We start from the raw sequence: 55,815 nt of genomic DNA, 5'->3' as shown, positions 1-55,815 counted from the left end.
GGTGCCGCCGTAGGGGATGAAACCGCCGTGCAGCGCCAGGCCGTTCATGATGGCCGCCATGCCGAACTCGCGCACGCCGTAGTTGATGTGGCGGCCCACCTGGCCGGCCTCGGTCTTGGCCACGGCGCCGTTGGGCTCGATGCGCAGCGCGGGCGTGCTCTTGGTGTTGGTGAGGTTGGAGCCGGTCAGGTCGGCGCTGCCGCCCAGCAGTTCGGGCAGTGCGGCGGTGAAGGCTTCCAGCGCGATCTGGCTGGCCTTGCGGCTGGCCACGGTCTCGGCCTTGGTGTGCGCGGCCACCACGGTGTCTACCGCCACCTGGGCGAAGTGCTTGGGCAGGTCGCCGGCCATGCGGCGGGACAGCTCGAATGCCAGCTCGGGGTAGGCGGCCTCGTAGGCGGCAAAGCGCAGCGTCCACTCGGCTTCGGCGGCCTGGCCGGCGGCCTTGGCATCCCAGTCGGCGTACACCGACTCGGGGATCGCGAAGGGTTCGTGCGACCAGCCCAAGGCAGCGCGCGTGAGGTTGATTTCCTCGGCGCCCAGGGGCTCGCCATGGGCCTTGGCCGTGTTGGCGCGGTTGGGGCTGCCCTTGCCGATGGCGGTCTTGCAGACGATCAGCGTGGGCTTGTCGGCGCTGGCCTTGGCCTGGCCGATGGCGGCGGCCACAGCTTCCACGTCATGCCCGTCCACGGCGTCGATCACGTTCCAGCCGCAGGCCATGAAGCGCTGCGGGGTGTTGTCGATGAACCAGGGCGCCACCTGGCCGTCGATGCTGATGCCGTTGTCGTCGTACAGCGCGATGAGCTTGTTGAGCTTCCACGCGCCGGCGAGAGCCACGGCCTCATGGCTGATGCCTTCCATCAGGCAGCCGTCGCCCAGGAACACGTAGGTGTGGTGGTCCACCACGGCGTGGCCTTCGCGGTTGAACTCTGCGGCCAGCAGCTTCTCGGCCAGCGCAAAGCCCACGGCGTTGGTCACGCCCTGGCCCAGCGGGCCGGTGGTGGTCTCCACGCCGGGGGTGATGCCGTGCTCGGGGTGGCCGGCGGTCTTGCTGTGCAGCTGGCGGAAGTTCTTCAGCTCCTGCAGGGGCAGGTCATAGCCCGTGAGGTGCAGCAGCGAGTACAGCAGCATCGACGCGTGGCCGTTGGACAGCACGAAACGGTCGCGGTCCATCCACTGGGGGTTGGTGGGGTTGTGCTTTAGGTGCCGGCCCCACAACGCCACGGCCATGTCGGCCATGCCCATGGGGGCGCCGGGGTGGCCGGAGTTGGCTTGTTGAACGGCATCCATTGCGAGTGCGCGGATCGCATTCGCCATTTGTTGAGAGTTGGCCATGAGGGGTGGCTCCGCAGAGGGGGCGGTGTTCTTGTGAAGAAACCCGGGATTTTACCGGGGGCCCCGCAGCCTGGGCGGCGCGGGGGCTGATGGGCTGGGTGGCGGGGCGGCTGGCTGGCCTGTTGCACGGTTGCGCGCGGCGCATGCACTACAGTGCGCAGCCATGCCCACGGTGCCTTCCTGCTTCGCAGATTCCTCCCTCCCGACAGCCCCCGGCCCGGCGCACGGCTGGGCGCAAGTGCCGGCCCTGCTGCTCGCCGCCGGCCGCGGCGAGCGCATGCGACCGCTGACCGACGCCTGTCCCAAACCATTGCTCGAAGTGCGCGGGCGGCCGCTGCTGGAGTGGCACCTGCGTGCGTTGGTCGAAGCGGGTGTCGAGCGCGCCGTGATCAACACCGCGTGGCTGGGCGAGCAGATTGACCACCGGTTTTCAGATGTTTTTGCCGTCGAAGGCAAGCGGGAAAAGCGCGAGCAGCTATCAATTTCATACTCCCATGAAGGCCGGGATTTCGGTCGCGCGCTGGAGACGGCCGGCGGTATCGCACGCGCGCTGCCGCAGCTGGGGCCGGTGTTCTGGCTGGCGGCGGGCGATGTGTTCGCGCCCGACTTCACCTTCGAGGCGCAGGCCGTGCAGCGGTTCGTGGCCGGCGATGCCCTGGCCCATCTGTGGCTCGTGCCCAACCCGCCGCACCACCCGCGCGGCGACTTCGGCCTGTCGCCCGAGGGGTTGGCGCTGAATCTGCCGGCGCAGGACCCGCGGCCGCGCTACACCTACAGCACCATCGCCCTGCTGCGCGCCGAGCTGTTCACCGCGCCCTGGTGCGACATCGCACCCGGCAACCCCGAGGGCGTGGCCGCGCCGCTGGCGCCGCTGCTGCGCCGCGCCATGGATGCGGGGCGGGTGACGGCGACGCTCCATACCGGGCGCTGGACCGATGTGGGTACGCCCGAGCGGCTGGCCGAGCTGAACGCCGGCTGAGGCAGCGTCCGTCGCCCAGCCGTTCAGGCGCCTGGCGCGGATGCGGGGGCCGAGGCGGCGCCCGACGCGGGATCGGAGGGGTCTGATGCCGGCTCGGCGGGCGGCGGCGGAGGCAGCAACTCGGGCGCGGGCGCCAGCGCGGCGGCCGATGCGGGATGGGCGGGCTGCACATCGATGGCCGGGCCGTTCTCGCAGTTGCGGAACTGCCACTGGCTGGGCAGGAAGCGGGCCTGCGGCCCGTCGGGTGCGGGCTTGCCCACCTCGGCCTGCACGTCGTAGGGGATGTGCGGCACCTGGAACAGGGCGATTTGGCCCTGGCGGCACAGCAGCGCGGGTACCACCTTGTTCAGCTCCCATTCCTTGGTGTCGGTGTTGTAGCGGTACAGCGGGCCAATACGCTGGTCCTGGGCCAGTTCTACGCGCATCGGCAGCACCTGCATCGCCTGGGCCCATACGCCAGCCACGAGCACGGGCTGCGAAAAGCGCACCGCCTCCAGGCCGCGCAGGGACACGGGCTGCACCGGCGCGCCGTTGTCGAAGGGATCCAACCGGTTGATCAGGCTGCCCGCGGGAATCACCAGTTCGCCGTACTGCACGTCGTGCGGCAGCACGAAGCGTTCGCGGTGGGTGCGATGCACGGCGCTGTCCTGGCGCGTCTGCTGCGCGCGTCCCGACAGGTACAGGCGCAGGCCCAGCCAGGCATCGCACACCACGGCCAGGGCGCACAGGGCGACCAGCACGCGCCGGTCCAGCCGCGGCTTGTTGGGAACATCGATATACCGCGCATAGAACGCGTAGGAAAGCAGGGCCACGGTCAGCACCAGGCCCAGCAGGGGGATGAGGGTGGTCAGCAGGAAGGACATGCGGCGAGTCTGCCACGGCGCCTGGGTGCCGCCGCGCGCGCCGGCCGTTGGGCCCACAATGGCAGCATGACCACGCCCAGCTCCCTCTACGCGCAGCGTCGCGCCCGCCTTGCCGCCCAGTTGGGCGCGGGCGGCATCGCCATCGTGCCCACCGCCCCGCTGCAGCAGCGCAACCGCGACAGCGAGTTTCTCTACCGCCACGACAGCTACTTCTACTACCTCACGGGCTTTGCCGAGCCGGGCGCGTGGCTGGTGCTGACCGCGGAAGGCCACAGCACGCTGTTTTGCCAGCCCAAGGACCTGGAACGCGAGATCTGGGATGGCTACCGCCTGGGGCCCGAGGCGGCCCTGGCCACCCTGGGCGTGGACGCCGCGCACTCGGTGGCCGATATCGACGCGCGCCTGCCGCGCCTGCTGGAAAACCGCGACAGCGTCTGGTTCCCCTTCGCCACCCACCCAGGGCTGGCTGCGCGTGTGGAAGGCTGGCTGAACCAGGTGCGCGCACGCGTGCGGTACGGCGCGCTGTGCCCCGCGCAGCAAGGCGACCTGTGCACGCTGCTCGACGAGATGCGCCTGATCAAGGACGCGCATGAGCAGGACCTGATGCGCCGCGCCGCCGCCATCAGCGCCCGCGCCCATGTGCGCGCCATGCAAAGAAGCGCCCGCATGCTGCGCGCCGGCCAGGACGTGCGCGAATACCACCTGGATGCGGAGCTGCTGCACGCTTTCCGCGAAGAGGGCTCGCAGTGCCCGGCGTATGGCTCCATCGTGGCTGCGGGGGCCAACGCCTGCGTGCTGCACTACCGCGCCGATGCCGCGCCGGTGCGCGCGGGCGAGCTGGTGCTGATCGACGCGGGCTGCGAACTGGACGGCTACGCCTCGGACATCACGCGCACCTTTCCGGCCGATGGCCGTTTCACCGGCCCGCAGCGCGCGCTGTACGACCTGGTGCTGGAGAGCCAGAAGGCGGCCATCGCCGCCACGCGTGCGGGCAACCGCTTCAACGACCCGCACGACGCCACGGTGGCCGTGCTGGCGCAGGGCATGCTGGACTTGGGCCTGCTGGACGCCAACAAGGTCGGCAGCGTGCAGGACGTGATCGCGAGCCGTGCGTACTTCCAGTTCTACATGCACCGCACCGGCCACTGGCTGGGCATGGATGTGCATGACTGCGGCAGCTACGTCGAGCCCTCAGAAGTGGGCCAGGTGAGCGAGCGGCGCGACCCGCTGTCGGGCGAGTTGATCCAGAACCGCCCCAGCCGCATCCTGCGCCCAGGCATGGTGCTGACCATCGAGCCCGGCTTGTACGTGCGCCCGGCGCCGGGCGTGCCCGAGGCCTTCCACCACATCGGCATCCGCATCGAGGACGACGCCATCGTCACCGAGACCGGCTGCGAACTGATCACCCGCGGGGTGCCCGTGGAGGGCGACGAGATCGAGGCGCTGATGCGCGGCTGAGCGGGTGTTTTCAGGAACCGCGATGTAACTGATTTTGTGCAAAAATCGAAACTCGATTACATCCACGGAAAAGAGACACCCCATGCAGATCCGCCGCGCCACCAAGATCGTTGCCACCCTGGGCCCCGCCTCCAGCGACCCGCAACTGCTGGAGCAGATGATCGCGGCGGGCGTGAACGTGGTGCGCCTGAACTTCAGCCACGGCAAGGCGCAGGACCATGTGGAGCGCGCCGCCATGGTGCGCGAGGCCGCCCAGCGCGCCGGGCGCGAGGTCGCCATCATGGCCGACCTGCAGGGGCCGAAGATTCGCGTGGGCAAGTTTGCCGAAGGGCGGGTGATGCTGGAGCCGGGCCTGCCTTTCGTGCTGGACGCGTCGCGCAGCGAGCCCGGCGACCTGCAGGGCGTGGGCCTGGACTACAAGGAACTTCCCCGTGACGTGAAGCCCGGCGACGTGCTGCTGCTGAACGACGGCCTCATCGTGCTGCAGGTGGATGCCGTGCGCGGCGAGGCCGTGTACACCACCGTGAAGATCGGCGGCGAGCTGTCCAACAACAAGGGCATCAACAAGCAGGGGGGAGGCCTCACGGCGCCCGCCCTCACGGCCAAGGACATGGAGGACATCAAGACCGCCATGAGCTTCCAGGCCGACTATGTGGCCGTGAGCTTCCCCAAGAACGCCACCGACATGGAGATGGCGCGCCAGTTGTGCAACGTGGCCGCGGCCGAGTTCCGCCACAAGCCCGGCCTGATTGCGAAGATCGAGCGTGCAGAGGCCGTGCCGCTGCTGGAGGAGATCCTGCGCGTGTCCGACGGCATCATGGTGGCGCGCGGCGACCTGGCCGTGGAGGTGGGCAACGCCGCGGTGCCCGCGCTGCAGAAAAAGATGATCCGCATGGCGCGCGACATGGACAAGGTGGTGATCACCGCGACCCAGATGATGGAGAGCATGATCGCCAACCCCGTGCCCACGCGCGCCGAAGTGAGCGACGTGGCCAACGCCGTGCTGGACGGCACCGACGCCGTGATGCTCAGCGCCGAGACGGCGGCCGGCAAGTACCCGCTGGACACGGTGCGGGAGATGGCCACCATCTGCGCCGCCGCGGAAGCGGCCGAAGACCTGGAGCGCGACTCCGACTTCATCGGCCAGACCCTGGGCCGCATCGACCAGTCCATCGCCATGGGCGCGCTGTTCACGGCGCACCACCTGGGTGCCAAGGCCATCGTGGCGATGACCGACAGCGGCTCCACGGCACTGTGGATGAGCCGCCACCGCATCCACATTCCCATCTATGCATTGACGCCGAAGGTGGCCACGCAGCGGCGCATGGCCATGTTCCGCAACGTGCGCCCGTTGCTCATGGACACCAGCGCCGACCGCGACACTGCACTGGACCAGGCCGAGAGCCACCTGAAGATGCGCAACATCGTGCAGCAGGGCGACCTGTACGTGATCACCTGCGGCGAGCCCATGGGTGCACCCGGCGGCACGAACATGCTCAAGATCTGCCGCGCACGATGAAAGCGCGGTAGCGCATCCTTTCACCCCGTGAACGCAGACGGGGCGATGGGGGGTATTGGGGGCATGGGTCCAGGAAGCGGTAGGGCGGCTAAAATTACGGGTTACCAAGCGGTTACCGCCGCTCATCCATCAACCCTCGAACGGATCCACCCCATGCCTCTCGTCTCGATGCGCGAACTGCTCGACCATGCCGCCGACCACGGCTATGGCATTCCCGCCTTCAACGTCAACAACCTGGAGCAGGTGCAGGCCGTGATGGCCGCTGCCGACGAGGTGGGCGCGCCGGTGATCCTGCAAGCCAGCGCCGGCGCCCGCAAGTACGCCGGCGAGAGCTTTATCAAGCACCTGATCGCCGCCGCTGCCGAGGCGTATCCGCACATCCCCCTGGTCATGCACCAGGACCACGGCACCAGCCCCGCCATCTGCAAGGGCGCGCTGGAGCTGGGCTTCGGCTCGGTGATGATGGACGGCTCGCTGCGCGAAGACGGCAAGACCCCCGCAGACTTCGACTACAACGTGCGCGTCACCCAGGAAGTGGTGGCCATGGCGCACAAGATCGGCGCTACCGTCGAAGGCGAACTGGGCTGCCTGGGCAGCCTGGAGACCGGCGAGGCGGGTGAGGAAGACGGCGTCGGCGCGGCTGGCAAGCTCAGCCACGCCCAGCTGCTCACGGACCCCGAGGAGGCTGCGCAGTTCGTCAAGGCCACGCAACTGGACGCCCTGGCGATCGCCATCGGTACCAGCCATGGGGCCTACAAGTTCTCCCGCCCGCCCACGGGCGATGTGCTGTCGATCCAGCGCGTCAAGGAAATCCACGCGCGCATTCCCAACACCCACCTGGTGATGCATGGCTCGTCCAGCGTGCCGCAGGATCTGCTGGCCCTCATCAACCAGTTTGGCGGCAAGATGAAGGAAACCTACGGCGTGCCTGTGGCCGAGATCCAGGAAGCCATCAAGCACGGCGTGCGCAAGATCAACATCGACACCGATATCCGCTTGGCCATGACCGGGGCGGTGCGCAAGTTCCAGGCCGAGAACCCGGACAAGTTCGACATGCGCGAGTGGATGAAGCCCGCGCGCGAAGCCGCCAAGGCCATCTGCAAGCAACGTTACCTGGAGTTTGGCTGCGAGGGCCAGGGCGCGAAGGTGAAGGGCTATCCCCTCGGCGAAATGGCTGCCAAATACGCCAGCGGCGCGCTGCAGCAGGTCGTGAACTGACGCAATGAGGCGCGTGGCGGAGCCGTCTGCCGCCCACGCTTTCCCAAGCCCGGCGCCCCATGGCCGCCGGGCTTTTTCTTTGGCCTCGCTCCGTGCCATGTCGCGCGTGCGTCGAAGGTGTGAAATTCTTCATGTAAGCTCGCGGTAAGTAGAAATACGCAATGCTGCGTGGACCAACGCCGTAGGGCGCTCGCGTGCAGGAGGAGATGACATGCTGATAGGTGTGCCCGCCGAAACCTTGGCAGGCGAGACGCGGGTGGCCGCCACGCCAGAAACCGTCAAGAAACTCGTGGCCCAAGGCCACACGGTGCGGGTGCAGTCAGGCGCCGGCGTCTGCGCCAGCGTCACCGATGCCGGCTTTGCCGCCGTGGGAGCCGAGATCACCGACGCGGCCGGCGCCTGGGGCTGCGACCTGGTGCTCAAGGTGCGCGCGCCGCAAGAGTCCGAAGCCGGCCTGCTGCGCCCGGGCAGTACCTTGGTCGGCATGCTGAATCCGTTCGACGCCGCAGGTCTGCACCGCCTGGCCGCTGCCGGCGTCACCGCCTATGCACTGGAAGCTGCGCCGCGCACCACACGCGCGCAGAGCATGGACGTACTCTCTTCGCAGGCCAACATCGCCGGCTACAAGGCCGTGGTGATGGCCGCTGATCGCTACCAGCGCTTCTTTCCCATGCTCATGACTGCGGCGGGCACCGTGAAGGCGGCTCGCGTGGTCATCCTGGGCGTGGGCGTGGCGGGCCTGCAGGCGATTGCCACGGCCAAGCGCCTGGGCGCGGTGATCGAGGCCAGCGATGTGCGCCCCAGCGTCAAGGAGCAGGTGGAGTCGCTGGGCGCGAAGTTCATCGACGTGCCCTACGAAACCGCCGAGGAGAAAGAAGCTGCCGAGGGCGTGGGCGGTTACGCCCGCCCCATGCCGCAAAGCTGGCTGGACCGCCAGAAGGCCGAGGTTGCCAAGCGTGTCGCGCAGGCCGACGTGGTCATCACCACGGCGCTGATCCCCGGCCGCGCCGCGCCGGTGCTGGTCACGCAGGAGATGGTGGAGTCCATGAAACCCGGCTCGGTCATCGTGGACCTGGCGGCCGCGCAGGGAGGCAACTGCCCGCTGACCCAGCCGGGTCAGACCGTCGTGCACCACGGCGTGACCCTGGTCGGCGAGACCAACCTGCCCGCGCTCGTGGCGGCTGATGCCTCCGCGCTGTATGCGCGCAACGTGCTCGACTTTCTCAAACTCATCATCAACCCCGAAGGCGCCCTGCATCTCAACCGCGATGACGACATCGTGGTGGCCTGCTTGGTGGCGCATGAGGGGGCCGTCACGCGTGCGTGACCCTGTTCTGCCCGCAACCTTGGAGTGACTTTCTTGCGTCTTCGTTGGAACCCCTTTGTCCCCGCCATCGCGGCCCTGCTGTCGCTCGTTGCATGCGCGCCAGCGCAGCCGGACCTCGTACGGGTGGGCCGTGCCGAACTGCAGTTGCCTGCGGGCACCTGGCAGCCTTTGGGCGGCGACGCCGAACAGTTTGACGTCCGCCCCGATGACACCGCGCACGATCTGCCCATGCAGACCCGCGCAGTGGCCCTGCGCGGCCGGGCCAAGGAACCGCTGGCGGTTCTGGTGGTGCAGACCAATGCCAGCAACCACCCGCGCGACACCACGCTGTGGACCGCGGCCTGCCTGCCGCAAAAGGGCGTGCAGGTGGAAGACGCGGCGCGCGGCAGTCCGGTGCGCATCGACTGCCTGCGCTACAAGCGCAGCGCGGGCACCGACGGCTACCTGGCCAGCGCGCGTCCGGCGCTTGCCCAGTGGCTGACGCAGCAGCAGGCCGTGCCCGCCAACCCGTATTCCCACGTCTCGTACCGCTACTCCACCCCCGAAGGTGGCTATGTGTCCGTGGATGTGCTGGCCGATCGGCGGTTGCTGCGGCCTACCGTGCGCAACAACGAGGAGTTCCTGCGTGCAGGCCGTCCCGCGCAGGCGTGGATGGAGCAACTCGCCCAAGCGGCCCGCCAGAGCATCACCATGCTGGACGGCCGTTTCGTCGTGCCCCCGTTTCCCCAGGCCTTGCCCGAATAGCTGTCAATTGGGGCCGTGTAAAGGTCCCCTTTCCGAAGGAGCGTCGAGATGGAGTCGGTTTCGCCCACGCTGATCAACCTGATCATCTTCGTGCTGGCCATCTACGTGGGCTACCACGTGGTCTGGAACGTCACCCCGGCGCTGCACACGCCCTTGATGGCGGTGACCAATGCCATCTCGGCCATCGTCATCGTCGGGGCCATGCTGGCCGCCGCGCTCACCGAAACGCCACTGGGCAAGACCATGGGTGTGCTGGCCGTGGCGCTGGCGGCGGTGAACGTGTTCGGCGGCTTCCTGGTCACCCGGCGCATGCTGGAGATGTTCAAGAAGAAAGAGCGCAAGACGCCCGCCGAACAAGCGAAAGCAGCTACGAAATAAGGAGCGTTGGCATGAGCATGAACCTTGTCACGCTGCTGTACCTGGTCGCCAGCGTCTGTTTCATCCAGGCGCTCAAAGGCCTGTCGCACCCCACCACATCGATCCGCGGCAACCTGTTCGGCATGGCGGGCATGGCGATCGCCGTGCTGACCACGGCGGCGCTCATCGTGGAGCTGGCCAGCGACAAGGGCGTGGGCATGACCTACGTGCTGGCCGGCCTGGTGGTGGGCGGCGGCGCGGGCTCGGTGATGGCACAGCGCGTGGAGATGACCAAGATGCCCGAGCTGGTGGCCTTCATGCACAGCATGATCGGCCTGGCGGCGGTGTTCATCGCCGTGGCGGCCGTGGCCGAGCCCTGGGCCTTCCAGATCGTGGCGCATGGCCAGCCGATCCCGCTGGGCAACCGGCTGGAGCTGTTCCTGGGCGCGGCCATCGGCGCCATCACCTTCAGTGGCTCGGTGATCGCCTTCGGCAAGCTCTCGGGCAAGTACAAGTTCCGCCTGTTCCAGGGCGCGCCGGTGGTCTTCAAGGGGCAGCACCTGCTGAACCTGGTGCTGGGCCTGGCCACCGTCGGCCTGGGGCTGGTGTTCATGCTCACCGAGCGCTGGGATGCCTTCTTCGCCATGCTGGCGCTCGCCTTCGTGATGGGCGTGCTCATCATCATTCCCATCGGCGGCGCCGACATGCCCGTGGTGGTGTCCATGCTCAACAGCTACTCGGGCTGGGCAGCGGCGGGCATCGGCTTCTCGCTGAACAACAGCATGCTCATCATCGCGGGCTCGCTGGTAGGCAGCTCGGGCGCGATCCTGAGCTACATCATGTGCAAGGCCATGAACCGCTCGTTCTTCAACGTGATCCTGGGCGGCTTCGGCGGCGACGCGGCAGCTGCGGCTGCGGGCGGCGCCGTACAGCGCACGGCCAAGAGCGGCAGCGCCGACGATGCGGCCTTCATCCTGAGCCAGGCGGAGACCGTGGTCATCGTCCCCGGCTACGGCCTCGCGGTGGCGCGCGCGCAGCATGCGGTGAAGGAGCTGGCGCAGAAGCTCACCGACAAGGGCATCACCGTCAAGTACGCCATCCATCCGGTGGCGGGCCGCATGCCCGGCCATATGAACGTGCTGCTGGCCGAGGCCGAGGTGCCCTACGACCAGGTGTTCGAGATGGAGGACATCAACGGCGAGTTCGGCCAGGCGGACGTGGCCATCGTGCTGGGCGCCAACGATGTGGTGAACCCCGCCGCGCTGCACAAGGGCAGTCCCATCTACGGCATGCCGATCCTGGAGGCTTACAAGGCCAAGACCGTGATCGTCAACAAGCGCTCCATGGCCGCGGGCTACGCCGGCCTGGACAACGAACTGTTCTACATGGACAAGACCATGATGGTCTTCGGCGACGCCAAGAAGGTGGTCGAAGACATTGGCAAGGCCGTGGAGTAGTGCCGCATCCGCGCATGCCGGCGGGGCCGGCACGCTAGGGTAATTCCAGACGCGCGAAGGCTGCAGGCCATCCACAATGCGCCGCACTTTGCCGTCATTCGTAACTAGAAGATTCCAGGAGAGACATCTATGACCGACCGCCCATGGCTTGGCGCCTACCCGCAGGGCGTTCCTGCCGACATCGACCCGACGCAGTACACGTCGCTGGTGGAGCTGATGGAGCAGGCCTTCCGCGACTATGCGGACCGCACGGCCTACAGCTTCATGGGCAAGGAGACCAGCTACCGCGAGACGGACGCGCTGAGTCGCCAGTTCGCGGCCTACCTGCAGAGCCTGGGCCTGGTGCGCGGCGACCGCGTGGCGCTCATGATGCCCAACGTGCCGCAGTACCCGATTGCCGTGGCGGCCGTGCTGCGCGCGGGCTTCGTGGTGGTCAACGTGAACCCGCTGTACACCCCGCGCGAACTGGAGCACCAGCTCAAGGACTCGGGTGCCAAGGCCATCGTCATCATCGAGAACTTCGCCGCCACGCTGCAGGCCTGCATCGCCAACACCCCCGTGCAGCACGTGGTGCTGTGCGCCATGGGCGACCGGCTGGGCCTGCTCAAGGGCCTGCTGGTCAACTACGTGGTGCGCAACGTCAAGAAGCTGGTGCCGGCCTACCAGCTTCCCGGCGCAGTGCGCTTCAACGACGCGCTGGCCAAGGGCGCGGGCCTGCAGTTGAACAAGCCGTCTTTGAAGAGCGACGACATCGCACTGCTGCAGTACACCGGCGGCACCACGGGCGTGAGCAAGGGCGCCGTGCTGCTGCACCGCAACGTGATCGCCAATGTGCTGCAGTCCGAGGCCTGGAATAAGCCCGCGACGAGCAAGATCCCCGAAAGCGAGCAGCCCACGGCCGTGTGCGCGCTGCCGCTGTACCACATCTTCGCGTTCACGGTGAACATGATGCTGTCCATGCGCACGGGCGGCAAAACCATCCTCATTCCTAATCCACGCGATCTGCCGGCCGTGCTCAAGGAGCTGTCCAAGCACACGTTCCACAGCTTCCCGGCGGTGAACACGCTGTTCAACGGCCTGGCCAACCATCCCGACTTCAACACGGTCAACTGGAAGAACCTCAAGGTTTCCGTGGGCGGCGGCATGGCTGTGCAGGCGGCCGTGGCCAAGCTCTGGCTGGACAAGACCGGCTGCCCGATCTGCGAAGGCTACGGCCTGTCGGAGACCAGCCCGTCGGCCAGTTGCAACCCGGTCACCGCCACGGAGTTCTCGGGCACCATCGGCGTGCCGTTGCCCAGCACCTCCATGCGCATCCTGGACGACGAGGGGCACGACATCTCCGCCACCGGCCAGGCGGGCGAGATCGCCATCAAGGGCCCGCAGGTCATGGCCGGCTACTGGCAGCGCCCCGACGAGACCGCCAAGGTCATGACCGAGGATGGCTACTTCAAGACCGGCGACATCGGCGTGATGGACGCGCGCGGCTACTTCAAGGTGGTGGACCGCAAGAAGGACATGGTGCTGGTCAGCGGCTTCAACGTCTACCCCAACGAGGTGGAGGACGTGGTGGCGCTGATGCCCGGCGTGCTGGAATGCGCGGTGGTGGGCGTGCCCGACGAGAAGACGGGCGAGGCCGTGAAGCTGGTCATCGTCAAGAAGGACCCGGCGCTCACCGAGGCGCAGGTCAAGGACTTCTGCCGCGCCAACCTCACGGGCTACAAGCAGCCCAAGGTGATCGAGTTCCGTACCGAACTGCCCAAGACCCCCGTGGGCAAGATCCTGCGCCGCGAGCTGCGCGACAAGAAATAAGCCGAGAACCCGAGGGCCCCGCGCGGGCTCTTAGAACGTGTTCACGATCTTTTCATGAAGCCCGCAAGGCAGCAAAAAGCCGCAATCTAGGCGCGCACCGCAGGCCATTCTGGGGGCCTGGACAAGGTGCGCAACGACGAGTGCGGCTTTTTGCTGTCTTGCCCGCAGGGGTGCCCCGCCAAAGTGGCCTCTGCGGCGTTGCAAAGGCTCGCCGGGCCACCAGCCCGGCTGCGCTTTGCGCCTTGCATCCGCCGCTTTGGCGGGGCAACGGGCTCCATGAAAAGCTCGTGAACACGTTCGTACATTCCCCCAGCCGGGATAATCCCGGCTTTTTTACGCCCGGCCCTCGCCCTCATGACCACTGCCATCCTCAGCGCCCTGCCCGAAGAGCAGGGCGGCCTCATGCACGCCCTGCAGCAACCTGAGCAACTGCAGCATGCGGGCCGCGTCTTCTGGCGCGGCCACCTGCATGGGCAGCCCGTGGTGCTGGCACTGTCGGGCATTGGCAAGGTGGCGGCGGCCACCACGGCCGCAGCGCTGGCCGAGCGCTTTGGCGTGGCGCGCATGGTGTTCACCGGCGTGGCCGGCGGCGTGGGCGAGGGCGTGCAAGTGGGCGATGTGGTGGTCGCGCAGGACTACCTGCAGCACGACTTTGATGCCTCGCCCATCTTCCCGCGCTGGGAAGTGCCGGGCTACGGCCGTGCGCGCATGGACTGCGACTCGGCGCTGAATGCTCTGCTTTTGGAAGCTGCTCGCGCTTACCTGGCGGACGCTGGAGCCCATTTTGTTGCTGATCTTCCCAACGCTGCGCGCGCCCCGCAGGTGCACCACGGCCTGATGGCCAGCGGCGACCGCTTCGTCTCCACGGCGCAGGAATCCAGCGCGCTGCGCGCGGCGCTGCTGGCGTCGGACCACGACGTGCTGGCCGTGGAGATGGAAGGCGCCGCCGTGGCCCAGGTCTGCCGCGACTACGGCCTGCCGTTTGCGGCGGTGCGCACCATCTCCGACCGCGCGGACGACAGTGCGCATGTCGACTTCGCCCACTTCGTGCAGAACGTGGCGAGCCGCTATGCGGACCACATCGTGCAGCGCTTCGTGCGGATGCTCTGAAAACAGGAGCTATCAGCGCTTGCTATATAAGCGCTAGAGGCCAATTTCTTCAAAACTGGCACACGCCTCGACAGTCCGATGGCCGCGGAGCAGGCCGCCCCAGCGGACGCCGTGGAACGGGCTTCGCCAGGCCACCGGCGTCGTCCCCCTTCCCGCAGCGCGCAGCGGTGCGAGAGAAGGGGGAAGCGGCGCAGCCGCTCAGGGGGATGTTCCCTATTTCAACCAGCCCCGCTTGCGGAAGTACAGCATCGGCCCCAGCGCGCTGGCCACCATCAGCGCCAGCACGTAGGGGTAGCCGTACTGCCAGTCCAGCTCGGGCATGAACTTGAAGTTCATGCCGTAGACGCTGGCGATCAGCGTCGGCGGCAGCAGCGCCACGCTGGCCACGGAGAAGATCTTGATGATCTTGTTCTGGTTGATGTTGATGAAACCGACCGTGGCGTCCATCAGGAAGTTGATCTTGTCGAACAGGAAGGCCGTGTGGCTGTCCAGCGACTCGATGTCGCGCAGGATCTGGCGCGCGTCCTCGAACTGCTCGGAGCTGAGCATGCGGCTGCGCATCATGAAGCTCACCGCGCGGCGCGTGTCCATCACGTTGCGGCGGATGCGGCCGTTCAAGTCCTCCTGCCGCGCAATGGCCGCCAGCACCTCGCCGGCGCGTGCGTCGGTCACGTTGCCGGCCAGCACCTGGGTGCTCACCTCTTCCAGGTCGTCGTAGATGCCCTCCAGCGTGTCGGCGGAATACTCGGCATCCGTGTCGAAGAGGCTCAGCAGCACGTCCTTGGCATCGTCGATCAGGCCGGGCGCGCGGCGTGCGCGCATGCGCAGCAGGCGAAAGACGGGGATGTCCTCGTCGTGGATGGAAAACAGCACGCCCTTGCTCTTGAGGGTGTCGTTGACCAGGTTCAGGATGAAGGCCACGCGGGCCGAGGCGGGCTCGTCGTCCACATCCACCAGAAAGTCGCTGCGGATGTGCAGCTCGCCGTTGTCTTCCTCGTAAAAGCGCGCGGACTCTTCGATGTCCTCGTCCATCGCATCTTCGGGGATGGACAGGCCGTAGTGCTGCTTGATCCAGCGCTTTTCTTCCAGCGTGGGGGACTCCAGGTCCACCCAGATCGGCTGAAAGCGCGCCAACTCTTCCAGGGACTCGATTTCTTCCTGGACGAGCCGGCCGTTGGCGAGCGTAAAGATGTTGAGCATGGCTCACTCTCCCGGTTGTCTTGTGGCGTCTGCAAAAGGGGCGGGGGGCGCTTTCAGTCCCTTCGGCATGTCAATGGGCCGGGAGGCTGAAAGCTACCAACTAGGGTAGGTTTCCACGGAGCTGTCTCCATACGTTGTGCAAGGCGGGAATTATCGCATCCGCTCCCCAATGGAAGCACCGCCGCATGACACGTTCTTGGCGCCTTTTCGGGGGAAAGGCGCCGCACCGCATCACCCCCCGCCGCGGTGCGTGTGCAGGTCCAGGTGCCGCATGAAAGCCTGGCGCTCGGCGGGCGGGACGCCGTCGAACGCGAAGTGCAGGTGCAGCGTGGGCAGGCGCAGCAGCGCGATCTGGCGCGCAGGCCCCGGCGCCCACTGCAGCGTGAGCGCGCCCCCCGCGAGCGCGATGCGTACCTGGGCGTCGCCTTGTGCGGCCCAGTCGTGCCCCGCCAGCGCCCGCTGCAGCAGCCGCTGCCATTCGGCGGGCGCGCAGCTCATGTCGCGCGTGAAGTGGTCAGGCCAATCGCTCAAAAGGTGCGGGGAGGGTAGGAGGCTGCGATTCAGCCGCCGGCGATCGGCGGCCAGATGGCGAGCGCGTCGCCCTCGTGCAGCGTGGTGGTGGCGCGCGCCGCGGGGGCGATGTAGCGGCCGTTGACCAGCACCAGGTGCACCATGTCCGGCGGCAGGCGGAAAGGCGCGATGATTTGGCTGATGCTCTGCGTGGGGGCGACTTCCAGCGCCATCTGGTTGCCTGGGCGCACCTCGGGCGGCAGGTAGTCGGTGAGCGAGGCAAAGAGCTTGAAAGTGATGCGCATGTGCCTATCCGGTTTCATGCCAAATCAGCCGTTTGCACTTGTGGGGTAAGCGCTGCTACTTTTAGCATAGCAAATTCCCTGGCCTCAGCGCCGGCGCGCGTCCGGCGCGCCACTCCAGTGCCCCTGCGCCTGGGCGCAGGCCAGGTAGGCCTCCATCAGCCGCGTGGGGTCGCGGCGCAGGTGTTCCTTCCAGGGGCCCAGGCGCACCTGGCCTTCCACCAGGCCGCGCATGGCGCCCACGTGCTGCGTCATGCCCACGGAGTTGCAGCCGATGAGCCGGTCGCCCTCGAACTGCAGGCTCAGGTGTTTGCCGGCCGCCGCGTCGGTCAGCGCCACCTGTTCGCCGCCGGGCACGCCCTGCCAGTTGCCGAAGCTGGTGGAGATGAGCCCCAGCGTGTCCAGCACGTTGATCTGCGTGACCACCGCCAGCGCCGCGGGAAGCCCCAGCATGTTGAGCGCCGCCACGCGCGCCTGCTCGGCCGCGTTGGGCTGGATGGCGCTGACCACGGTCTTGCGCGTGAAGGGGTCGAACGCCTCGGCGCAGTCGCCCGCGGCATAGATGCCGGGCACGTTGGTCTGCATGCGCTCGTCGGTCAACACGCCCTGCAGGCAGGTGATGCCACTGCCCGCCAGAAAGCCGATGGCCGGGCGCACGCCCGTGGCGCTGATGACGAGGTCGGCATCCAGCACCCTGCCGCCCGACAGGTGCACGCGCAGCGCGTCGCCGCCGCCTTCACCTTGTGCGCGGTCGATGCGCTCGACCTTGTGGCCCGTGAACACCTGCACGCCCTGGCGCTCGCACCAGTCGCGGATCATGCCGCCGGCCACCGCGCCCATCATGCGCGGGACCATGCGGTCGCCCATCTCGACCACGCTGAGCCGCACGCCGCGCTTTTGCAACGCCTCCATGATGATGCAGCCGATGAAGCCCGCGCCCATCTGCAGCACGCGCGCGCCGGGCCGGGCGCGCGCGGCGATGGCGCGCGCGTCGGCCAGCGTCCAGCAGGTCTGCACGCCCGGCAGGTCCAGCCCGGGGATGGGCGGGCGCACGGGGTGGGAGCCGGTGGCGATGAGCAGCCGGTCGAAAGCCAGCGTGACGCCACCCTCCAGCGTGACGGTGCGGGCCTGCACATCCACGCCCGCGGCGCGCGCGCTCAGGCGGTCGATGCGCTGCTGTGCGAAGTGGTCGGCGCGCTTGCGCAGGTAGGTGCCGCGCTCGTCGATGTCGCCCACCAGCAGGTAGGGGATGGCCATGCGCGAGTAGGGCGGCTCGGCCTCGTCGCCCACGAGGGTGATGCGGTCGCCCGGCGCATGCTTGCGCAGGGTTTCCGCGGCGATGACGCCGGCCGGGCCGGCCCCGAGGATCAGGTGGTGCATAGGGATGCTCGGTTGCTGCAGTATTGATAGCTGCTAACGCAGGATAGGTATGCGCTGCATGCCGATTTGCCTTTTGTCCTTGCGCCGCGGGCGGGCCCCTGCCGTGGCCCGCGGCAGATGGCCTCACAGTCCCAGGCGCGCGCGCGTCTCGGGTGTGGGCCGGCCTTCGGGGTCCCAGCCGCGCACGGCGTAGTACTTGGGCAGCATTTCGGGCAGGTGGCTCACCGTGCCCTTGGAGCCGCCGGTCTTGGCCGCCTCGGTCAGCAGGCGCCGGGGCAGGCTGTCGTCCGCCTTGGTGAAGCCGGCGGCGTTGTTGAACTCGCGCTCCATGTTCCAGATGCGCTCGCCGATCTTCTCCAGCTCCGGCACCGTGAAGCCTTCGTCGCACGCCGCCTGCAGTTGGGGGGCGAGGTCGGGCAGGCTCCAGGCGAAGGTGGTGAAGATGCACACGCCGGCCGAGTCAAACGCCGCCGTCGCGTCCTGGAAGGCCTTGACCAGCTCGGGCTTGCCCTCGGTGGCCGTAGGCTCGGTCTTGACGGGGATGCCCAGGATCTCGGACGCGATGGTGTAGCCGCGCAGGTGGCAGCCGCCGCGGTTGCTGGTGGCGTAGGCCAGGCCGATGCCCTGGATGGCGCGGCCGTCGTAGGCGGGGAACTCCTGGCCCTTGGAGGACATGGACAAATCAGGATGGCCGTACTTGGTGCACAGGCGCTTGGAACCCTGGCCCACCTCCTTGCCAAAGCCGCGCCCGTGGATGGTTTCCTCGGCCAGAAAGGCCAGCGCCTTGGCCGAGCCGAAGGGTGCCTCGATGCCGATCTGCTCGCGGGTGAGCACGCCCATTTCGTACAGCTCCATCACCGCGCCCACGGTGGCGCCGAAGCTGATGGGGTCGATCCCTTGCTCGTTGCACAGCAGGTTCACGTACTGCAGGCATTCCAGGTCGTTCACGCCGTTGGCCGCGCCCAGGGCCCAGGCGGCCTCGTATTCCAGGCCGCCGCTGGCGCCCCAGTACTGCGGCTTGTTGACCACGGTGAAGTGCGTCTCGTCGATCTTGCTGATGCGCCCGCAGGCGATGGTGCAGCCAAAGCAGGCCTGGTTGGTCACCAGGTGCTTCTTGCCGTCGCTGGCGCGCGGCGTGGCCATGGCCTCGGCGGAGATGTCCTTGGCGCCTTCGAACTGCACGTCGCGGTGGTTGCGCGTGGGCAGGGCGCCCACCTCGTTGATCACGTTCATCAGCACCTGCGTGCCGTAGGTGGGCAGGCCCTGGCCGGTGACGGCGTTGTCGTGCAGGATCTTCTTGCGCGCGAAGGTCTCGGCCATGAAGGCCTTGGGGTCGCGGATGTTGCCCACGCCCTTGGTGCCGCGCACGGCGATGGCCTTGAGGTTCTTGCTGCCCATGACCGCGCCCACGCCCGAGCGGCCCGCGGCGCGGTGCAGGTCATTGACCACGGCGGCGAACAGCACCTGGTTCTCGCCCGCGCGGCCGATGCCGGAGATGCGCGTGAGCGGGTCCTGCAGCGTGGTCTTGAGGTGCTCCTCGGTCTCCCACACGCTCTTGCCCCAGATGTCGGCGGCGTCGCGCAGCTCGGCCACGTCGTCGTTGATGTACAGGTACACGGGCTTGGGGGACTTGCCCTCGAAGATGACCATGTCCCAGCCGGCCATCTTCAGCTCGGCACCCCAGTAGCCGCCCGAGTTGGAGCAGGCGATAGCGCCGGTGAGCGGCCCCTTGGTGATGACGGTATAGCGCCCGCCCGTGGAGGCCATGGTGCCCGTGAGCGGACCCGTGGCCCAGATGATCTTGTTGTCCGGCGACAGCGGGTCGACCTGGGGGTCGATCTCGCTGACCAGGTACTTGGTGCCCAGGCCGCGCGAACCCAGGTACTGGCGTGCCCAGTCCATGTTCAGCGGCTCGGGGGTAACGGTGCCCGCGCTCAGGTTGACGCGCAGAATCTTGCCAGCCCAGGACATGATGTGTGCTCCTTGATTAATAGCTGTTGGCGCTTGGTGGTCAAGCGCCAGCGGGCTGATTGGCTTGATTGCCCAGCTTCTCGGCCCATTGCTTCATGCGCTCCAGGCCGGTCCAGTTGGCGTCGATGTAGGTGATGGCCGTGGTCGGGCAGGCCTCCACGCAGGCCGGGCCCTCGGCGCGGTCGTGGCACAGGTCGCACTTTTGCACCTTGCCGGTGTCGGCCACGTAGTTCACGGTGCCGAAGGGGCAGGCGATGGTGCAGACCTTGCAGCCCACGCAGGTGGACTCGGACACGATCTTGGCGCCGCTCAGCTTGTCCACCGTGATCGCCTCCACCGGGCAGGCGTGCAGGCACCAGGCCTCGTCGCACTGGGTGCAGGTGTAGGGCACCTTCTTGCCCGTGGTGTGGAAGTCGAACACCTTGATGCGCGATTTGGCGGTGGCGTAGACGCCGTAGTTCTCGAAAGAGCAGGCCATCTCGCACTGCAGGCAGCCGGTGCACTTGTCGGCGTTGATGTGCAACACCTTTTGCATGAATGTCTCCTTGGGTACCGGCGCCCAGGGCAGGGGACGCCTTGCCTATGAAAAGATTTGCATAGGTATTGTGGGCAGCCCAGGGGAGGGGACTTGCAGAGGGGAAACCCGCGTCGGGTATTGGGTGCGCGCCGTACCCCGCCAGGCGCGTGCCGGGCGGGCCGTCCGGTCGCGGCGGATCAGGGTGCGGCGGGTCAGGGTGCGGTGCTGCGCCGCACCAGGGCCAGCGCGCGGCACAGGTCGGCCCAGGCGGCGGCCTTGGCATCGGGTGCGCGCAGCAGGTAGGCGGGGTCGTAGCTCACCACGGCGGGCGTGCCGTCTGGCAGGTGGTGCGCGGTGGCGCGCAGGCGCCCCAGGGGCTCGCGGCTGCCCAGCACCACGCGCGCCGCGCCCAGGCCCAGCACCAGCACCAGGGAGGGGCGCAGCGTCTGCAGCGCCTGTTGCAGGCCGGCGGCGGGCTCCAACCCCTCGGCGGTCAGGCCCGGCGCGTGCCGGTTCAGCGTGGCGACGAAGGTGCGCGGGTGCCGGTGCAGGCGCATGGCGCGCAGCATGTTGTCCAGCAGGCGGCCGCTGTCGCCCGCCAGCGGCTCGGCTGGCGTGGGGCTTTCCAGCACCACCAGCCAGCCGGCGCCCAGCTCGGGCGGAACGGCCTGGGCGTCGGCCTGCGGGTACAGCGCCACGGGCGCGCGCAGCAGCAGGCCGGTGGGCGCGGCGCCGGCCGTGCGCGGCTCGGACGCGGGTGCGGCAGGGGCAGCAGCATGCGCGGGCTGGCGCGGGGCGGATGGCGCGGCTGGCGTGGGTTGCGCGTGCAGCACTGGCGTGGGCGCGGCGGCGGCGATGGCCACTTCCGCGTCCGCTTGCGCAGGCGCGGCCACTGGGGGCGGCAGCGGGCGTGCCGGCGGCGGCGCCCAGACGGTGACGCCCATCTCTTGCAGCATGGCGCGTTGGCGCGCATCCAGGGACAGGCTCATAGCAGCAGGCTCATCACCACGGCGTCCTCGCGCTCGCCGTCCGCGGCGGGGTAGTAGCGCTTGCGCTCGCCCACACGGCGGTAGCCGTGGACTTCATAGATGCGCCGCGCGCGCTCGTTGCTCGCGCGCACCTCCAGCCACAGCCATTGCGCGCCCTGGCCGCGCGCCCACACGGCCAGCGTGTCCAGCATCACATGGGCCCAGCCCTGGCGCTGGAAGGCGGGCGCCACGGTGATGTTGAGCAGATGCACCTCGTCCACGCCGCGCATGGCGACGAAGTAGCCCAGGATCTGTCCATCGGCCACGAGCAGCTGGGCCTGGTAGCCGGCGGCCATGGCGTCGATGAAGTTGCCGCGTGTCCAGGGATGGCTATAGGCGCTGTTCTCGATGGCCAGGAGCGCATCCAGCCGCGCGGGCGTCAGCGGCTCGAAGGCGGCCTCGAAGGCGTGGGGGGGCTGGACGATGGCGCTCATGTCTGGGGGGCCGGCGCGGCTTGGCGGGCGGCTTCTCGCTCGGCGGTGGTTTGCGCCACTTTATCGCGGATGTAGCGCGGCAGCGCTGCGTCGGCAGCCACGCCCGCGCCCGCCGCCAGCAGCGCCGGTGCCAGCCGCAGCAGGGCCGCCGCCGTAGGCAGGGCGTGCATGTGCGGGGCCTGCGGCGCGAGGCGCTCGCCGTAGGCGGCGCGGGCATTGCCGGCGACCGTCCAGCCATCCGGCACGGCCAGGGCCTCGGGCGCCAGCAGCTGGAAGTCCTGCGGCACCTGCCAGCGGCCGTCGGCCTGCCACTCAAAGGGTGCCGCGTAGACCTCGTTCATGCGGGCGTCCAGCGTCGCCACCACCCGCGTGCAGCCGTGCTGCGCGCGGGCCTCTTCGGCCACGGCGAGCAGCGTGTCCACCGGCAGCACGGGCACGCCTTGCCCGCCGCGCGCGCCAAAGGCCAGGCCCTGGGCCACCGCGCACGCGGTGCGCAGCCCCGTGAACGAGCCCGGGCCGCGCCCGAACACCACGGCGTCCAGCTGATCGAACGACAGTCCGGCCTGCGCCAGCAAGTCGCGGATGGCCGGGATCAGCGTGGCCGAGGCCTGTGCGCCGCCGGCGCCGCTGTGCTGCCACACGCGCGCGCCGTGTTGCACGGCGATGGACAGCGCGTCGGTACTGGTGTCGAAGGCAAGCAGGTTCATGGAGGGCGTGATTATCGGCTGCGCGCCAAGCCATGGCGGGGCGGGCGGCCATGGCGCCCCCTAAACTCGCCGCCATGTCGTTTTCTTTCCTTGGGCAGGCCCGCCGCCTGCGCTGTGCGGCCGGGTGGGCGCTGGCCCTGGCCTTCCTGACGCCCTGGGCGGGCGCCCAGCCTGTGCCCGCCGATGCATCGGCCTTGCCCCCTTCCGTCGAGGCCGCGCTGCAGCGCGCCAAGGTGCCGCGCGAAGCACTCTCCGCCTTGGTGGTGGAGGTCGAGGGGCGCCAGCCGCGCCTGGCCCACCGCGCCGATGCGCCCGCCAACCCGGCCTCGGTCATGAAGCTGGTCACGACGTATGCGGCGCTGGACCTGCTGGGGCCGGCATTCACCTGGGACACGCCCGTGTACCTGGACGCCGGGCCCCAGGGCGGCAGCCTGCGCGGCAACGTGTACATCAAGGGGCAGGGCGACCCCAAGCTGGTGGTGGAGCGCCTGTGGCTGCTCATGCGCCGCCTGCGTGCGATGGGGGTCGAGGTGATCCTGGGCGACATCGTGCTGGACCGCAGCGCCTTCGCGCTGCCGGCGCACGATCCGGCGCTGTTCGACGGCGAGCCCTGGCGCCCCTACAACGCCGCGCCCGACGCGCTGCTGCTCAACTACAAGGCGGTGTCCATCGGCTTCGTGCCGGATCTGGCGGCCGGCGTGGCGCGGCTGCGCTATGAGCCGCCGCAGGCCCAGGTGGAACTGCCCGCCACCGTGCCGCTGGCGGCGCAGGGCGCGGCCTGCGGCGATTGGCGTGCAGGGCTGCGGGCGGATTTCGCGGACCCTGCGCGCATCGCCTTCCAGGGCGTGTACCCGGCGGCCTGCGGCGAACGCGAGTGGTCCATCGCACCGGCCGACCCGGGCGGCTATGCGGCGCGCGCGGTGGAAGGCATGTGGCGCGAACTGGGCGGCAAGCTCACCGGCCGCGTGCGCGACGGCAAGGTGCCCGCGGGGCTGGCGTCGGCATTCGGCAGTACCTCGCCGCCGTTGTCGGAGGTGGTGCGCGACATCAACAAGTACAGCAACAACGTCATGACGCAGCAGGTGTTTTTGACGCTGGGGCTGCAAAAAGCCGGCGCAGGCAGCTTCGACCAGGCGCGCAGCGTGCTCGCACAGTGGTGGCGCCAGCGCCTGGGCGCCGCCGAGATGCCGGTGGTGGACAACGGCGCCGGCTTGAGCCGCGAGGCGCGCGTGAGCGCGCGGGCGCTTGCGCGCATGCTGCAGCACGCCTGGGCGTCGCCGGTGATGCCGGAATTCATGGCATCGCTGCCCATTGCCGGGGTGGACGGGACGCTGCGCCGCCGCCAGGGCCAGGCTGCGGGCTTCGCGCACCTCAAGACGGGTGCGCTGCGCGACGTGGTGGCGCTGGCCGGCTATGTGCATGCCGCGAGCGGCCGGCGCTATGTGCTGGTGGGCTTCGTCAACCACCCAAATGCCTCCGCGGCACGACCGGCCCTGGACGCGCTGGTGGACTGGGCCGCGAGCGACCGCTGAGGCGGCGCAGCCGCCGTCCGCCATCGAACGCCCGGGCCAGCCCACCGGCAGACGTGTCGTGCTGCCCGCGCGGCGCGGCGGGATGCCTCCGATGTTGGTATTTACCCGCAGACGGCCTGTCGCGCTTCATCGGTAATATCCCTGAAAAAAACGAACGTTCGTTCTATTCATAACAGGAGTTCCTGATGAAACCACGCATGCAGTGGGTAGCCGTTGCCGTTTCCGCCGCTGTTCTGGCGGCCTGCGGGGGCGGCGGCGCCGACACCACGCCCGCCACGGCGGTCACCGCAGTCAAGGTGATGGGCGACAGCCTGGCGGACAGCGGCACCTTCGGGCTGAAGTTCACGGTCCAGGGCACGGCCCCTACGGGCGCGGGCTCCACGGCCATCTGGCCCGAGCGCGTGGCCGCCAGTTATGGCCGCACGCTGTGCCCGCACTATGTGTCCGCGGGGGGCAGCTTCAGCGCCAAGGCCGACTGCACCAACTACGCGGTAGGCGGCGGGCGCATCAACAACTTCACGGCGCCCACCTCGCCCGTGTCCATCCTCCAACAGCTCAAGGATGCGGGCGCCGCCGGCTATGCCACGGGTGACCTGGTGCTCATCGACGGTGGCGGCAACGATGCGGCCGACCTGATCGGCGCCTACCTGGGGGCTTCAAGGGACGGCGGCAAGGCCTACGCGGCCCTGCTGGGCACGGTACTGGACGCCGCCACGGTGAACAGTCTGCTCGCGGGCGGCGCCACCGGCATGGCCCAGGCAGGCGGCGCCTATATGCAGGCGCTGGCCACCCAGTTCGCGGCCACGATCAAGGCGCAGACGCTGGACAAGGGCGCGACGCGCGTGGCCGTGCTGAACATGCCCGGCGTGACGCTCACGCCCAAGTTCCGCATGGTGCTGGCATCCATTTCCGCCGCCAACGGCGCGGCGGCCGCGGCCCAGGCGCAGACGCTGTTCGATGGCTGGGTGCAGGCCTTCAACGCCAAGCTGGCCGCGGCGCTGGCGGGCGATGGGCGTCTCACCGTGGTGGACTTCTATGCCTCGTTCAAGGACCAGGCCGAGCATCCCGCGCAGTACGCCTACACCAACGTGACCACGCCGGCCTGCCCCGCTACCGGCGTGGGCAGCGACGGCCTGCCCACCTACAGCTTCGCCACCTGCACGGCGGCCGCGCTGTCGGCCATGACGCCGCCGGCCGGCGCCACCGGCGGGGCCGATTGGTGGAAGAGCTACGGCTTTGCCGACAGCTTCCACCCCACGCCCTTCGGCCACCAGCTGATGGGGCAACTGGTGTCGCGTTCGCTGTCCCAGGCGGGCTGGCTCTGAGCGCTTTTGCGCAGACATTTCTCACAACCGATCCATGACACAGCAATTCTTGCGGGCCGGCTGCGTGCTGGCCCTGGCCGCCGCGTGCGCTGCGGCCCAGGCCCAGCAGGCCGGTACGTTCAGTGTGCGCGCGGGCTTCACACGCATCATGCCGCAGACCAAAAGCGGCGACCTGAGCGAGCCGAGCTTTCCCCACACCCATGTGGACGTGGGTGCGGACACGGCACTCACAGGCGGCATCAACTACATGCTCACCGACCATTGGGCGCTGGACTTGCCCGTGGGCCTGCCGTTCCAGCATTCGTTCTACGGCGACGGCGCGATCGCCGGCGTGGGCAAGCTCGGCCAGACGAAGGTGGTGCCGGCTACGCTGTTCGCGCAGTACCGCTTCGGCGAGGCCCAGGCCGCGCTGCGGCCGTACCTGGGCTTGGGCGTGACCTACAGCAAGTTCTTCAAGAACCGCAGCACGGCGGCGCTGACGGCCGTCACGGGCGGCTCGCCCGCCAACCCCACCACGGCCCACATCGACAACAAATGGGGCTTCACGGCGCAGGTGGGTTTTGTCTGGAACTTCAGCGAGCGCTGGTTCCTGGACGTCGCGTACTACAAGAGCTTCCTCAAGACCACGGCCCACTTGTCCAGCGGCCAGAGCATCGGCATGCGGCTGAACCCCAACGTGGTGGCGGTGGGGGTGGGCTACCGGTTCTGAGAGCGCCCCAGGCGCCGAGGGAGGGGCGCGCCGCGGGGTGCGCGAAGTGCCCCAGGTTTTCGTCTCCGAGGCTTGAAAGGCCGGCTCCTTGCGGAGCTGGCCTCTTTTTTTGGGGGCTCTGACGATCAGGGGAGCGAACGGGGGCGGATGCGCCCCTGTGGCTGGGCCGGCGCAGCACCGGTGTGGCCGCCGGCGGGTGCCCCGCGGGCGGCGTGCTTGCTTACCAGCGGTTGCGCAGGCGGTCGTAGGCGTAGTTGCCGAATTCGCGGTGCGCGGCCGGAGTGATGTACACCTTGTCGGCGAACAGGAAGCGGTCCGGGTTGGCGTTGGGCAGCAGCGTGGCGGTGGTGCACAGCGCGGAGTTCACCTCGCCCGCGCCGATGCCGATGCCCGGGCCTGTGTCCACCGACGTGCACACGGGTGTGCTGCTGTCGGTGAAGCCGTACCCGCCGGGCGAGCCCTCGAACAGGTTCACGTAGTAGGCCACGTCCACGTAGAGCACGGTCTTGCCCATGTCCACGATGTTGACCAGCAGGTCGTCATTGAAGCGGCGGCTGGCGCTGCTGATGAGGCTTTCCTTCTTGATGGCCTTGGCCCAGGGTGTGCGGCTCAGGTCGTAGGTGCCGGTCATCAGGATGTGCTTGGCGCCCGCGTCCGACAGGCGGCGCACTTGCGCGGCCAGCTCCTGGCCTGCCTTGCCAGCGGCAGCCACGTACTGTTCTTCGGTGAGCGTTCCGGCCTGCACCGCGGCCATGCCGGCGATGATGTCGCTCCCGCCGGCGCTCAGCATCACCAGATCGGTGTCGGCAAACTTGTTGGCAGCCAGGAACTGGTCGATCTGCTGCGTGACCGTGGGGGTGGCGGCGTTGCCTGCGGCGTCGGGGGTGGCCGTCACGCGGGCATTGCCCTGCGCGTAGCTCAAGCCGCCTGCCGACACGGGCTTCAAGGTGCCGCCGTAGTTGGAGGAGATGCGCAGCATCCAGTTGTTGATGCTGCCGTCGTTGATCGTGTAGCTGGAGCCCTTCTGGCCCACGTCGGCCAGGCCGTCGCCGAAGGCGATGAAGCGCTGGGGCGAGATTGCCGATTCAGTGCTGCTGGAACCGCAGGCCGCGAGCAGCGCGGCCGATGCACAGGCGGCGGCCACGAAAGTGCGGCGCATCCAATTTGCTGCCATGTATTTCTCCGATTGAAGTGGGCGAGAGTGTAACGAGGGTGCGGACAAGGCTTGTAGCTTGATGTAGGCGCGTCAGCCCGCGGCCGCGGCGCGCTGCAGGCGGTCGCGCACGCCTTCCCATGCGGGCGCATCGGGCGGCGTTTCGATCCAGATCAGCTTCACTCCGGCCTCGTCGAAGCCGCGCAGCGCGGCGAACAGCTGCTGCGCGGTGGCGGCGGCGTCATCGGGCATGCGCCGCACAAGGATCTTCGACGACGCCGCGCGCAGCGGCGCGCGTGCATACACGGCGATGTGGGCCGCGTCCGCCCCCAGCACATCCAGTCCGGCCTGCAGTTGCTTGGCGTCCATCAGGCGCACGCGCGCCGTTGGGGCGTAATGGGCTAAAAGTGTGCCTGAAGCCCGCGGGGTCAGTGCTGGAAGCTCTTCTTTCGATAGCGGTCGTTGGCCGCAGGCGCGCTGCACGTCCTCGCGCGAGATGGCGCCGGGGCGCAGCAGCACGGGCACGCCGCGCGTGCAGTCGATGATGGTGGATTCGATGCCGACGGTGCAGGCGCCGCCGTCCAGCACCAGCAGGCCGTCGCCGAATTCCTCGGCCACATGCTGTGCGGTGGTCGGGCTCACGCGGCCGAAATGGTTGGCGCTGGGCGCGGCCACGCCCCACACGGGGGGCTCCAGCCGCTGACAGGCTTGCAGCACCGCATGGGCCACGGGGTGCGCGGGGCAGCGCAGGCCCACGCTGTCCTGCCCGCCCGTGGAGGCCACGGCGGCGTGGGCCAGGCGCGGCAGGATGAGCGTGAGCGGGCCGGGCCAGAAGGCGTCGATGAGTTGCTGCGCGAACAGCGGCACTTCCTTGGCGTAGCGGGTGATGGCCGCGGCGTCGGCCACGTGCACGATCAGCGGGTGGCTGGCAGGGCGTCCCTTGGCGGCAAAGATCTGCGCCACGGCCGCGTCGTTGTCGGCGTCGGCCGCCAGGCCGTACACCGTCTCGGTGGGCAGGCCCAGCAGTTCGCCGCGCGCCAGGGCCTGCGCGGCGGCCTGCACCGAGGCGTCCAGGCTTCCATCCAGAATCATGCGGGCCTCGTTCAGAACGGCGCGATGCCGAGGAGGGCCGCCGCCTGCAGCGCCGTGGTGCGCACCGCCTCGGGCGTGGTGCCGGTGATGTTCAGGTGGCCCATCTTGCGGCCGCGCTTGGCCTCCACCTTGCCGTACAGGTGCAGGTGGCAGCCCGGCAGGGCCAGCACCGCATCCCACGCGGGGGGAGTCGGCGCCACGGGCTGGTCCCCCGTGAACCACAGGTCGCCCAGCAGATTGAGCATGATGGCGGGGCTGTGCAGGCGCGGCTGGACCAGCGGCAGGCCGGTCATGCAGCGCACCTGCAGCTCGAACTGCGAGACGTCGCACGCGTTCTGGCTGTAGTGGCCGCTGTTGTGCGGGCGCGGGGCGATCTCGTTGACCACCAACGTGCCGTCCTGCAGCACGAAGAACTCCACGCACAGCACGCCCACGTAGTTCAGACCGTTTGCTACTGATTTTGCAGCTGCCAGCGCTTGACTGGTCTGCGCTGGAGGCAGATTTCCTTCGTAGACCTCGGTCACGGCCAGGATGCCGTCCCGGTGCAGGTTGCGCTGCACGGGCAGGTGCACCACGGTGCCGTCACGCCCGCGCGCGACGATGACGGAGCACTCGTGCGCCAGCGGCAGCATCTTTTCCAGCATGCAGGGCACGCGGCCCAGTTGCTCCCAGGCGCCGGCCAACTCGGCGGGCGTGGCCACGCGCACCTGGCCCTTGCCGTCGTAGCCCATGCGGGCGGTTTTCAGAATGCCCGGCAGCAGATCAGCGGTAACGGCGGCGAGCTGCGCGGCGGTTTCGATCACTGCATGCGGCGCCACGGGCACGCCGCACTGCACGAAGTGCGCCTTTTCGCGCGCGCGGTCCTGGGCGATGGCCACGGCGCTGCCGGCGGGCGACACCGGCAGGCTGCGCGCCAGGGTGTCCAGCGCGGCGGCGGGCACGTTTTCAAACTCGGTGGTCACGGCGTCGCAGGCGCGGGCCAGCATGGCCAGGCCCTGCGGGTCTTCGTAGCCGGTGCGGATGTGGTGGTGGCTCACCAGGCCGGCGGGGCTGGCCGCGTCCTCGTCCAGCACCGCGGTGAAGTAGCCCATGGCCTGGGCGGCGTGTACGAACATGCGCCCCAGCTGCCCGCCGCCCAGCACGCCCAGCGTGGCGCCGGGCAAGATCACGGTCTGACGCTCGTTCATGCGGACACCGGCGGCAGCGTCATGGCGCGGGCGGCGGCGGTCTGCTCGGCGCGGAAGGCGTCCAGCTGCTCGCGCAGCGCCGGGTTCTCGTTGGCCAGTAGCGCCACGGCGAACAGCGCCGCGTTGGCCGCGCCGGCCGCGCCGATGGCGAACGTGGCCACGGGCACGCCCTTGGGCATCTGCACGATGGAGTGCAGCGAGTCCACACCCTGCAGGTGGCGGCTGGCGACCGGCACGCCCAGCACCGGCACGGTGGTCTTGGCGGCGATCATGCCGGGCAGGTGCGCGGCGCCGCCGGCGCCCGCGATGATGGCCTTCAGGCCCCGGCCGGCCGCGGCCTCGGCGTAGCGGAACATGTCGTCGGGCATGCGGTGGGCGGAGACCACCTGCGCCTCGTGCGCGATGCCGAATTGCTGGAGGATGGCAACTGCGTGCTGCATGGTCTCCCAGTCGCTGCTGGAGCCCATGACCACGCCGATCTGGATGGGGTTCATGTGGGGGTGCGCGCGGTGCGCTCGCCGGGGGTGAAGCCCGCGATTTTACTTTTTGTGCGCGCGCCCGGGGGTCAATGCGCCAGCAGGGCGGCGCTGGCGCCCAGCGTGATCGAGCGGACGGGCACGCGCGCGTCGCGCGGAATCTCGCCGGATAGCTGCAGCGCCAGGTAGCGCGTGCAGCACACGCGCAGGAACGAGGTGAAGTTGTCCACCGCGCCGTGCTCGGCCACCAGCTCGTCGTAGAGCTTGGTGCACAGCTGGGCCACGCTGTAGCCGTCGCGCGCGGCGATCTCCTGCAGCACCTGCCAGAACAGGTTCTCCAGCCGGATGCTCGTGGCCACCCCGTGCAGCCGCACGGAGCGGGCGCGGTAGGCGTAGAGCTGCGGGTCGGCGCTGATGAAGACCTGGCACACGGCGGAACTCCTTCGGGCGTGGGGACGGCGGGCCATGGTGCGGCCCTCCGCCGGCGCCGTCAAGTCAGGAGGTGCGTGCTTTCAAAGTGATAGCTGCTTGCGCTTGATGGGTAAGCGCTGCGGCCCTTTTTGCCTTCAGAGCGTGATGCGCGTGCCCAGCAGTGCCAGGAACTGTGCGATCCACGCGGGATGCGCGGGCCACGCGGGCGCGCTGACCAGGTTGCCCTCGGTGTGCGCCTGGTCCACGGGGATGTCGGCGTAACGGCCGCCGGCCAGTTCCACTTCGGCGCGGCAGGCGGGGTAGGCCGAGCAGGTGCGGCCCTTGAGCACGCCGGCACCCGCGAGGAGCTGGGCGCCGTGGCACACGGCGGCCACAGGCTTGCCCGCCTCGAAGAAATGGCGCACGGCGGTGCACACGGCGGCGTCGTTGCGCAGGTACTCGGGGCCGCGCCCGCCGGGGATCACCAGCGCGTCGTAGCTTTGCGCCTGGACGTCCGCAAACGTGGCGTTCAGGGTGAAGTTGTGGCCGGGTTTCTCGCTGTAGGTCTGTGCGCCCTCGAAGTCGTGGATGGCCGTCTTGATGTGGTCGCCCGCTTTCTTGCCCGGGCAGACCGCATGCACCGTGTGGCCCACGGCCTGCAGCGCCTGGAACGGCACCATGGTCTCGTAGTCCTCGCAGTAGTCGCCGCAGATCATCAGAATCTTCTTGCCTGCCATGGGAGTCTCCTTTGCTGTGGGTGGCTGGGGTGCAGACCATTGTGGGCAGCCTGCAGGTGCGGCAGGTATTAACCCGCTACTACAAGGGGCCCTGCGGGCTTGTACCTGTGGCGCGCGAAATTGCCGCAGAATCCCCGTCACCATTGACCGGCGCCGTGCGCCGCACTACCGGGACCGCTACACATGATCGACGTCACCCTAGAGAATTTTGAAACCGAGGTGGTTGCCGCCTCGATGCAAGTGCCCGTGCTGGTGGACTTCTGGGCACCCTGGTGCGGCCCCTGCAAGACGCTGGGCCCGGTACTGGAGAAGCTGGAGGTGGAATACGCTGGCCGCTTCACCCTGGCCAAGATCGACTCTGACCAGGAGCAGCAGCTGGCCGCCATGTTCGGCATCCGCAGCATCCCCACCTGCGTGCTGATGATGAATGGCCAGCCCGTGGATGGCTTCATGGGCGCCCAACCCGAGAGCCAACTGCGCGCCTTCCTGGACAAGCATGTGCCCAGCGCCGAGGAGCTGCAGGCCGAGGAGCAGGAAGAGGAAGCTCTGGATGCGCTCGCCGAGGGCGATACCGAGGGTGCACTGGAAAAGCTGCAGCACGCCGTCGCCACCGACCCGGCCAACGACGACGCGCGCTTTGACTACGTCAAGCTGCTGCTGCAGCTGGGCCGCGAAGACGACGCCAAGGTGGCCTTCGCGCCGGTCATCGCCAAGGCCGAGGTCTCGCGCCGCCTGGGGGCGCTCAAGGCGTGGATGGATGCTCTTGATTTCGTAGCTTCTAGCGCTTATGGGGCGGGCGCTGGAGCCGAATTTGATGCAAAGATTGCGGCCAACAAGCGCGACTTCGAGACGCGCTTTGCACGCGCACGCTGGCTCATGGCCCAGCAGCGCTGGCAGGAGGCCATGGACGAGCTGCTGGAAATTCTCATGCGCGACAAGGCCTGGAACGACGATGCCGCGCGCAAGGCCTACGTGGCCGTGCTGGAGATCATCGAGCCCCCGAAGGTCAAGGTGGCCGACGGGCAGATCCCGCCCGAGGACCCGGTGGTGGCCAGCTACCGGCGGCGCTTGTCCAGCGTGGTGCTGAGCTGACCCACGCCGGGGGCGGGCGCGCGGTGGCGGGACTGCAGCCGTTGCATGCGGCCGGGCGGACGGCGCTGCTGCTGGCCGCCGCGTGGCTTGCCGGCTGCGCCACGGCCCCGGGCCCCGATGCGCAGATCTCCGGCACCGTGATCTCGCGCGAGCGGCTTTACGTGCCGCCCGACGCGCTGTTCGAGGCAGCGCTTGTAGACGTGACGCGCGAGGACTATCCGCCGCGGGTGCTGGGCCGCCAGCGCATCGACCCGGCCGGCCCGCTGCCCTACATGCTGCGCATTCCGTACCGCCAGGCAGACGTCCACGCCCAAGGCCGCTACGAGGTGCGCGCAGCGGTCATGCAGCAGGGGCGCCTGCTGCTGGACACACCCCGCGTGCACCCGGTGCTGATCGATCCGGCCTTCCGCCATGTGGACGTCATCCTGGCGCGCGTGCCAGCGCTGCAAGCCACGGCGGCCGCATCCGTGCCGCTGCGCCAGACCTATTGGAAACTCGTGGAGGTGGTGGACGATGCGCCCGTGGACGCGCCAGCCGAGGGGCAGGCCGCGGCCCATCTGATGCTGCAGCGCGATGCGGGGCGTGTGAGCGGTTCGGGAGGGTGCAACCGTTTCGTGGGGCAGTACGTGCAAGAGGGCGGGCAACTGCGGCTGTCCCGCATGAGCGCATCCCTGCGCCTGTGCCTTGCGGGCGGCGGATCAGAGCCGGCCTTCTTCCAGCGCCTGGGCGCGGTGGCGTATTACCGGCAGCAAGGCCGGACGCTGGAGCTGCGCGGCGAGGACGGCACGCCCCTGCTGCGCTTCGTGGCCGAGGAATGGGGCGCGCCGCGGCCCGAGGACGACGAGCCACCCATGCAACCCCAGTGAGTGCGCTGCGACCCATGCCGCGGCGTTCGCCGTGGTTGATGCGGGTGCATGAAGAAAATTGGCCTCTAGCGCTTGGTGGGTGAGCGCCAGCCGCTACAAAAACAGAAGTTCTGATGCGTGCATCGCGGCAGGCGCGGCATTTGCGCGACAGTGCTTTTTACAAATAGAGATGATAATGATTCCCATTTGTTGAAATCAAGGGAATTGTCGTCCATGAACCCCCATCCCCTCCGCCCTGTCGTGCGCTCCATCGCACTCATGACGTTGATCGTGCAGCCGCCCCTGATGGGCGCCGCATGGGCCCAGGCGAGTGCGCCCGTCGAGCCTACGCTGAAGGAGGTGACGATTGTCCAGCAGCGCGAGGACCGGGTGAGCAGCGGGGCGACCGGGCTGGATCTGGACATCAAGGAAACGCCGCAATCCATCAGCATCGTGACCACCGAGCAAATGCGCGATTTCGGCACCAGCAATCTCAACGAAGCGCTGCGATTGAGCACCGGCATCATCGTCGACGAGTGGGAGACCAACCGCACCACGTTCACCGCGCGCGGCTTTGACATCGCCAACACGCAGATCGACGGCGTCGGCCTGCCCAATGACTGGGGCATCGTCACCGGCGCCATGGATTCCTTCGGCTACGAAAAGATCGAAGTCATCCGCGGCGCCAACGGGCTGCTGACCGGCGTGGGCAATGCGGCGGGCACGATCAACTTCGTGCGCAAGCGTCCCACCAACAAGGAGCAGGGCTCATTGGGTCTGAGCTATGGGTCCTGGGGGACCACGCGCGTCGAGGCGGACTACTCGCGGCCGCTCACCGCCGATCGCCGCTGGGCGGGCCGGGTCGTGGCGGCACGCGAAGAGGGCGGCTCGCACCTGCGCAGTTTCGACCGCGAGCGCACGTTCCTCTATGGCGTTGTGGATGGGCAGGTGGGCGACAACGGCCTGTTGACGTTGGGCCTGTCCCATCAGCAGTCCGACTCCACGGGCAACATGTGGGGCGCCCTGACCTTCATGAATGCCGATGGCACCCAGAACGCATGGGGCCGCAACGCATCCACGACGCAGGACTGGACCCGCTGGGACACCACGACCAAGACGGCCTTCGTGGAATACGCCCATCAGATCGGCATGGACTGGCAGCTCAAGCTGGCCTACAACTACCGCGCCATCGACAACGACAGCAAGCTCTTTTACGCGTTTCCCTCGGGCTCCAGCCTGGTCGGCTATGCGTGGGGCGGCAAAGACACGATGGACGCGCACCTGGCCACCGCCACCGTCAACGGCCGCTTCGAGATGCTGGGACGGCAGCACGAGGCGCTGTTCGGTGTGAGCTGGGCCAAGAGCGAGTACACGGGTAATGGATACGCCGGGTCGGACTGCGGCGCCAGTGCCTGCAGCGCCATCGCGCTGCCGGGCTTTCCGTACCCCGGTAACCTTGTTCCCGAGCCGCAGTGGGGCCCATTGGCCCTCGAAAGCACGCTGAACCAGAAACTGCAGCGCGCATTTGGCACCATGCGGTTCACGCTGACGGATCGCCTCAAGGCGGTGGTGGGAGTCAACCACGCGCAATACAGCCGCGACGGAACGAGCTATGGCGTGGCCTCGGACCTTTCACGCAGCAAGACCAGCCCCTATGCCGGGCTGACGTTCGAGTTCACGCCCAGCGTGCTGGGCTACGTGAGCTACTCCGACCTGTATTTCCCGCAGAGCCAGGCCGATGCGAACGACCGCTATCTCGACCCTAGCAAGGGCACCAACTACGAGGCGGGCCTGAAAGCCGACTGGCTGGACAAGCGCCTGCTGACCTCGGTCGCGGTGTTCCAGGCCAAGCAGTCGGGCCTGGCCACGCCCACGGGCACCTATAACCAGAATGGCCAGGCGGTCTACGCGCCCGAAGACGTGAAGTCCACCGGCGTGGAGCTGGAAGCCGTGGGCCGGCTCAACAACCATATCGACCTGACAGCGGGCTATACCACCCTGAAGCTGACCGGCCCGGATGGCGGCGACACCTACGCCTGGGTACCGCGCCATACGGCCAATCTCGCGCTCAAGGCGCGTCTACCGAGCCTTCCCGCGCTGTCCTTTGGCACCAGCGCCCGGTGGCAGAGCAAGATCTCCAACATGGAAGCCAGCGGCTTCACCGTGCGCCAGGGCAGCTATGCCGTGCTCAACGCCTTCGTCGCATGGCAGCTGCAGCCCAAGACGACGCTGCGCTTCAATGTGAACAACATCACTGACGAGAAGTACATCAACACCCTGCGCTACGCGGGCTACTACGGCGCGCCGCGCAGCTACCAGCTCTCGCTGAACCACCAGTTCTGAGCAAGCGTTGGCGATCCCCGGCCGATCCCCGGCCAGGGGCGTCGCGCAAGCAATCAAGCGGTCAGGCGCTCCAGCGCTTCGCGGTATTTGGCGGCGGTCTTTTCCACCACCTCGCGCGGCAGGCGCGGCGCGGGGGCGGTCTTGTTCCAGGGCTTGCCGCCCACCTGGGCCTGCTCCAGCCAGTCGCGCACGAACTGCTTGTCGTAGCTGGGGGGGTTCTCGCCCTTGGCCAGGGCCTCGGCATAGCCCTCCACGGGCCAGTAGCGCGAGCTGTCGGGCGTGAGCACCTCGTCCATCAGCACCAGCGTGCCGTCGGGCGCCAGGCCGAACTCGAACTTGGTGTCGGCAATGATCATGCCCTTTTCCAGCGCGATGGCGGCGGCGGCCTCGTACAGCTGGATGGAGATGTCGCGGATCCTGGTGGCCAGATCCAGGCCCACGATCTCCACGGTGCGCTCAAAGCTGATGTTCTCATCGTGCTCGCCCATGGCGGCCTTGGCGGCGGGCGTGTAGATGGTCTGTGGCAGCTTGGCGGCATTGGTCAGGCCGTCTGGCAGCGGCACGCCGCAGACGGAGCGCGATTCCTGGTACTCCTTCCAGCCACTGCCGGCCAGGTAGCCGCGCACTACGGCTTCGATGGGGATGGGCTTGAGGCGCTGCACCAGCATGGAGCGGCCCCGCACCTGGGGCGCCTCCGCCGGCGTGACCACGCTCTCGGGCGCCTCGCCCGTGAGGTGGTTGGGCACGATGTGTCCCAGTTTGCCGAACCAAAACAGCGCCATCTGGGTGAGCAACTCGCCCTTGCCGGGGATGGGCTCGCCCATGATCACGTCAAAGGCCGAGAGGCGGTCGCTGGCCACCATCAGGATGCGGTCGTCCCCCACGGCGTAGTTGTCGCGCACCTTGCCGCGTGCCAGGAGCGGCAGCGAGGTCAGGGCGGAGGTGTGCAGTGCAGAGGTGCTGGGCTGGGTCATGGCGGTCGTACGGAAGGCGCTCGCGCAATGCAGGCGCGCGGTGGACGTTGGGGCAAGACGCCCCGCTGGTGGCGAGGAAGGGATTTTAGCGACGCGGCCCCCGTGCGGGCACCGTGCACCCGCCACAAGGCACGCGGGTTGGAGAGGCTGGAGCCCCAGGTCGGCGCTGGAGGCAACCCAACGATTGTGATGCGTTTCGGTCGGTTTGACACCTTCCTGTCATATCCCTTGCGCCATGCGCGGGAACGATTGATTTGCGCTGGCGGCGGGCGCATAGTGAACCCAGGCCTGAATGCATTCACGTTCGCAGACCGCCCCGCACCGGCAAGGGGCGGTGTTTTTCAACTGTGAGTCACAGGAGACTTGTCTATGAACTTGACGATCAGCGGCCATCACCTTGAAGTGACCCCCGCCTTGCGCAGCTATGTGACGTCCAAGTTGGACCGCATTACCCGCCACTTCGATCAGGTGGTGGATGTCAAGGTGCTACTGACCGTGGAGAAGCAGAAGGAAAAGGAAAAGCGCCAGCGCGCTGAATGCACCGTGCATGTGAAAGGAAATGACCTGTTCGTGGAAAGCACCCATTTCGACCTGTATGCCGCCGTGGACGAATTGATGGACAAGCTCGACCGCATGGTCGTGCGCCACAAGGACCGTCTGCAGGACCACCAGGCCGGCCTACGCCGCGCCACCATTCAGGCAGCAGCTGCCGCCACGGCTTGAACCGTCCCTTGACGGCTTGTGTACCGCCGGAACGCGCCGGCGGTGCCGCAACCGCCCAGCCAGGGCGGTTTTTTGTTGCCAGTGGATACACTCTCAGGGTTTCCGCTAGGCGTGCATAATCGTCGCTCAGACCATGAATCGACTTGCTTCCATACTGCCTCCCGCACAAGTGCTCGTGAGCGTCGATGCCACCAGCAAAAAACGTGCCTTTGAGGAGGCGGGCCTGTTGTTCGAAAGCCAGCACGGTTTGTCGCGGGCCTTGATCACCGACAGCCTGTTTGCGCGTGAACGCCTGGGTTCGACCGGGTTGGGCCATGGCGTGGCCATTCCCCATGGCCGCATCAAGGGGCTGAAGTCGCCCATGGCGGCGGTGTTCCAACTGGCGCAGCCGATCGGCTTCGACGCGCCCGACGAGCAACCCGTATCGCTGCTGATTTTTCTGCTGGTGCCCGAGGCGGCCACGCAAAAGCACTTGGAAATCCTCTCGGAAATCGCCGAACTGCTGAGCGACGGAGCCTTGCGCGAACGCCTCAAGACCCATACCGACGCGGCCAGCCTGCATGCGCTGATCGCGGGCTGGCAGTCCGCCCAGGGCGCCTGACGCCACCGCCATCGCGCCGCCGTGAAACCCAACGTCGTCAGCGCGGATGTGCTCTTCGAGGAGTTCCGCAACCTCCTGAAATGGGAGTGGGTGGCGGGCCTGGGCGCGTCCGAGCGGCGCTTTGCCGAGGTGGCGGTGCGTGCCGCCCGCTCGGGTGCGGACCTGGTGGGTTACCTGAACTACATCCATCCCTACCGTGCGCAGGTCCTGGGCGAGCGCGAGATTGCCTATCTGACCAACGCCACGCCGGAGGACTGCAAGCGCCGCATCGCGCGCATCGTCACGCTGGAGCCCCCCGTGCTTGTGCTGGCCGACGGCCAGGCCGCGCCGGACGAGGTGGTGTCCATGTGCGAACGCGCACAGATCCCCATGTTTTCCACCCAGGAGTCCGCGGCCTTCGTGATCGATGTGCTGCGCGCCTACCTGTCCAAGCACTTTGCCGACCGCACCACCATGCACGGCGTGTTCATGGACATCCTGGGCCTGGGCGTGCTCATCACGGGCGAGTCGGGCCTGGGCAAGAGCGAGCTGGGGCTGGAGCTGATCACGCGCGGCAATGGCCTGGTGGCCGACGACGCGGTGGACCTGTACCGCATCAACCAGACCACCATCGAGGGCAAGTGCCCCGAGTTGCTGCAGAACCTGCTGGAGGTGCGCGGCATCGGTCTGCTGGACATTCGCGCCATCTTCGGCGAAACGGCCGTGCGCCGGCGCATGCGGCTGAAGCTCATCGTGCACCTGGTGCGCAAGGAGACGCTGGAACGCGACTACGAGCGCCTTCCCTACGAGCCGCTCACGCAGGACGTACTGGGCGTGCCGGTGCTCAAGGTGGTGATCCAGGTGGTGGCGGGCCGCAACATCGCGGTGCTGGTGGAAGCGGCTGTGCGCAACACCATCTTGCAACTGCGCGGCATCGATACCTATCAGGAGTTCGTGGAGCGCCACCGGCGCGCCATGGAGCGGGGCGGCGCCTCCTGAGGGCGCCGGGCGCTTATTTCTTCGCGCAATTAGCGCACTGGCCGTAGAGCGCCATGGCGTGGTCGTGCACCACCCAGCCCTTGGCCTGGGCGATCAGGTTCTGGCGCTTTTCGATCTCGGGGTCGTAGAACTCCTCGACCTTGCCGCAGGCGGTGCAGACGAAGTGGTCGTGGTGCTGGCCCTCGTTCAGTTCGTAAACGGCCTTGCCGCTCTCGAAATTGCTGCGGATCAGAATGCCGGCCTGCTCGAACTGCGTGAGCACGCGGTACACGGTGGCCAGCCCGATGTCGGAGCGCTCGTCCAGCAGCACGCGGAATACGTCTTCGGCTGTCATGTGGCGCTGGGCGCCCTTCTGGAAGATCTCCAGGATCTTCAGCCGGGGCAGCGTGGCCTTGAGTCCGGTGCTTTTGAGTTCGTCGATGTTCGTCATGACAAGGTCTTTCGTGTGCCAGGGCGAAACCATGGATACCGGCGGCTTGCGCGCAAGGCCCAGAAGATCCAGCCGCTACAATGGGCCGGATCATATCCCCTATGCATAAACCCATGTTTGCACCCGCCCGTTGGGGCGCCCGCTGGGGCGCCATTGTGTTGATTGGTGCCGGGATGGCCGGCTGCGCGGGCACCGGCAGTCGCCTGGCCGGCATGGTCACGCCCTACAAGGTGGACGTGGTGCAGGGCAACTTCATCTCGCGCGAGCAGGTGCAGATGTTGCAGCCTGGCATGGGCCGCCAGCAGGTGCGTGAGATCCTGGGCACACCCCTCATGGTGAGCGTGTTCCACTCCGACCGCTGGGAATACGTCTTCACCCTCAAGCGCCCCGATGTCGAGGTGCAGACGCGCAAGCTCACCGTGTTCTTCAAGGACAACGTGATGGAGCGTGTCGAAGGCGACGAGATGCCCACCGAGGCCGAGTTCGTGGCCTCGCTCTCCACCAAGGTGTCCAAGCCCAAGGTGCCGCAGCTTGAGGCCACCGAGGCGCAGCTCGCGCGCTTTCCCAAGGCGGAGCCGGCCGCCGAGCCGGCCGCCGCGCCCGCTCTGCCGCCCGCCACGAGCTATCCGCCGCTGGAATCTCCGCGCCGTTGAACGCGGCCGGTGCGCCCGCTGCAGCGCGTCGCTCTGGACGCAGCAGAACCGCCCCCTGTTTGGATTGCGAACTGACATGACCTCTTCCTCCTCCGCTCCCCGCCGCGTGGCCGTGGCCGGCGCTTCTGGCCGCATGGGCCGCATGCTCATCGAGGCGATTCAGGCGAGCGACGGCTGCGTGCTGGCCGGTGCGCTGGACCAGCCCGGCAACCCCGCCGTGGGCACGGACGCCGCCGCGTTTTTGGGGCGCGCGAGCGGTGTGGTCATCACCGCTGACCTGCGCGAGGGGCTCAAGGACGCCGACGTGCTGATCGACTTCACGCGCCCCGAGGGCACGCTGGCCCACATGGCCGTGTGCGCGGAACTCGGCGTGCAGATGGTCATCGGCACCACGGGCTTTTCCGATGCGCAGAAGGCGCAGATCGAGGCCGCCGCGCAGAAGGTGGGCATCGTGTTCGCGCCCAACATGAGCGTGGGCGTGAACGTCACGCTCAAGCTGCTGCAGATGGCCGCGCAGGCGTTGCGCACGGGCTATGACATCGAGATCATCGAGGCGCACCACAAGCACAAGGTGGACGCCCCCTCGGGCACGGCGCTGAAGATGGGCGAAGTGATTGCCGAGGCGCAGGGCACGCGGCTCGCCGACCGTGCCGTGTACGAGCGCTACGGCCACACGGGCGAGCGCAAGGCAGACACCATTGGCTTTGCCACCGTGCGCGGCGGCGACATCGTGGGCGACCACACGGTGCTGTTCGCCGGGACGGGTGAGCGGGTGGAGATCTCGCACAAGTCCAGCAGCCGCGCCGGCTACGCCCAGGGCAGCCTGCGCGCGGTGGGCTTCCTGGCCACGCAGCGCGCGGGCCTGTTCGACATGTTCGACGTGCTGAACCTCAAGTAACCTGCCCATGGACAGCCTGCACTGGTTGCGTCAGGGTGATGCGGTCACGCAGGCGTCGGCGCTGCTGCTGCTGGCCATGTCGGTCGCCAGCTGGGTGGTGATTTTCTGGAAGCTGCGCCTGATGCGGCGCGCCCATGTGGACGTGCCGCGCAGCACGGCCGCGTTCTGGCAGGCGCCGTCGCTGGCCGCGGCGGCCGAGCGGCTGCCCGCCTTTGACCGTGAAGGGCTGGTGCTGCCGCTGGTGCGTGCCGCGCAGCAGGTGGAGCAGGCCGGTGCGGCCACGCTGGCCGGGCAGGGCGGCCTGTCGCAGCGGCTCACGCGCGTGTTGCGCGATGCGCTGCATGGCGTGCTGGGCAAGCTGCAGTTCGGCCAGGTGCTGTTGGCCACCGTGGGCTCCACGGCGCCGTTCGTGGGGCTGCTGGGCACGGTGTGGGGCATCTACCATGCGCTCACGGCCATGGCCGGCGCGGGGCAGATCAGCATCGAGCGCGTCGCCGGCCCGGTGGGCGAAGCGCTCATCATGACCGCCGCCGGACTCACGGTGGCGATTCCCGCTGTGCTGGCCTACAACTGGTTCGGGCGTGTCATCGGCCGCATCGAGGCCGACCTCGAAGGCTTTGCCCGCGACCTGCGCGAGCTGGTCATCGACACCAACGCCGCCGACTAGGGCCGGTAAACGCCATGGCATTCGGCCGACTGGAGCGCACCCCGGGCCCGCAGCCCATGAGCGAGATCAACGTCACACCGCTGGTGGACGTGATGCTGGTGCTGGTGGTGATCTTCATCCTGACCGCGCCGCTGCTGGCCAGCAGCATCCGGCTGCAGCTGCCGCGCGCCGAAGGCGCGCAACCGGGCACGCCCGCGCATGCCGTGATGCTGGTGGTGGACACCGCCGGCCAGGCCTACCTGGACGATGAGCCCCTGGGCGCCGATGCGCTGGCGCAGCGCCTGCGCCAGATCGCCGCCGAGGCGCCGGACACCGAGGTGCAACTGCGCGCCGATACCGCCGTGCCCTACGGCCGCGTGGTGGAGGTGATGGGGGCTGCCCATGCGGCGGGCCTGCAGCGCATTGGTTTCGTCACGCAGCCCACCGATGGGGCCGTGCAAGGTACTCAAAAATAGGAGCTGCTCGCGCTTGATGTGCGGGTGTTTGCGGTAGAAAAGTAGCTGAAAACGCCAGCTGGCAAGCGCTGGCAGCTCTTATTTTTATGGCAACGCGGCCATGGCTGTTGGGGCGCGCTGGCGCAGTCCCGCGCGGATGTCGTTGCCCGTGGGGCTCTGGAACAGGTGCAGGCCGAACTCCGGCAGCACGGCGATCAGGTGGTCGAAGATGTCGCCCTGGATGGCTTCGTACTCCACCCAGGCGGTGGTGGCCGTGAAGCAGTACAGCTCCAGCGGCACCCCCTCGGCCGTGGGCTCCAGCGTGCGCACGATGAGCAGCATCTGCTGGTGGATGCGCGGGTGCGCGCGCACATAGGCTTCGCAGTAGGCGCGAAAGGTGCCAATGTTGGTCAGGCGGCGCTGGTTGGCGGGCTCCAGCGCCTGTGCACCCAGCTGCGCCTGCAGGGCGGCGTTGGTCTGCTGCACGTCGCGCAGCTTGCCTTCCAGGTAGGGGCGCAGGAGCGCGATGCGCGACAGGTGCTCGATCTCCGCCTCGGTGAGAAAGCGGACCGAGTTCGTGTCCAGCCGCAACGCGCGGCGGATGCGCCGCCCGCCCGAGCTGAACATGCCGCGCCAGTTCTTGAAGCTCTCGCTCATCAGCCGCCAGGTGGGGATGGTGGTGATGGTCTTGTCCCAGTTCTGCACCTTCACGGTGTGCAGCGCGATGTCCACCACGAAGCCGTCCGCGCCCACCTGGGGCATCTCGATCCAGTCGCCCACGCGCAGCATGTCGTTGGACGACAGCTGCACGCCGGCAGTGAACGAGAGGATGGTGTCCTTGAACACCAGCATCAGCACCGCCGACATGGCGCCCAGGCCGGACAGCAGGATCAGTGGCGAGCGGTCCACCAGCGCCGCCACGATGACGATGGTGCCCACCAGCGCCAGCAGCAGCTTGCCCAGCTGCACATAGCTCTTGATCGAGCGCGTGGCCGTGGGCACGCCGTCCGGGGCCTGCTCATGCTCGTGCAGCACGGCGTCCAGCAGCGCGATCAGCGTCCGCACCAGCTGCAGCACGGTGAGCGCCACGGCCACGTTGCCGATCACTGCGGCCGCCACGGGGTGCACATGGGGCACGGCGCCGATGCCTGCCTGGATGACGAGCGACGGTGCCACATGCGCCAGACGCCGCAACACCTGGTCGTGCCAGAACACCCGCGCCCAGCGCGCGCCCACGCGTTCGCGCAGGCGCGGCACGGTGTTCAGCAGCACGTATTGGGCGACGGACTGGAGGGCGAAGGCCAGCAGCACCAGGCCGCACAGGCCCAGGGCGGCCTGCAGCCAAGGATCCAGATCGGCAATCAGCGGGGGCACGGACACAGGCAAGACAACTTTCCAGAAATGCAGGAAACGGCCGGCCCAGGCGGGGCGGCCATGCAGGGGATGGGGGGATGAACGCCTAGAATTGGGCGCAGTACAGCCCATTGTGACCACTGCGCAGGTGCGCGGTTCCCCTTTTCCCAGCTTCCATGCAAGACAAATACAACCACACCGAGGTGGAGCGCGCCGCGCATGCCCACTGGAATGCCAACGACGCCTACCGCGTGACCGAGGACCAGGCCAAGCCCAAGTTCTATGCCTGCTCCATGCTGCCCTACCCCAGCGGCAAGCTGCACATGGGCCATGTGCGCAACTACACCATCAATGACATGCTCACGCGCAGCCTGCGCATGAAGGGCCACAACGTCCTCATGCCCATGGGCTGGGATGCCTTCGGCCTGCCGGCCGAGAACGCCGCCCTCAAGAACGGCGTGCCGCCCGCGCAGTGGACCTACGACAACATCGCCTACATGAAGAAGCAGATGCAGGCGATGGGGCTGGCCATCGACTGGAGCCGCGAGGTCGCCACCTGCGACCCCGACTACTACAAATGGAACCAGTGGCTGTTTTTGAAGATGCTGGACAAGGGCATCGCCTACCGCAAGACCCAGGTCGTGAACTGGGACCCGGTGGACCAGACCGTGCTGGCCAACGAGCAGGTGATCGACGGGCGCGGCTGGCGCACCGGCGCGCTGGTGGAAAAGCGCGAGATCCCCGGCTACTACCTGAAGATCACCGACTACGCGCAGGAGCTGCTGGACCATGTCCAGATCGGCAACGAGAAGGCCACGCTGACCGGCTGGCCCGACAAGGTGCGGCTGATGCAGGAGAACTGGATCGGCAAGTCGGCGGGCGTGCGCTTTGCGTTCCCGCACGACATCCGCAACGCCGCGGGCGAGCGGATCCAGGACGGCAAGCTGTACGTGTTCACCACGCGCGCCGACACCATCATGGGCGTGACGTTCTGCGCCGTCGCGCCCGAGCACCCGCTGGCCCAGCACGCCGCGGCGTCCAACGCCCCGCTGGCGGCCTTCATCGAGGAATGCAAGAAGGGCGGCACGACCGAGGCCGAGCTGGCCCTGAAGGAAAAAGAGGGCATGCCCACGGGCCTGTTCGTCACCCACCCGCTCACCGGCGAGCAGGTCGAGGTGTGGGTGGGCAACTACGTGCTCATGAGCTACGGCGACGGCGCCGTGATGGGTGTGCCCGCGCACGACGAGCGCGACTTTGCCTTCGCGCTCAAGTACCAGTTGCCCATCAAGCAAGTGGTGCTGGTGGACGGCGAGACCTTCGACTTCCACCAGTGGCAGGACTGGTACGGTGACAAGGAGCGCGGCGTCACCATCAATTCCGACAACTTCAGCGGTCTGTCGTACCAGGACGCCGTGGCCGCCGTGGCCCACGCGCTGGCCGAGAAGGGCCTGGGCGAGCTCAAGACCACCTGGCGCCTGCGCGACTGGGGCATCAGCCGCCAGCGCTACTGGGGCACGCCGATCCCCATCATCCACTGCGAGAGCTGCGGCGCCGTGCCCGTGCCCGAGAAGGACCTGCCCGTGGTGCTGCCACAGGACCTGGTGCCCGACGGCAGCGGCAACCCGCTGGCCAAGTGCGAGGCCTTCCTGAAGGTGGACTGCCCCTGCTGCGGCAAGCCCGCGCGCCGCGAGACCGACACCATGGACACCTTCGTGGACTCGTCCTGGTACTTCATGCGCTACTGCGACCCGAAGAGCCGCGACGCTATGGTGGCGGGCGGCACCGACTACTGGATGCGCGACCAGAAGGCCGCCACCGGCGGCAGCGGCATGGACCAGTACATCGGCGGCATCGAACACGCCATCCTGCACCTGCTGTATGCGCGCTTCTGGACCAAGGTGATGCGTGACCTGGGGCTGGTGAAGGTGGACGAGCCCTTCACCAAGCTGCTCACGCAAGGCATGGTGCTGAACCACATCTACAGCCGCCGCACGGCCAAGGGCGCCAAGGACTACTTCTGGCCGCACGACGTCGAGCACGTCTACGACGAGGCCGGCAAGATCGTTGGCGCCAAGCTCAAGAACCCCGCCGAGAGCGGCGACGGCCTGCTGCCCGTGGGCACGCCCATCGACTACGAGGGCGTGGGCACGATGTCCAAGTCCAAGAACAACGGCGTGGACCCGCAGCAGCTCATCGAGAAGTACGGCGCCGACACCGCGCGCCTGTACACCATGTTCACCGCGCCGCCCGAGCTGACGCTGGAGTGGAACGACGCCGCCGTGGAAGGCAGCTACCGCTTCCTGCGCCGCGTGTGGAACTTCGGCGTGAAGCTCTCCGCCATTGACAAGGACGCGGCCCTGGCCAGCGTGGCGGGCGCCGCCAGCCTGAAGGACGTGCAGTTCGGCAAGGAAGCCAAGGCGCTGCGCCTGGAGATCCACACCGTGCTCAAGCAGGTGGACTACGACTACCAGCGCATGCAGTACAACACCGTGGTCTCCGGCGCCATGAAGATGATCAACGCGCTGGAGGACTTCAAGGCCACGGACAGCGCCGGCGCCCAGGTGGCGCTGATCGAGGGCTTCGGCATCCTGCTGCGCGTGCTGTACCCGGCCACGCCGCACATCGCCCATGTGCTGTGGGACGAGCTGGGTTACGCCGGCGCCCTGGGCGACCTGCTGGACGCCGCCTGGCCCCAGGTGGCCCCCGATGCCCTGGTGCAGGACGAGCTGGAGCTGATGCTGCAGGTCAACGGCAAGCTGCGCGGCGCGATCCGCGTGGCCGCCTCGGCCGACAAGGCTGCCATCGAGCAGGCCGCCCTGGCGAGCGAGGACTTCCAGAAGTTCGCCGAGGGCAAGGCGCCCAAGAAGGTCATCATCGTGCCCGGCCGCCTGGTCAACGTCGTCGTCTGAGAGCCCTCCCGCCATGCACAAGCGCACCCTGCTCACCGCCGCGGCACTGGCGCCGCTGGCCGCCCTCACCGCCTGCGGCTTTCGCCTGCGCGGCGCGCCGCAGTTCGCCTTCCGGTCCCTGTACGTGCAGGCGCAGCCCGGCTCGCCGCTGGCACGCGAGCTGATCCGCACGCTGCAGGGGGCGGGCGGGGACCTCGTGGTGCTGACGGCGCCCGCGCAGCTGCCCCAGGCCGAGGCGATCCTGGACGTGCTGTCCGAGCAGCAGGAGCGCGTGGTGGTGGGCCTGAACGCCTCGGGCCAGGTGCGCGAGCTGCAGCTGCGCCAGCGCGTGCGCATCCGCCTGCGCGGCCAGCAAGGCCAGGAATGGATCGCCGACACCGAGCTGCTGCAACAGCGCGACATCAGCTACAACGAAACCGTCGCCCTTTCCAAGGAAGGCGAGGAGGCGATGCTGTTTCGCAACATGCGCACCGACCTCGTGCAGCAGCTGATGCGCCGCCTGGCGGCAGTGAAATCGCTGTAACGCTCCTTATTTAATAGCTGTTTGCGCTTGCTGCACGGGCGCTAGCGGCATATTTGTTACTAGAACAGGCCGCATGCAAATCGCTTTGAACCAGCTCGGTGCGCAGCTGCACAAAGGCCTGCGCCCGCTCTACACGCTGCACGGCGACGAGGCGCTGTTGCAGCAGGAGGCGCTGGACGCCATCCGCGCCGCGGCACGTGCGCAGGGCTATACCGAGCGCAGCAGCTTCACCGTGGCCGGCGCGCATTTCGACTGGAGCGGTGTGCTGGCCGCGGGCGGGTCGTTGAGCCTGTTCGCCGACAAGCAGATCGTGGAGATCCGCATCCCCTCGGGCAAGCCCGGCAAGGACGGCGCCGCCGCGCTGCAGCAGATGGCTGCCGCCGCGCCGGGCAACGACAGCACGCTCACCGTGGTGGTGCTGCCGCGCCTGGACAAGGCCACGCGCACGGGCGCGTGGTTCGCGGCACTCGAAGCGCACGGCGCCACGGTGCAGATCGACCCCGTGGAGCGCGCCCAGCTGCCCGGCTGGATCGCCCAGCGCCTGGCCGCGCAAGGCCAGCGCGTGGTCGCGGGCGAAGAGGGGCAGCGCACGCTGCAGTTCTTCGCCGACCGGGTGGAGGGCAACCTGCTGGCCGCGCACCAGGAGATCCAGAAACTCGCGCTGCTGCACCCCGAGGGGGAACTCACCTGGGCGCAGGTCGAAGCGGCCGTGCTCAACGTGGCGCGCTACGACGTGTTCAAGCTGTCCGAGGCGGTGCTTTCCGGCCAGGTGGCGCGCGTGCAGCGCATGCTGGACGGCCTGCAGGCCGAGGGCGAGGCCGAGGTGCTGGTGCACTGGGCGCTGGCCGAGGACATCCGCGCCCTCAAGCGCGTGAAAGACGCCATGAACGCCGGCAAGCCCCTGCCCATGGCCCTGCGCGAGAACCGCGTCTGGGGCGCGAAGGAGCGGTTGTTCGAGCGCCTGCTGCCCCAGGCCAGCGACGCCGCCCTGGCGCGGCTGCTGCAGTCCGCCCACACGGTGGACGGCATCGTCAAGGGCCTGAAGGCGCCCGACTGGCCACAGGACGGCTGGCAGGCGCTCTCGCGGCTGGCGCTGCAGATGTGCAAGCTGGCGCGCTGAGATTGCAAGGAAAATATGGCTCTGGCGCTTATGAGATAAGCGCTAGTAGCTATTGATTCAGGAGCTTTAGGCGACCAGCGCCGCACGCGCCTTGTCCGCCCACTGCTGCAGCTGGTCCACCAGGGCCTGGTGGCTGAAGGAGCAGCTCTCCTCGGTGAACAGCGCGCCGGCCTCCAGCCGGTCCAACAGCCCCAGCAGCACCTCGCCATAGCGCGGGGGCAGGGCGGCCAGCAGCACGGCGTGGCCGCGCGCGGCGGCGCTGAAGGCGTGGTTGCTGATGCGCTGCTCGCGCAGGGCGTGCAGGTCGGCCTGCAGGTTGTCGAGCTGGTGGGTGGCGAGTTCGGCGGTCATGGCGAGGGCACGGAGGGTGGCAAAGGCCTCAAGCGTAGCCGGAGTCCCCCGGCCAGCGTGGCGGCGGTGAACTGCGTCAGAATCACGCCCATGAACGCGCTGAACATCGCTGAATACACGCACACGCTTGGTTTGCAGGCAAAAACGGCCTCCGCCCAAATGGCGCGCGCGCCGGCAGCTATCAAAAACAAGGCATTGCTGGCCCTGGCGCGGTTGCTGCGCCAGAACGTGGACGCCCTGCAGGGGGACAACGCCCGCGACCTGGAGCGCGCCCGCGCCGCCGGCCTGGCTGAGCCCATGGTGGACCGCCTCAAGCTGACCCCCAAGGTGCTGGAGACCTGCGCCCAGGGCTGCGAGCAGCTGGCGGCCATGCCGGACATCATTGGCGAGATCCAGGGCATGAAGCAGCAGCCCAGCGGCATCCGCGTGGGACAGATGCGGGTGCCGATCGGCGTGTTCGGCATGATCTACGAGAGCCGGCCCAACGTGACCATCGAGGCCGCGAGCCTGTCCATCAAGAGCGGCAACGCCTGCATCCTGCGCGGCGGCTCCGAGGCCATCGACTCCAACAAGGCGCTGGCGCGCCTCGTGGCCCAGGCGCTGGCCGAGGCCGGCCTGCCCGAGCACGGCGTGCAACTGGTGCAGACCACCGACCGCGCCGCCGTGGGCCAGCTCATCGCCATGCCGCAATACGTGGACGTGATCATCCCGCGCGGCGGCAAGGGGCTGATCGAGCGCATCAGCGCCGAGGCCAAGGTGCCCGTGATCAAGCACCTGGACGGCAATTGCCACACTTATGTGGACGACCCCTGCGACATCGCCATGGCCGTGCAGGTGGCCGACAACGCCAAGACCCAGAAGTACAGCCCGTGCAACGCCAGCGAGGGCCTGCTGGTGGCGCGCGGCGTGGCGGCCGAGTTCCTGCCGCAGATCGGCGCCGTCTACGCCGCCAAGGGCGTGGAGATGCGCGGCTGCCCCGAGGCGCTGGCCATATTGCGCGCCGTTCCGGGCGTGCAGCTGGCCGAGGCCACCGAGGCCGACTGGAGCGAGGAGTACCTGGCCCCCATCATCAGCGTGAAGGTGGTGGCAGGCGTGGATGAGGCCATCGCGCACATCAACCGCTACGGCAGCCACCACACCGACGCGATCCTCACGCGCGACCACATGCACGCCCAGCAGTTCCTGCGCGACGTGGATTCCGCCAGCGTGATGGTCAATGCCAGCACGCGCTTTGCCGACGGCTTCGAGTACGGGCTGGGCGCCGAGATCGGCATCAGTACCGACAAGTTCCACGCGCGCGGCCCGGTAGGCATCGAGGGCCTGACGTCGCTCAAGTGGGTGGTGTTGGGTGAGGGTGAGGTGCGGACTTGATGGGGTTGCTGCTAGTTTGATAGCTGCTGGCGCCCGTCAACATTGGGATTGAGGCCAATTGCGCATGAAGATCATCATCCTGGGAGCGGGGCGCGTGGGCTACAGCGTGGCCGACAGCCTGGTGTCGGAGAAGAACGACATCACCGTCATCGACACCGACGCCGAGCGGCTGCGCGACCTGGAGGCGCGGTTTGACCTGCGCGGGGTAGTGGGCAACGGCATCGACCCCCAGGTGCTGGCCGAGGCCGGCGCGCGCGACACCGACCTGCTGATCGCCTGCGCCGCGCAGGACGAGACCAACCTGGTGTGCTGCAAGGTCGCGCAGCTGATGTTCAACATCCCCACGCGCATCGCGCGCGTGCGCTCGTCGGGCCTGGAACTGGAGCGCAACCAGGCGCTGCTGGGCAAGGAGGGCTTTGGCGTGGACCGCGTCATCTGTCCCGAGGAATCGCTCACGCGCTACATCGGCAAGCTGGTGGAATACCCCGAGGCGCTGCAGGTGCGCGAATTCGCGGGCGGGCGCGCCTGCCTGGTGTCGGTGCGCGCGCGCCCCGGCGCTCCCATGGTGGGCATGCGCATCGCCACCATGCGCGAAACCGCGCCCGACGTTGCCATGCGCATCGTGGCCATCTACCGGCGCTTTCCCGACGAGCCCGACCGCTTCCTGCCCTGCGACGGCGCCACGCGCGTGGAGCCGGGTGACGAGGTGTTCGTGCTGTCCGCGCGCGAGCAGATCCCGCAGGTGCTGGCCGCGCTGCACCGCCACCATGGGCACCCGGCGCGGCCCGTGCGCCGCATCATGATTGCAGGCGGCGGGCGCGTGGGCCTGCGGCTGGCGCGCCAGTTGGCCCAGCGGGGGGGCTTTCACATCAAGGTGGTGGAAGAAAGTGCCGAGCGCTGCGTGGCGCTGGCGGCCGAGTTGCCCTCCGACATCCTCGTGCTGCAGGGCGACGCCACCGACGAGGACCTGCTGGGCGACGAGAGCATCGAGGAGGTGGACCTCTTCCTCGCGCTCACCGACGACGACGAGGACAACATCATGGCCAGCCTGCTGGCCAAGCGCATGGGCGCGAGCCGCGTGCTGGCGCTCATCAACCGCCGCACCTATGCCGACCTGATGCATGGCACGCAGATCGATATTGCGCTGTCGCCCGCGCAGGCCATGCTGGGCGAGCTGCTGGCCTATGTGCGGCGCGGCGACGTGCAGGCCGTGCACAGCCTGCGCCGCGGCGTGGCCGAGGCGCTGGAGATCGTGGCCCGCGGCGACCGCAAGAATTCGCGCGTGGTGGGCCGCAAGGTCAGCGAGATCCACCTGCCCGCCGAGGTGCACATGGGCCTGATCGTGCGCGGTCTGCCCGAGGACGGTGGCGAGCCGCCGGCCGACGCACCGCCCCAGGTCATCATTCCGCGCAGCCACACCGTGATCGAGAGCAACGACCACGTGGTGTTCTTCCTGCCCCACAAGCGGCTGGTGCGCGAGGTGGAAAAGCAGTTCCGCGTGAGCGCCACCTTCTTCTGATCGGCAGGAGCCGCGATGTCCGACGTCCTGCCCGTCATGCGCGTACTCGGTGCCTTGCTGGCACTGTTTGCCGTGTCCATGGGGGTGCCGCTGGCGGCGTCGCTCTGGGCGCGGGAGGGCCTGTGGCAGCACTACGCCACGGCCATCGCCGTCACATCCATGGCCAGCGCGCTGCTGTGGGGCGGCCTGCGCGCGCACAAGCGCGAGCTGCTGCCGCGCCACGGCGTGATGCTGGTGTCGGTGGTGTGGGGGATCCTGCCGCTGTTCGCGGCGCTGCCGCTGCTGCTAGTGATGCACGCCATCGGCCGGCCGCTGTCGTTCACGCATGCCTACTTCGAATCGGTGTCGGGCCTCACCACCACCGGCGCCACGGTGCTGGCCGAGCTGGATCGGCTCCCCCTGTCGGTGAACATGTGGCGCACGTTCATGCAGTGGATCGGCGGCATGGGCATCCTGATTCTTGCGGTGGCGGTGCTGCCGCTGCTGGGGGTGGGCGGCAGCCAGCTCTTCAAGGCCGAGGCTGCGGGCCCGGTGAAAGACACCAAGCTCACCCCGCGCATGACCGAGACGGCCAAGGGGCTGTGGGGCGTGTACGTGGTGTTCTCGCTGGTGTGCGCGCTCGCGTTCTGGCTGGGCGGCATGACGCCGCCGGACGCGATCATGCATATGTTCGCCACCGTCAGCCTGGGCGGACTGTCGCCCCACGATGCGAGCTTTGCCTACTTCGAGTCGCCGCTGCTGGAAACCATCGCCCTGGTTTTCATGCTGTGCGCCAGCTGCAACTTCGCGCTGTACTTCATCGCGCTGCGCAAGGGCAACTGGCGGGGCTTCTGGCGCGACCCCGAGATGCGCGCCACGATCACCGCGCTGCTGGGCGGCGGGCTGTTGGTGGCGTTGCTGCTGTGGGCCAAGGGCGTGTACGACCCGCTGCAGGCGCTGCGCCACGGCATGTTCAACGTGGTGTCGGTGGCCACGACCACGGGCTTTGCCACCACCGACTACCTGGGCTGGCCGGTGTTCGCGCCGGTGTTCATGCTGCTGCTGTCGGGTGTGGCCACCAGCGCCGGGTCCACGGGCGGCGGCATCAAGATGGTGCGCATGCTGATCCTGCTGAAGCAGGCGCGCCGCGAGATGACGCGCATCGTGCACCCGCGTGCGGTGCAGCCCGTGCGCCTGGGCGACCGCGTGGTGGACAACCGCATGATCTTCTCGGTGCTGGCCTTCATGCTGGTCTACGGCGCCACAGTGATCACGCTGAGCATGGTGCTGCTGCTGACCGACCTGGACATGGTGACCGCGTTCTCGGCCGTGCTGGCCAGCGTGCACTGCATGGGGCCGGGGCTGGGAATGCTGGGGCCGGCCTCCAACTTCGCGGTGCTCACCGACTTCCAGCTGTGGGTCTGTACGCTGGCCATGCTGCTGGGACGCCTGGAGATCCTGAGCTTCATGGCCCTGCTCACGCCCGCATTCTGGCGGCGCTAGGGCGCACGGGGCCTTCCCTACAATCGTCGCCAACCTCTTTCCGTCTCCCATTTGAGGGCTCTTCATGGTTCCCCACCTCATCACCGCGCTCACCGGGCCAATCAACGAGTTGGAGCAGCGCATCCTCGACTCCATGCCAGCCATCGAGCGCTGGTTCCGTCTGGAGTGGATGGAACACACGCCGCCGTTCTACTCGTCGGTGGACATCCGCAACGCGGGGTTCAAGCTGGCGCCGGTGGACACCAACCTGTTCCCGGGCGGCTGGAACAACCTCACCAATGAAATGCTGCCGCTGGCGGTGCAGGCGGCCATGGCGGCCATCGAAAAGATCTGCCCCGAAGCGCGCAACCTCTTGATCATTCCCGAGAACCATTCGCGCAACACCTTCTACCTGGCGAACGTGGCGCAGCTGGTGCGCATCTTCAACATGGCCGGGTTGAACGTGCGCGTGGGCTCCATCAGCCCCGAGATCAAGAAGACCACCACCATCACGCTGCCCCATGGCGAGACCGTGACGCTGGAGCCGGTGATCCGCAGCAAGCGCCGCCTGGGGCTGAAGAACTTCGACCCCTGCACCATCTTGCTCAACAACGACCTGTCGGCCGGCCCGCCGGGCATTCTGGAGGAGCTGTACGAGCAGTACCTGCTGCCGCCGCTGCATGCGGGCTGGAGCGTGCGCAGGAAGAGCCGCCACTTCCAGAGCTACGAGGAGGTGGCCAAGCGCTTTGGCAAGATGCTGGGCATCGATCCCTGGCTCATCAATCCGCTGTTCAGCCGCTGCGAAGGCGTGGACTTCAACGAAGGCACGGGCATGGAGGAGCTGCGCAGCGCCGTGGACGCCACGCTGGCCAAGGTGCGTCGCAAGTACAAGGAATACGGCATCAACGAAAAGCCGTTCGTGGTCGTGAAGGCCGACAACGGCACCTACGGCATGGGCATCATGACGGTGCGCGATGCCAAGGAACTGGACGGGCTGAATCGCAAGACCAAGAACAAGATGGCCGTGATCAAGGACGGCCAGGTCGTGCATGACGTGATCGTGCAGGAGGGTGTGCTCACCCAGGAGCGCGTGCACGAAGCGGTGGCCGAGCCAGTGGTCTACATGATGGACCGCTACGTGGTCGGGGGGTTCTACCGCATGCATGCCGAACGCGGCGTGGATGAGAACCTGAACATCCCCGGCGCGAGTTTCGTGCCGCTGGCGTTCGAGCACAGTACCCATCTGCCGCAGCCCGGTGCGCGTCCGGGCGCCAGTGCCCCCAACCGCTTTTATATGTATGGGGTCATCGCCCGCTTGGCGATGCTCGCGGCCAGCTACGAGCTGGAGGCCACGGACCCCGAGGCCGAGGTGTACGACTGATGTGCCGGATGTGCCGCCCTGCAGTTGCTGCATTGCAACATAGGCGGTACCCCGTATGTGCCCGGAGCGGGGGCGGCGCACAATGGCGCTCCTTTGGCATCCCCCGTGGCCGCTGAGGCAGCAGCCCGGACCTGTTCACCGTGCAAACCTCCAAATCGTCGTTAGCAGCGCTCACCCTGGGCGCGATCGGCGTCGTCTATGGCGACATCGGCACCAGCGTGCTGTATGCGGTCAAAGAGGTCTTCGGCTCCGGCCATGTGCCTTTCACGCATGCCAACGTGTACGGCGTGCTGTCCGTGCTGTTCTGGACGCTCACCGTGATCGTCTCGCTCAAATACGTGGTGCTGGTGCTGCGCGCGGACAACCATGGCGAAGGCGGCCTCATCGCCATGCTGGCGCTGGCGTCGCAGGCGGTGAAGGACCGGCCGCGCCTGCGCGGCTGGCTGCTGGGCCTGGGCATCTTCGGCACGTCCCTGTTCTATGGCGACGGCGTGATCACGCCGGCGATCTCCGTGCTTTCGGCCATCGAGGGCCTGGAGGTGGTGTCGCCGCATTTCGGCAAGGCGGTGATTCCGCTCACGCTCGTGGTGCTGTTCGGGCTGTTCGCCGTGCAAAAGCGCGGCACGGCGGGGGTGGGCCGCTACTTCGGTCCGGTGACGCTGGTCTGGTTTTCTACGATCGCAGCCCTGGGCGTGCCGCACATCGTGGGCCATCCGGAGATCCTCGGCGCCCTGAGCCCGCACCATGCACTGGGCTTCATCCTGGGCAACCCGGGCATCAGCTTCATCATCCTGGGCGCGGTGGTGCTGTGCGTCACCGGCGCAGAGGCGCTGTACGCCGACCTGGGACATTTCGGCAAGCGCCCCATTCGCCTGGCGTGGTTCAGCGTGGCCATGCCGGCCCTCACGATCAACTACTTCGGCCAGGGCGCGCTGCTGCTGTCCGAGCCATCCGCCGTCAAGAACCCGTTTTACATGATGGCGCCCGACTGGGCGCTGGTGCCGCTGGTGGTGCTGGCCACCATGGCCACGGTGATTGCGTCGCAGGCTCTGATCACCGGCGCGTTCAGCGTGACCAAGCAGGTCATCCAGCTGGGCTACCTGCCGCGGCTGAACATCCAGCACACCAGCGTGCGCGAGACAGGCCAGATCTACTTGCCGTTCGTGAACTGGAGCCTGTTCGTCGCCATCGTGTTGGCGGTGGTCATGTTCCGCAACAGCAGCAACCTGGCGGCCGCCTATGGCATCGCGGTGACGCTGGACATGCTGATCACCACGGTGCTCACCTTCTTCGTGATCCGCTACGGCTGGGGCTATCCGCTGGCGCTGTGCGTGGCCACCACGGGCTTCTTCTTTGTCGTGGACCTGGCATTCTTCAGCTCCAACCTGCTCAAGCTGCTGCAAGGGGGCTGGTTCCCGCTGATGATCGGGGGGCTGGTGTTCACGCTCATGATGACCTGGAAGCGCGGACGCGAGTTGCTCAACGACAAGCTGCGAGAGGACTCCATAGGCCTGCAGGACTTCCTGGCCTCGGTGCAGGCCAACCCGCCCATGCGCGTGGACGGCACGGCGGTGTTCCTGAGCGCCGAGGCGGGCGTGGTGCCCAATGCACTGCTGCACAACCTCAAGCACAACAAGGTGCTGCACCGCCAGAACCTGTTCGTCACCGTGCGTTACCACGAGACCCCCTGGATCGGCCTGGACCAGCGCCTGCAGGTGGCGCCGTTGGGAGGCGACTGCTGGCAGGTCACCGTGAACTACGGTTTCAAGAATGAACTGGACCTGCCCAGCGCGCTGCGCCTGATGCACGGCCGCGGCTGCGAACTGGAAACCATGAGCACCAGCTATTTCCTCTCGCGCGACGTGGTCGTGCCTACCATCGGCAGCGGCATGGCGCCGTGGCGCGAAAAGCTGTTTGCGCAGATGCACCACAACGCCAGCGGGGTGGCGGCTTTCCTGCACCTGCCCAGCAACGCCGTCGTGGAGTTGGGCTCCAAGGTCGAGATCTGAGGGGGCTGCGGGTTTGTAAGATTTTCGCCTCCGGCGCTTAGCTGGCAAGCGCGAGCAGCTATATATTTTGATGAAGCAGGACAGTGGTTGCGCAAAGAGCAATGCCACAATCCGCCGCCATGCAGTTTTTCAAAGACCTGAGCCTGTCCGCCTTCACCGCCGGTTTCGTGGCTGTGCTGGTAGGGTTCACCAGTTCGGTCGCCATCGTGTTCCAGGCGGCGCAGGCGTTCGGGGCGACGCCCGAGCAGATCACCTCCTGGATGTGGGCGCTGGGCCTGGGCATGGGGCTGTGCTCGCTGATTCCCTCGCTCATCCTGCGCCAGCCGGTCATGGTGG

The 55,815-nt window shown here is 68.0% G+C and carries 53 protein-coding genes (2 of these 53 only partly in view); 32 read left to right on the top strand and 21 right to left on the bottom strand.

The features are described from left to right. Positions 1–1,332: the 5' portion of a transketolase gene (gene tkt, locus QY917_RS12930; RefSeq protein ID WP_123675539.1), read on the bottom strand. The gene continues 705 nt to the left of window position 1, outside the view; 1,332 of the gene's 2,037 nt are visible here — the first part of the coding sequence; its start codon is at positions 1,330–1,332; its stop codon lies off the left edge, out of view. Positions 1,333–1,495: 163 nt separating this feature from the next. Here tkt and QY917_RS12925 point away from each other — a divergent pair, with 163 nt between their 5' ends. After that, complete coding sequence (locus QY917_RS12925; protein WP_123675540.1) at positions 1,496–2,311, top strand: nucleotidyltransferase family protein; 816 nt, start codon at positions 1,496–1,498, stop codon at positions 2,309–2,311. A 23-nt stretch (positions 2,312–2,334) separates the two neighbouring features. Here the strand turns inward: QY917_RS12925 and QY917_RS12920 are convergent, their stop codons facing one another. Further along, the gene (locus QY917_RS12920) at positions 2,335–3,174 is read right to left on the bottom strand and encodes a hypothetical protein (RefSeq protein ID WP_123675586.1); all 840 of its coding nucleotides are present in this window, start codon (positions 3,172–3,174) and stop codon (positions 2,335–2,337) included. A 66-nt stretch (positions 3,175–3,240) separates the two neighbouring features. On the opposite strand from QY917_RS12920, the gene QY917_RS12915 reads away from it, so the two are divergent. The 9 genes from QY917_RS12915 (at position 3,241) to QY917_RS12875 (ending at position 14,173) form a co-directional block, all read left to right on the top strand. Then, on the top strand, positions 3,241–4,632 hold the full coding sequence (locus QY917_RS12915) for an aminopeptidase P N-terminal domain-containing protein (protein WP_123675541.1): 1,392 nt from the start codon (positions 3,241–3,243) through the stop codon (positions 4,630–4,632). Positions 4,633–4,714: 82 nt separating this feature from the next. Next, entirely contained in the window at positions 4,715–6,151 is a 1,437-nt protein-coding gene (gene pyk, locus QY917_RS12910) for a pyruvate kinase (protein WP_015914538.1), read from the top strand. Between the two features lie 153 nt (positions 6,152–6,304). Next, positions 6,305–7,369 carry a class II fructose-bisphosphate aldolase gene (fba, locus tag QY917_RS12905; RefSeq protein WP_123675542.1) on the top strand — a complete coding sequence of 355 codons (1,065 nt, stop codon included), beginning with the start codon at positions 6,305–6,307 and terminating at the stop codon, positions 7,367–7,369. A 211-nt stretch (positions 7,370–7,580) separates the two neighbouring features. Next, positions 7,581–8,696, top strand: a complete 1,116-nt coding sequence (locus QY917_RS12900) for a Re/Si-specific NAD(P)(+) transhydrogenase subunit alpha (RefSeq protein WP_088888171.1) — start codon at positions 7,581–7,583, stop codon at positions 8,694–8,696. A gap of 24 nt (positions 8,697–8,720) precedes the next feature. Then, positions 8,721–9,440 (top strand): hypothetical protein, encoded by a 720-nt coding sequence (locus QY917_RS12895; protein WP_302077207.1) that lies wholly within the window; start codon positions 8,721–8,723, stop codon positions 9,438–9,440. A 48-nt stretch (positions 9,441–9,488) separates the two neighbouring features. After that, the gene (locus QY917_RS12890) at positions 9,489–9,818 is read left to right on the top strand and encodes an NAD(P) transhydrogenase subunit alpha (protein ID WP_123675543.1); all 330 of its coding nucleotides are present in this window, start codon (positions 9,489–9,491) and stop codon (positions 9,816–9,818) included. A gap of 11 nt (positions 9,819–9,829) precedes the next feature. Continuing rightward, positions 9,830–11,254: an NAD(P)(+) transhydrogenase (Re/Si-specific) subunit beta gene (locus QY917_RS12885; protein ID WP_123675544.1), complete on the top strand. Its 1,425-nt coding sequence runs from the start codon at positions 9,830–9,832 to the stop codon at positions 11,252–11,254. A 129-nt stretch (positions 11,255–11,383) separates the two neighbouring features. Continuing rightward, entirely contained in the window at positions 11,384–13,063 is a 1,680-nt protein-coding gene (locus QY917_RS12880) for a long-chain-fatty-acid--CoA ligase (protein WP_015914533.1), read from the top strand. Positions 13,064–13,417: 354 nt separating this feature from the next. Next, positions 13,418–14,173: a 5'-methylthioadenosine/adenosylhomocysteine nucleosidase gene (locus tag QY917_RS12875; RefSeq protein WP_123675545.1), complete on the top strand. Its 756-nt coding sequence runs from the start codon at positions 13,418–13,420 to the stop codon at positions 14,171–14,173. A gap of 213 nt (positions 14,174–14,386) precedes the next feature. Here the strand turns inward: QY917_RS12875 and corA are convergent, their stop codons facing one another. From corA to tsaB, 9 genes are all read right to left on the bottom strand, one after another. Then, positions 14,387–15,373 (bottom strand): magnesium/cobalt transporter CorA, encoded by a 987-nt coding sequence (corA, locus tag QY917_RS12870; RefSeq protein ID WP_015914531.1) that lies wholly within the window; start codon positions 15,371–15,373, stop codon positions 14,387–14,389. Between the two features lie 231 nt (positions 15,374–15,604). Next, positions 15,605–15,904, bottom strand: a complete 300-nt coding sequence (locus QY917_RS12865) for a hypothetical protein (RefSeq protein WP_228403640.1) — start codon at positions 15,902–15,904, stop codon at positions 15,605–15,607. Between the two features lie 29 nt (positions 15,905–15,933). Further along, complete coding sequence (locus tag QY917_RS12860) at positions 15,934–16,188, bottom strand: MoaD/ThiS family protein (protein WP_088888175.1); 255 nt, start codon at positions 16,186–16,188, stop codon at positions 15,934–15,936. An 84-nt stretch (positions 16,189–16,272) separates the two neighbouring features. Beyond that, positions 16,273–17,565 carry an NAD(P)/FAD-dependent oxidoreductase gene (locus QY917_RS12855; protein ID WP_123675546.1) on the bottom strand — a complete coding sequence of 431 codons (1,293 nt, stop codon included), beginning with the start codon at positions 17,563–17,565 and terminating at the stop codon, positions 16,273–16,275. A 123-nt stretch (positions 17,566–17,688) separates the two neighbouring features. Then, on the bottom strand, positions 17,689–19,536 hold the full coding sequence (locus QY917_RS12850) for an aldehyde ferredoxin oxidoreductase family protein (RefSeq protein ID WP_015914527.1): 1,848 nt from the start codon (positions 19,534–19,536) through the stop codon (positions 17,689–17,691). 40 nt (positions 19,537–19,576) lie between these two features. Next, complete coding sequence (locus QY917_RS12845; RefSeq protein ID WP_123675547.1) at positions 19,577–20,071, bottom strand: 4Fe-4S dicluster domain-containing protein; 495 nt, start codon at positions 20,069–20,071, stop codon at positions 19,577–19,579. A gap of 194 nt (positions 20,072–20,265) precedes the next feature. Further along, on the bottom strand, positions 20,266–21,042 hold the full coding sequence (locus tag QY917_RS12840) for a uracil-DNA glycosylase family protein (protein WP_123675548.1): 777 nt from the start codon (positions 21,040–21,042) through the stop codon (positions 20,266–20,268). Then, a complete protein-coding gene (gene rimI, locus QY917_RS12835) occupies positions 21,039–21,515 on the bottom strand; it encodes a ribosomal protein S18-alanine N-acetyltransferase (RefSeq protein WP_123675549.1) in 477 nt (158 codons plus the stop codon). The genes QY917_RS12840 and rimI overlap by 4 nt, the downstream gene beginning before the upstream one ends. After that, the gene (gene tsaB / locus QY917_RS12830; protein WP_123675550.1) at positions 21,512–22,222 is read right to left on the bottom strand and encodes a tRNA (adenosine(37)-N6)-threonylcarbamoyltransferase complex dimerization subunit type 1 TsaB; all 711 of its coding nucleotides are present in this window, start codon (positions 22,220–22,222) and stop codon (positions 21,512–21,514) included. Before tsaB ends, rimI begins: the two co-directional genes overlap by 4 nt. Positions 22,223–22,296: 74 nt before the next feature. Between tsaB and dacB the strand changes: the two genes are divergently transcribed. From dacB to QY917_RS12815, 3 genes are all read left to right on the top strand, one after another. Beyond that, a complete protein-coding gene (dacB, locus tag QY917_RS12825) occupies positions 22,297–23,754 on the top strand; it encodes a D-alanyl-D-alanine carboxypeptidase/D-alanyl-D-alanine-endopeptidase (protein WP_302077192.1) in 1,458 nt (485 codons plus the stop codon). A gap of 185 nt (positions 23,755–23,939) precedes the next feature. Continuing rightward, positions 23,940–25,079: an SGNH/GDSL hydrolase family protein gene (locus tag QY917_RS12820; protein ID WP_123675552.1), complete on the top strand. Its 1,140-nt coding sequence runs from the start codon at positions 23,940–23,942 to the stop codon at positions 25,077–25,079. Between the two features lie 34 nt (positions 25,080–25,113). After that, complete coding sequence (locus tag QY917_RS12815; protein WP_088888182.1) at positions 25,114–25,788, top strand: OmpW family protein; 675 nt, start codon at positions 25,114–25,116, stop codon at positions 25,786–25,788. A gap of 220 nt (positions 25,789–26,008) precedes the next feature. Here the strand turns inward: QY917_RS12815 and QY917_RS12810 are convergent, their stop codons facing one another. The 6 genes from QY917_RS12810 to QY917_RS12785 all read right to left on the bottom strand — a co-directional run bounded on the left by QY917_RS12810 (position 26,009) and on the right by QY917_RS12785 (position 30,844). Next, positions 26,009–26,962 carry an SGNH/GDSL hydrolase family protein gene (locus QY917_RS12810; RefSeq protein ID WP_123675553.1) on the bottom strand — a complete coding sequence of 318 codons (954 nt, stop codon included), beginning with the start codon at positions 26,960–26,962 and terminating at the stop codon, positions 26,009–26,011. A gap of 72 nt (positions 26,963–27,034) precedes the next feature. Further along, positions 27,035–28,033, bottom strand: coding sequence for an L-threonylcarbamoyladenylate synthase (locus QY917_RS12805; RefSeq protein WP_123675554.1), 999 nt, complete (start codon positions 28,031–28,033; stop codon positions 27,035–27,037). Positions 28,034–28,044: 11 nt separating this feature from the next. After that, complete coding sequence (locus QY917_RS12800; RefSeq protein WP_123675555.1) at positions 28,045–29,220, bottom strand: 5-(carboxyamino)imidazole ribonucleotide synthase; 1,176 nt, start codon at positions 29,218–29,220, stop codon at positions 28,045–28,047. Beyond that, a complete protein-coding gene (gene purE / locus QY917_RS12795; protein WP_047351539.1) occupies positions 29,217–29,714 on the bottom strand; it encodes a 5-(carboxyamino)imidazole ribonucleotide mutase in 498 nt (165 codons plus the stop codon). Before purE ends, QY917_RS12800 begins: the two co-directional genes overlap by 4 nt. A 71-nt stretch (positions 29,715–29,785) precedes the next feature. Further along, positions 29,786–30,127: a ribbon-helix-helix domain-containing protein gene (locus tag QY917_RS12790; RefSeq protein ID WP_015914516.1), complete on the bottom strand. Its 342-nt coding sequence runs from the start codon at positions 30,125–30,127 to the stop codon at positions 29,786–29,788. Between the two features lie 135 nt (positions 30,128–30,262). After that, positions 30,263–30,844, bottom strand: a complete 582-nt coding sequence (locus QY917_RS12785) for a DJ-1/PfpI family protein (RefSeq protein ID WP_011807017.1) — start codon at positions 30,842–30,844, stop codon at positions 30,263–30,265. Between the two features lie 183 nt (positions 30,845–31,027). On the opposite strand from QY917_RS12785, the gene trxA reads away from it, so the two are divergent. The 3 genes from trxA (at position 31,028) to QY917_RS12770 (ending at position 35,124) form a co-directional block, all read left to right on the top strand. After that, positions 31,028–31,936 (top strand): thioredoxin, encoded by a 909-nt coding sequence (trxA, locus tag QY917_RS12780; RefSeq protein WP_103738465.1) that lies wholly within the window; start codon positions 31,028–31,030, stop codon positions 31,934–31,936. 23 nt (positions 31,937–31,959) lie between these two features. Next, complete coding sequence (locus QY917_RS12775) at positions 31,960–32,802, top strand: META domain-containing protein (protein WP_123675556.1); 843 nt, start codon at positions 31,960–31,962, stop codon at positions 32,800–32,802. 213 nt (positions 32,803–33,015) lie between these two features. Next, positions 33,016–35,124, top strand: a complete 2,109-nt coding sequence (locus QY917_RS12770) for a TonB-dependent siderophore receptor (RefSeq protein ID WP_011807014.1) — start codon at positions 33,016–33,018, stop codon at positions 35,122–35,124. 53 nt (positions 35,125–35,177) lie between these two features. Here the strand turns inward: QY917_RS12770 and QY917_RS12765 are convergent, their stop codons facing one another. Beyond that, positions 35,178–36,098, bottom strand: coding sequence for a phosphoribosylaminoimidazolesuccinocarboxamide synthase (locus tag QY917_RS12765; RefSeq protein WP_011807013.1), 921 nt, complete (start codon positions 36,096–36,098; stop codon positions 35,178–35,180). A 369-nt stretch (positions 36,099–36,467) separates the two neighbouring features. On the opposite strand from QY917_RS12765, the gene raiA reads away from it, so the two are divergent. From raiA to hprK, 3 genes are all read left to right on the top strand, one after another. Next, positions 36,468–36,821 (top strand): ribosome-associated translation inhibitor RaiA, encoded by a 354-nt coding sequence (gene raiA / locus QY917_RS12760; protein ID WP_011807012.1) that lies wholly within the window; start codon positions 36,468–36,470, stop codon positions 36,819–36,821. A gap of 133 nt (positions 36,822–36,954) precedes the next feature. Continuing rightward, positions 36,955–37,422, top strand: coding sequence for a PTS sugar transporter subunit IIA (locus QY917_RS12755; RefSeq protein WP_011807011.1), 468 nt, complete (start codon positions 36,955–36,957; stop codon positions 37,420–37,422). 21 nt (positions 37,423–37,443) lie between these two features. After that, positions 37,444–38,400: an HPr(Ser) kinase/phosphatase gene (gene hprK / locus QY917_RS12750; RefSeq protein ID WP_011807010.1), complete on the top strand. Its 957-nt coding sequence runs from the start codon at positions 37,444–37,446 to the stop codon at positions 38,398–38,400. Between the two features lie 13 nt (positions 38,401–38,413). Here hprK and fur read toward each other — a convergent pair whose 3' ends face one another. Further along, positions 38,414–38,830, bottom strand: a complete 417-nt coding sequence (gene fur, locus QY917_RS12745; protein ID WP_015914510.1) for a ferric iron uptake transcriptional regulator — start codon at positions 38,828–38,830, stop codon at positions 38,414–38,416. A 101-nt stretch (positions 38,831–38,931) separates the two neighbouring features. On the opposite strand from fur, the gene QY917_RS12740 reads away from it, so the two are divergent. From QY917_RS12740 to QY917_RS12725, 4 genes are all read left to right on the top strand, one after another. Further along, entirely contained in the window at positions 38,932–39,483 is a 552-nt protein-coding gene (locus QY917_RS12740; RefSeq protein WP_123675557.1) for an outer membrane protein assembly factor BamE, read from the top strand. Positions 39,484–39,559: 76 nt separating this feature from the next. Next, positions 39,560–40,381 carry a 4-hydroxy-tetrahydrodipicolinate reductase gene (gene dapB / locus QY917_RS12735; RefSeq protein ID WP_123675558.1) on the top strand — a complete coding sequence of 274 codons (822 nt, stop codon included), beginning with the start codon at positions 39,560–39,562 and terminating at the stop codon, positions 40,379–40,381. A 7-nt stretch (positions 40,382–40,388) separates the two neighbouring features. After that, complete coding sequence (locus QY917_RS12730; protein WP_011807006.1) at positions 40,389–41,048, top strand: MotA/TolQ/ExbB proton channel family protein; 660 nt, start codon at positions 40,389–40,391, stop codon at positions 41,046–41,048. Positions 41,049–41,062: 14 nt separating this feature from the next. Next, on the top strand, positions 41,063–41,503 hold the full coding sequence (locus QY917_RS12725) for a biopolymer transporter ExbD (protein WP_123675559.1): 441 nt from the start codon (positions 41,063–41,065) through the stop codon (positions 41,501–41,503). A gap of 84 nt (positions 41,504–41,587) precedes the next feature. Here QY917_RS12725 and QY917_RS12720 read toward each other — a convergent pair whose 3' ends face one another. Then, the gene (locus tag QY917_RS12720; protein WP_123675560.1) at positions 41,588–42,868 is read right to left on the bottom strand and encodes a mechanosensitive ion channel family protein; all 1,281 of its coding nucleotides are present in this window, start codon (positions 42,866–42,868) and stop codon (positions 41,588–41,590) included. Positions 42,869–43,011: 143 nt separating this feature from the next. Here QY917_RS12720 and leuS point away from each other — a divergent pair, with 143 nt between their 5' ends. From leuS to holA, 3 genes are all read left to right on the top strand, one after another. Then, positions 43,012–45,744 (top strand): leucine--tRNA ligase, encoded by a 2,733-nt coding sequence (gene leuS, locus QY917_RS12715; protein WP_123675561.1) that lies wholly within the window; start codon positions 43,012–43,014, stop codon positions 45,742–45,744. 13 nt (positions 45,745–45,757) lie between these two features. Further along, the gene (lptE, locus tag QY917_RS12710; protein WP_011807002.1) at positions 45,758–46,267 is read left to right on the top strand and encodes an LPS assembly lipoprotein LptE; all 510 of its coding nucleotides are present in this window, start codon (positions 45,758–45,760) and stop codon (positions 46,265–46,267) included. A gap of 73 nt (positions 46,268–46,340) precedes the next feature. Beyond that, entirely contained in the window at positions 46,341–47,387 is a 1,047-nt protein-coding gene (gene holA, locus QY917_RS12705; protein WP_011807001.1) for a DNA polymerase III subunit delta, read from the top strand. 66 nt (positions 47,388–47,453) lie between these two features. Here the strand turns inward: holA and QY917_RS12700 are convergent, their stop codons facing one another. Continuing rightward, a complete protein-coding gene (locus QY917_RS12700; RefSeq protein WP_123675562.1) occupies positions 47,454–47,738 on the bottom strand; it encodes a hypothetical protein in 285 nt (94 codons plus the stop codon). A 90-nt stretch (positions 47,739–47,828) separates the two neighbouring features. Between QY917_RS12700 and QY917_RS12695 the strand changes: the two genes are divergently transcribed. The 6 genes from QY917_RS12695 to QY917_RS12670 form a co-directional block, all read left to right on the top strand. Continuing rightward, positions 47,829–49,109 (top strand): glutamate-5-semialdehyde dehydrogenase, encoded by a 1,281-nt coding sequence (locus QY917_RS12695; RefSeq protein ID WP_088888196.1) that lies wholly within the window; start codon positions 47,829–47,831, stop codon positions 49,107–49,109. Positions 49,110–49,173: 64 nt separating this feature from the next. Then, complete coding sequence (trkA, locus tag QY917_RS12690; RefSeq protein WP_088888197.1) at positions 49,174–50,628, top strand: Trk system potassium transporter TrkA; 1,455 nt, start codon at positions 49,174–49,176, stop codon at positions 50,626–50,628. 15 nt (positions 50,629–50,643) lie between these two features. Continuing rightward, on the top strand, positions 50,644–52,110 hold the full coding sequence (locus tag QY917_RS12685) for a TrkH family potassium uptake protein (protein ID WP_103738455.1): 1,467 nt from the start codon (positions 50,644–50,646) through the stop codon (positions 52,108–52,110). Positions 52,111–52,174: 64 nt separating this feature from the next. Beyond that, positions 52,175–53,470 carry a glutamate--cysteine ligase gene (gshA, locus tag QY917_RS12680; protein WP_011806996.1) on the top strand — a complete coding sequence of 432 codons (1,296 nt, stop codon included), beginning with the start codon at positions 52,175–52,177 and terminating at the stop codon, positions 53,468–53,470. 140 nt (positions 53,471–53,610) lie between these two features. After that, positions 53,611–55,479: a potassium transporter Kup gene (locus QY917_RS12675; RefSeq protein ID WP_123675563.1), complete on the top strand. Its 1,869-nt coding sequence runs from the start codon at positions 53,611–53,613 to the stop codon at positions 55,477–55,479. Positions 55,480–55,598: 119 nt separating this feature from the next. Beyond that, positions 55,599–55,815, top strand: the start of a protein-coding gene (locus QY917_RS12670) for a benzoate/H(+) symporter BenE family transporter (protein WP_123675588.1). Its footprint extends 977 nt past the window's final position; 217 of the gene's 1,194 nt are visible here — the first part of the coding sequence; its start codon is at positions 55,599–55,601; the stop codon falls past the right edge of the window.

It is taken from the genome of Diaphorobacter sp. C33 (assembly GCF_030503915.1).
GTDB lineage: Bacteria > Pseudomonadota > Gammaproteobacteria > Burkholderiales > Burkholderiaceae_C > Diaphorobacter > Diaphorobacter nitroreducens.
Note: the sequence above shows the minus strand (reverse complement) of the source record. Positions and strands in the feature narration are given on the sequence as shown.

Excerpts from the sequence above, each read along its gene's own strand:
- QY917_RS12925 (WP_123675540.1), top strand. The coding sequence starts at position 1,496 with ATGCCCACGGTGCCTTCCTGCTTCGCAGATTCCTCCCTCCCGACAGCC.
- QY917_RS12920 (WP_123675586.1), bottom strand. The coding sequence starts at position 3,174 with ATGTCCTTCCTGCTGACCACCCTCATCCCCCTGCTGGGCCTGGTGCTG.
- QY917_RS12915 (WP_123675541.1), top strand. The coding sequence starts at position 3,241 with ATGACCACGCCCAGCTCCCTCTACGCGCAGCGTCGCGCCCGCCTTGCC.
- pyk (WP_015914538.1), top strand. The coding sequence starts at position 4,715 with ATGCAGATCCGCCGCGCCACCAAGATCGTTGCCACCCTGGGCCCCGCC.
- fba (WP_123675542.1), top strand. The coding sequence starts at position 6,305 with ATGCCTCTCGTCTCGATGCGCGAACTGCTCGACCATGCCGCCGACCAC.
- QY917_RS12900 (WP_088888171.1), top strand. The coding sequence starts at position 7,581 with ATGCTGATAGGTGTGCCCGCCGAAACCTTGGCAGGCGAGACGCGGGTG.
- QY917_RS12890 (WP_123675543.1), top strand. The coding sequence starts at position 9,489 with ATGGAGTCGGTTTCGCCCACGCTGATCAACCTGATCATCTTCGTGCTG.
- QY917_RS12885 (WP_123675544.1), top strand. The coding sequence starts at position 9,830 with ATGAGCATGAACCTTGTCACGCTGCTGTACCTGGTCGCCAGCGTCTGT.
- QY917_RS12880 (WP_015914533.1), top strand. The coding sequence starts at position 11,384 with ATGACCGACCGCCCATGGCTTGGCGCCTACCCGCAGGGCGTTCCTGCC.
- QY917_RS12875 (WP_123675545.1), top strand. The coding sequence starts at position 13,418 with ATGACCACTGCCATCCTCAGCGCCCTGCCCGAAGAGCAGGGCGGCCTC.
- corA (WP_015914531.1), bottom strand. The coding sequence starts at position 15,373 with ATGCTCAACATCTTTACGCTCGCCAACGGCCGGCTCGTCCAGGAAGAA.
- QY917_RS12860 (WP_088888175.1), bottom strand. The coding sequence starts at position 16,188 with ATGCGCATCACTTTCAAGCTCTTTGCCTCGCTCACCGACTACCTGCCG.
- QY917_RS12855 (WP_123675546.1), bottom strand. The coding sequence starts at position 17,565 with ATGCACCACCTGATCCTCGGGGCCGGCCCGGCCGGCGTCATCGCCGCG.
- QY917_RS12850 (WP_015914527.1), bottom strand. The coding sequence starts at position 19,536 with ATGTCCTGGGCTGGCAAGATTCTGCGCGTCAACCTGAGCGCGGGCACC.
- QY917_RS12845 (WP_123675547.1), bottom strand. The coding sequence starts at position 20,071 with ATGCAAAAGGTGTTGCACATCAACGCCGACAAGTGCACCGGCTGCCTG.
- QY917_RS12840 (WP_123675548.1), bottom strand. The coding sequence starts at position 21,042 with ATGAGCCTGTCCCTGGATGCGCGCCAACGCGCCATGCTGCAAGAGATG.
- rimI (WP_123675549.1), bottom strand. The coding sequence starts at position 21,515 with ATGAGCGCCATCGTCCAGCCCCCCCACGCCTTCGAGGCCGCCTTCGAG.
- tsaB (WP_123675550.1), bottom strand. The coding sequence starts at position 22,222 with ATGAACCTGCTTGCCTTCGACACCAGTACCGACGCGCTGTCCATCGCC.
- dacB (WP_302077192.1), top strand. The coding sequence starts at position 22,297 with ATGTCGTTTTCTTTCCTTGGGCAGGCCCGCCGCCTGCGCTGTGCGGCC.
- QY917_RS12820 (WP_123675552.1), top strand. The coding sequence starts at position 23,940 with ATGAAACCACGCATGCAGTGGGTAGCCGTTGCCGTTTCCGCCGCTGTT.
- QY917_RS12815 (WP_088888182.1), top strand. The coding sequence starts at position 25,114 with ATGACACAGCAATTCTTGCGGGCCGGCTGCGTGCTGGCCCTGGCCGCC.
- QY917_RS12810 (WP_123675553.1), bottom strand. The coding sequence starts at position 26,962 with ATGGCAGCAAATTGGATGCGCCGCACTTTCGTGGCCGCCGCCTGTGCA.
- QY917_RS12805 (WP_123675554.1), bottom strand. The coding sequence starts at position 28,033 with ATGATTCTGGATGGAAGCCTGGACGCCTCGGTGCAGGCCGCCGCGCAG.
- QY917_RS12800 (WP_123675555.1), bottom strand. The coding sequence starts at position 29,220 with ATGAACGAGCGTCAGACCGTGATCTTGCCCGGCGCCACGCTGGGCGTG.
- purE (WP_047351539.1), bottom strand. The coding sequence starts at position 29,714 with ATGAACCCCATCCAGATCGGCGTGGTCATGGGCTCCAGCAGCGACTGG.
- QY917_RS12785 (WP_011807017.1), bottom strand. The coding sequence starts at position 30,844 with ATGGCAGGCAAGAAGATTCTGATGATCTGCGGCGACTACTGCGAGGAC.
- trxA (WP_103738465.1), top strand. The coding sequence starts at position 31,028 with ATGATCGACGTCACCCTAGAGAATTTTGAAACCGAGGTGGTTGCCGCC.
- QY917_RS12770 (WP_011807014.1), top strand. The coding sequence starts at position 33,016 with ATGAACCCCCATCCCCTCCGCCCTGTCGTGCGCTCCATCGCACTCATG.
- QY917_RS12765 (WP_011807013.1), bottom strand. The coding sequence starts at position 36,098 with ATGACCCAGCCCAGCACCTCTGCACTGCACACCTCCGCCCTGACCTCG.
- raiA (WP_011807012.1), top strand. The coding sequence starts at position 36,468 with ATGAACTTGACGATCAGCGGCCATCACCTTGAAGTGACCCCCGCCTTG.
- QY917_RS12755 (WP_011807011.1), top strand. The coding sequence starts at position 36,955 with ATGAATCGACTTGCTTCCATACTGCCTCCCGCACAAGTGCTCGTGAGC.
- fur (WP_015914510.1), bottom strand. The coding sequence starts at position 38,830 with ATGACGAACATCGACGAACTCAAAAGCACCGGACTCAAGGCCACGCTG.
- QY917_RS12740 (WP_123675557.1), top strand. The coding sequence starts at position 38,932 with ATGCATAAACCCATGTTTGCACCCGCCCGTTGGGGCGCCCGCTGGGGC.
- dapB (WP_123675558.1), top strand. The coding sequence starts at position 39,560 with ATGACCTCTTCCTCCTCCGCTCCCCGCCGCGTGGCCGTGGCCGGCGCT.
- QY917_RS12730 (WP_011807006.1), top strand. The coding sequence starts at position 40,389 with ATGGACAGCCTGCACTGGTTGCGTCAGGGTGATGCGGTCACGCAGGCG.
- QY917_RS12725 (WP_123675559.1), top strand. The coding sequence starts at position 41,063 with ATGGCATTCGGCCGACTGGAGCGCACCCCGGGCCCGCAGCCCATGAGC.
- leuS (WP_123675561.1), top strand. The coding sequence starts at position 43,012 with ATGCAAGACAAATACAACCACACCGAGGTGGAGCGCGCCGCGCATGCC.
- lptE (WP_011807002.1), top strand. The coding sequence starts at position 45,758 with ATGCACAAGCGCACCCTGCTCACCGCCGCGGCACTGGCGCCGCTGGCC.
- holA (WP_011807001.1), top strand. The coding sequence starts at position 46,341 with ATGCAAATCGCTTTGAACCAGCTCGGTGCGCAGCTGCACAAAGGCCTG.
- QY917_RS12700 (WP_123675562.1), bottom strand. The coding sequence starts at position 47,738 with ATGACCGCCGAACTCGCCACCCACCAGCTCGACAACCTGCAGGCCGAC.
- QY917_RS12695 (WP_088888196.1), top strand. The coding sequence starts at position 47,829 with ATGAACGCGCTGAACATCGCTGAATACACGCACACGCTTGGTTTGCAG.
- trkA (WP_088888197.1), top strand. The coding sequence starts at position 49,174 with ATGAAGATCATCATCCTGGGAGCGGGGCGCGTGGGCTACAGCGTGGCC.
- QY917_RS12685 (WP_103738455.1), top strand. The coding sequence starts at position 50,644 with ATGTCCGACGTCCTGCCCGTCATGCGCGTACTCGGTGCCTTGCTGGCA.
- gshA (WP_011806996.1), top strand. The coding sequence starts at position 52,175 with ATGGTTCCCCACCTCATCACCGCGCTCACCGGGCCAATCAACGAGTTG.